Source organism: Virgisporangium aliadipatigenens (genome assembly GCF_016863615.1).
Classification (GTDB): domain Bacteria; phylum Actinomycetota; class Actinomycetes; order Mycobacteriales; family Micromonosporaceae; genus Virgisporangium; species Virgisporangium aliadipatigenens.
Window position 1 is genome coordinate 1 of record NZ_BOPF01000017.1, and the last position, 57,671, is coordinate 57,671.

The 57,671-nt window shown below is 71.8% G+C and carries 50 protein-coding genes, 1 tRNA gene and 1 pseudogene (1 of these 52 running past the window's edge); 40 read left to right on the top strand and 12 right to left on the bottom strand.

What is annotated here, in order from left to right:
- Positions 1-123: 123 nt before the first annotated feature.
- Positions 124-197 (bottom strand) — tRNA-Leu (locus Val02_RS22850).
- A gap of 84 nt (positions 198-281) precedes the next feature.
- On the opposite strand from Val02_RS22850, the gene Val02_RS22855 reads away from it, so the two are divergent.
- From Val02_RS22855 to Val02_RS22885, 7 genes are all read left to right on the top strand, one after another.
- Entirely contained in the window at positions 282-908 is a 627-nt protein-coding gene (locus Val02_RS22855) for an ANTAR domain-containing response regulator (protein ID WP_275415601.1), read from the top strand.
- 4 nt (positions 909-912) lie between these two features.
- The gene (locus Val02_RS22860) at positions 913-2,052 is read left to right on the top strand and encodes a hypothetical protein (protein WP_203901217.1); all 1,140 of its coding nucleotides are present in this window, start codon (positions 913-915) and stop codon (positions 2,050-2,052) included.
- A 198-nt stretch (positions 2,053-2,250) separates the two neighbouring features.
- Positions 2,251-3,411: a branched-chain amino acid ABC transporter substrate-binding protein gene (locus Val02_RS22865; RefSeq protein ID WP_203901218.1), complete on the top strand. Its 1,161-nt coding sequence runs from the start codon at positions 2,251-2,253 to the stop codon at positions 3,409-3,411.
- 98 nt (positions 3,412-3,509) lie between these two features.
- Complete coding sequence (locus Val02_RS22870; RefSeq protein ID WP_239153264.1) at positions 3,510-4,460, top strand: branched-chain amino acid ABC transporter permease; 951 nt, start codon at positions 3,510-3,512, stop codon at positions 4,458-4,460.
- Complete coding sequence (locus Val02_RS22875) at positions 4,457-5,623, top strand: branched-chain amino acid ABC transporter permease (RefSeq protein ID WP_203901219.1); 1,167 nt, start codon at positions 4,457-4,459, stop codon at positions 5,621-5,623. Before Val02_RS22870 ends, Val02_RS22875 begins: the two co-directional genes overlap by 4 nt.
- 10 nt (positions 5,624-5,633) lie before the next feature.
- Positions 5,634-6,464 carry an ABC transporter ATP-binding protein gene (locus tag Val02_RS22880; protein WP_203901317.1) on the top strand — a complete coding sequence of 277 codons (831 nt, stop codon included), beginning with the start codon at positions 5,634-5,636 and terminating at the stop codon, positions 6,462-6,464.
- Complete coding sequence (locus Val02_RS22885; protein ID WP_203901220.1) at positions 6,454-7,164, top strand: ABC transporter ATP-binding protein; 711 nt, start codon at positions 6,454-6,456, stop codon at positions 7,162-7,164. The genes Val02_RS22880 and Val02_RS22885 overlap by 11 nt, the downstream gene beginning before the upstream one ends.
- Here the strand turns inward: Val02_RS22885 and Val02_RS22890 are convergent.
- Positions 7,161-7,961 (bottom strand): helix-turn-helix domain-containing protein, encoded by an 801-nt coding sequence (locus Val02_RS22890; protein WP_203901221.1) that lies wholly within the window; start codon positions 7,959-7,961, stop codon positions 7,161-7,163. The two genes, Val02_RS22885 and Val02_RS22890, sit on opposite strands and share 4 nt — an antisense overlap.
- 61 nt (positions 7,962-8,022) lie before the next feature.
- Between Val02_RS22890 and polA the strand changes: the two genes are divergently transcribed.
- Both polA and Val02_RS22900 read left to right on the top strand, forming a co-directional pair.
- Entirely contained in the window at positions 8,023-10,713 is a 2,691-nt protein-coding gene (gene polA / locus Val02_RS22895; protein WP_203901222.1) for a DNA polymerase I, read from the top strand.
- 80 nt (positions 10,714-10,793) lie between these two features.
- Positions 10,794-11,588, top strand: a complete 795-nt coding sequence (locus tag Val02_RS22900; protein ID WP_203901223.1) for a class I SAM-dependent methyltransferase — start codon at positions 10,794-10,796, stop codon at positions 11,586-11,588.
- Between the two features lie 222 nt (positions 11,589-11,810).
- Here the strand turns inward: Val02_RS22900 and Val02_RS22905 are convergent, their stop codons facing one another.
- Entirely contained in the window at positions 11,811-13,316 is a 1,506-nt protein-coding gene (locus Val02_RS22905) for a transglycosylase domain-containing protein (RefSeq protein WP_203901224.1), read from the bottom strand.
- Between the two features lie 74 nt (positions 13,317-13,390).
- Here Val02_RS22905 and Val02_RS22910 point away from each other — a divergent pair, with 74 nt between their 5' ends.
- The 4 genes from Val02_RS22910 to Val02_RS22925 are packed head-to-tail and all read left to right on the top strand — an operon-like array spanning position 13,391 to position 16,794.
- Positions 13,391-14,329: an ABC transporter ATP-binding protein gene (locus Val02_RS22910; RefSeq protein WP_203901225.1), complete on the top strand. Its 939-nt coding sequence runs from the start codon at positions 13,391-13,393 to the stop codon at positions 14,327-14,329.
- Complete coding sequence (locus Val02_RS22915; protein ID WP_203901226.1) at positions 14,322-15,176, top strand: ABC transporter permease; 855 nt, start codon at positions 14,322-14,324, stop codon at positions 15,174-15,176. Before Val02_RS22910 ends, Val02_RS22915 begins: the two co-directional genes overlap by 8 nt.
- Positions 15,173-16,084: an ABC transporter ATP-binding protein gene (locus Val02_RS22920; protein ID WP_203901227.1), complete on the top strand. Its 912-nt coding sequence runs from the start codon at positions 15,173-15,175 to the stop codon at positions 16,082-16,084. Before Val02_RS22915 ends, Val02_RS22920 begins: the two co-directional genes overlap by 4 nt.
- Positions 16,081-16,794, top strand: a complete 714-nt coding sequence (locus Val02_RS22925; protein ID WP_239153265.1) for an ABC transporter permease — start codon at positions 16,081-16,083, stop codon at positions 16,792-16,794. The genes Val02_RS22920 and Val02_RS22925 overlap by 4 nt, the downstream gene beginning before the upstream one ends.
- A 15-nt stretch (positions 16,795-16,809) precedes the next feature.
- Here the strand turns inward: Val02_RS22925 and Val02_RS22930 are convergent, their stop codons facing one another.
- Positions 16,810-18,261 carry an Hsp70 family protein gene (locus tag Val02_RS22930; protein WP_203901228.1) on the bottom strand — a complete coding sequence of 484 codons (1,452 nt, stop codon included), beginning with the start codon at positions 18,259-18,261 and terminating at the stop codon, positions 16,810-16,812.
- A 27-nt stretch (positions 18,262-18,288) separates the two neighbouring features.
- Complete coding sequence (locus Val02_RS22935) at positions 18,289-19,089, bottom strand: class I SAM-dependent methyltransferase (RefSeq protein ID WP_203901229.1); 801 nt, start codon at positions 19,087-19,089, stop codon at positions 18,289-18,291.
- A gap of 258 nt (positions 19,090-19,347) precedes the next feature.
- Between Val02_RS22935 and rpsA the strand changes: the two genes are divergently transcribed.
- Positions 19,348-20,847 (top strand): 30S ribosomal protein S1, encoded by a 1,500-nt coding sequence (gene rpsA / locus Val02_RS22940; protein ID WP_203901230.1) that lies wholly within the window; start codon positions 19,348-19,350, stop codon positions 20,845-20,847.
- A 76-nt stretch (positions 20,848-20,923) separates the two neighbouring features.
- Here rpsA and Val02_RS22945 read toward each other — a convergent pair whose 3' ends face one another.
- On the bottom strand, positions 20,924-21,241 hold the full coding sequence (locus Val02_RS22945) for a hypothetical protein (protein ID WP_203901231.1): 318 nt from the start codon (positions 21,239-21,241) through the stop codon (positions 20,924-20,926).
- 100 nt (positions 21,242-21,341) lie between these two features.
- On the opposite strand from Val02_RS22945, the pseudogene coaE reads away from it, so the two are divergent.
- A pseudogene (gene coaE, locus Val02_RS22950) lies at positions 21,342-21,929 on the top strand (dephospho-CoA kinase); the annotation flags it as partial.
- Between the two features lie 357 nt (positions 21,930-22,286).
- On the top strand, positions 22,287-24,425 hold the full coding sequence (uvrB, locus tag Val02_RS22955) for an excinuclease ABC subunit UvrB (protein ID WP_203901233.1): 2,139 nt from the start codon (positions 22,287-22,289) through the stop codon (positions 24,423-24,425).
- Positions 24,426-24,616: 191 nt separating this feature from the next.
- On the opposite strand, the gene typA is transcribed toward uvrB, so the two are convergent.
- A complete protein-coding gene (typA, locus tag Val02_RS22960; protein WP_203901234.1) occupies positions 24,617-26,461 on the bottom strand; it encodes a translational GTPase TypA in 1,845 nt (614 codons plus the stop codon).
- Between the two features lie 88 nt (positions 26,462-26,549).
- Between typA and Val02_RS47535 the strand changes: the two genes are divergently transcribed.
- Both Val02_RS47535 and Val02_RS22970 read left to right on the top strand, forming a co-directional pair.
- The gene (locus Val02_RS47535; RefSeq protein ID WP_239153266.1) at positions 26,550-27,326 is read left to right on the top strand and encodes a GNAT family N-acetyltransferase; all 777 of its coding nucleotides are present in this window, start codon (positions 26,550-26,552) and stop codon (positions 27,324-27,326) included.
- Positions 27,323-29,026 carry a CocE/NonD family hydrolase gene (locus Val02_RS22970; RefSeq protein WP_239153267.1) on the top strand — a complete coding sequence of 568 codons (1,704 nt, stop codon included), beginning with the start codon at positions 27,323-27,325 and terminating at the stop codon, positions 29,024-29,026. The genes Val02_RS47535 and Val02_RS22970 overlap by 4 nt, the downstream gene beginning before the upstream one ends.
- A 30-nt stretch (positions 29,027-29,056) precedes the next feature.
- On the opposite strand, the gene Val02_RS22975 is transcribed toward Val02_RS22970, so the two are convergent.
- Complete coding sequence (locus Val02_RS22975; RefSeq protein WP_203901235.1) at positions 29,057-29,521, bottom strand: SRPBCC family protein; 465 nt, start codon at positions 29,519-29,521, stop codon at positions 29,057-29,059.
- A gap of 132 nt (positions 29,522-29,653) precedes the next feature.
- Here Val02_RS22975 and Val02_RS22980 point away from each other — a divergent pair, with 132 nt between their 5' ends.
- Positions 29,654-30,253, top strand: a complete 600-nt coding sequence (locus tag Val02_RS22980; RefSeq protein WP_203901236.1) for a hypothetical protein — start codon at positions 29,654-29,656, stop codon at positions 30,251-30,253.
- A gap of 83 nt (positions 30,254-30,336) precedes the next feature.
- Positions 30,337-31,152, top strand: coding sequence for an MHYT domain-containing protein (locus Val02_RS22985; RefSeq protein WP_203901237.1), 816 nt, complete (start codon positions 30,337-30,339; stop codon positions 31,150-31,152).
- Positions 31,153-31,197: 45 nt separating this feature from the next.
- Here Val02_RS22985 and Val02_RS22990 read toward each other — a convergent pair whose 3' ends face one another.
- From Val02_RS22990 to Val02_RS23000, 3 genes are read right to left on the bottom strand one after another with little or no spacing between them, the layout of a single operon-like run.
- A complete protein-coding gene (locus Val02_RS22990) occupies positions 31,198-32,043 on the bottom strand; it encodes an ABC transporter permease (RefSeq protein WP_203901238.1) in 846 nt (281 codons plus the stop codon).
- Positions 32,030-33,028, bottom strand: coding sequence for an ABC transporter ATP-binding protein (locus Val02_RS22995; RefSeq protein WP_239153268.1), 999 nt, complete (start codon positions 33,026-33,028; stop codon positions 32,030-32,032). Before Val02_RS22995 ends, Val02_RS22990 begins: the two co-directional genes overlap by 14 nt.
- Positions 33,021-34,148, bottom strand: a complete 1,128-nt coding sequence (locus Val02_RS23000; protein ID WP_203901240.1) for a LolA family protein — start codon at positions 34,146-34,148, stop codon at positions 33,021-33,023. The genes Val02_RS22995 and Val02_RS23000 overlap by 8 nt, the downstream gene beginning before the upstream one ends.
- A gap of 84 nt (positions 34,149-34,232) precedes the next feature.
- Between Val02_RS23000 and Val02_RS23005 the strand changes: the two genes are divergently transcribed.
- The 11 genes from Val02_RS23005 (at position 34,233) to Val02_RS23055 (ending at position 47,973) form a co-directional block, all read left to right on the top strand.
- Positions 34,233-34,898, top strand: coding sequence for a response regulator transcription factor (locus Val02_RS23005; protein ID WP_203901241.1), 666 nt, complete (start codon positions 34,233-34,235; stop codon positions 34,896-34,898).
- 47 nt (positions 34,899-34,945) lie between these two features.
- Positions 34,946-36,250, top strand: a complete 1,305-nt coding sequence (locus tag Val02_RS23010) for a sensor histidine kinase (RefSeq protein WP_203901321.1) — start codon at positions 34,946-34,948, stop codon at positions 36,248-36,250.
- Between the two features lie 82 nt (positions 36,251-36,332).
- Positions 36,333-36,818, top strand: a complete 486-nt coding sequence (locus Val02_RS23015; protein WP_203901242.1) for a sigma factor-like helix-turn-helix DNA-binding protein — start codon at positions 36,333-36,335, stop codon at positions 36,816-36,818.
- A gap of 79 nt (positions 36,819-36,897) precedes the next feature.
- Complete coding sequence (locus Val02_RS23020; RefSeq protein ID WP_203901243.1) at positions 36,898-38,211, top strand: PQQ-binding-like beta-propeller repeat protein; 1,314 nt, start codon at positions 36,898-36,900, stop codon at positions 38,209-38,211.
- Between the two features lie 8 nt (positions 38,212-38,219).
- On the top strand, positions 38,220-38,717 hold the full coding sequence (locus Val02_RS23025; RefSeq protein WP_203901244.1) for a SigE family RNA polymerase sigma factor: 498 nt from the start codon (positions 38,220-38,222) through the stop codon (positions 38,715-38,717).
- Positions 38,714-40,072 (top strand): hypothetical protein, encoded by a 1,359-nt coding sequence (locus Val02_RS23030; protein ID WP_203901245.1) that lies wholly within the window; start codon positions 38,714-38,716, stop codon positions 40,070-40,072. The genes Val02_RS23025 and Val02_RS23030 overlap by 4 nt, the downstream gene beginning before the upstream one ends.
- A gap of 16 nt (positions 40,073-40,088) precedes the next feature.
- On the top strand, positions 40,089-41,489 hold the full coding sequence (locus Val02_RS23035; RefSeq protein ID WP_203901246.1) for an alpha/beta fold hydrolase: 1,401 nt from the start codon (positions 40,089-40,091) through the stop codon (positions 41,487-41,489).
- Positions 41,490-41,532: 43 nt separating this feature from the next.
- Positions 41,533-42,228: a MerR family transcriptional regulator gene (locus Val02_RS23040; protein ID WP_203901247.1), complete on the top strand. Its 696-nt coding sequence runs from the start codon at positions 41,533-41,535 to the stop codon at positions 42,226-42,228.
- Entirely contained in the window at positions 42,225-45,164 is a 2,940-nt protein-coding gene (locus Val02_RS48265; protein ID WP_275415602.1) for a VIT domain-containing protein, read from the top strand. The genes Val02_RS23040 and Val02_RS48265 overlap by 4 nt, the downstream gene beginning before the upstream one ends.
- A gap of 306 nt (positions 45,165-45,470) precedes the next feature.
- Positions 45,471-47,465 (top strand): threonine--tRNA ligase, encoded by a 1,995-nt coding sequence (gene thrS / locus Val02_RS23050; protein ID WP_203901248.1) that lies wholly within the window; start codon positions 45,471-45,473, stop codon positions 47,463-47,465.
- A 31-nt stretch (positions 47,466-47,496) separates the two neighbouring features.
- Positions 47,497-47,973 carry an HIT family protein gene (locus Val02_RS23055; RefSeq protein WP_275415604.1) on the top strand — a complete coding sequence of 159 codons (477 nt, stop codon included), beginning with the start codon at positions 47,497-47,499 and terminating at the stop codon, positions 47,971-47,973.
- A 104-nt stretch (positions 47,974-48,077) separates the two neighbouring features.
- On the opposite strand, the gene Val02_RS23060 is transcribed toward Val02_RS23055, so the two are convergent.
- On the bottom strand, positions 48,078-50,237 hold the full coding sequence (locus Val02_RS23060) for an elongation factor G-like protein EF-G2 (protein ID WP_203901250.1): 2,160 nt from the start codon (positions 50,235-50,237) through the stop codon (positions 48,078-48,080).
- Between the two features lie 160 nt (positions 50,238-50,397).
- Between Val02_RS23060 and pgsA the strand changes: the two genes are divergently transcribed.
- From pgsA to Val02_RS23105, 9 genes are all read left to right on the top strand, one after another.
- Positions 50,398-51,018, top strand: a complete 621-nt coding sequence (gene pgsA / locus Val02_RS23065; RefSeq protein WP_203901251.1) for a phosphatidylinositol phosphate synthase — start codon at positions 50,398-50,400, stop codon at positions 51,016-51,018.
- The gene (locus Val02_RS23070; RefSeq protein WP_203901252.1) at positions 51,015-51,911 is read left to right on the top strand and encodes a phosphatidylinositol mannoside acyltransferase; all 897 of its coding nucleotides are present in this window, start codon (positions 51,015-51,017) and stop codon (positions 51,909-51,911) included. Before pgsA ends, Val02_RS23070 begins: the two co-directional genes overlap by 4 nt.
- Positions 51,912-51,922: 11 nt before the next feature.
- The gene (locus tag Val02_RS23075; protein WP_203901253.1) at positions 51,923-53,065 is read left to right on the top strand and encodes a glycosyltransferase family 4 protein; all 1,143 of its coding nucleotides are present in this window, start codon (positions 51,923-51,925) and stop codon (positions 53,063-53,065) included.
- Between the two features lie 5 nt (positions 53,066-53,070).
- Positions 53,071-53,571, top strand: coding sequence for a hypothetical protein (locus Val02_RS23080; protein WP_203901254.1), 501 nt, complete (start codon positions 53,071-53,073; stop codon positions 53,569-53,571).
- 107 nt (positions 53,572-53,678) lie between these two features.
- On the top strand, positions 53,679-54,587 hold the full coding sequence (gene pdxS / locus Val02_RS23085) for a pyridoxal 5'-phosphate synthase lyase subunit PdxS (RefSeq protein ID WP_275415603.1): 909 nt from the start codon (positions 53,679-53,681) through the stop codon (positions 54,585-54,587).
- 110 nt (positions 54,588-54,697) lie between these two features.
- Positions 54,698-55,285, top strand: coding sequence for a pyridoxal 5'-phosphate synthase glutaminase subunit PdxT (gene pdxT, locus Val02_RS23090; RefSeq protein WP_203901255.1), 588 nt, complete (start codon positions 54,698-54,700; stop codon positions 55,283-55,285).
- Positions 55,285-56,034 carry a YebC/PmpR family DNA-binding transcriptional regulator gene (locus Val02_RS23095; RefSeq protein ID WP_203901256.1) on the top strand — a complete coding sequence of 250 codons (750 nt, stop codon included), beginning with the start codon at positions 55,285-55,287 and terminating at the stop codon, positions 56,032-56,034. The genes pdxT and Val02_RS23095 overlap by 1 nt, the downstream gene beginning before the upstream one ends.
- 196 nt (positions 56,035-56,230) lie before the next feature.
- The gene (locus tag Val02_RS23100; protein WP_203901257.1) at positions 56,231-56,773 is read left to right on the top strand and encodes a Uma2 family endonuclease; all 543 of its coding nucleotides are present in this window, start codon (positions 56,231-56,233) and stop codon (positions 56,771-56,773) included.
- 80 nt (positions 56,774-56,853) lie between these two features.
- Positions 56,854-57,671, top strand: the 5' portion of a protein-coding gene (locus Val02_RS23105; protein WP_203901258.1) for a phospholipase D family protein. The gene runs 772 nt beyond the window's last position; only the first 818 of its 1,590 coding nucleotides appear in the window; it begins with the start codon at positions 56,854-56,856; its stop codon lies off the right edge, out of view.

Here is a 57,671-nt window from a genome sequence, read left to right on the forward strand (position 1 = left end):
GTGAACTCACACCCGTGCGGCGGCACGGCGGTCGGCGCGGCAGCGGCGGTCGCGCGCCCGACGGACGCGCGACATGAAGCTCTCCATCTGACGACGCGCGTCCGCCGAAAAGACGAAATACGGTGCCCCCGGTGGGATTCGAACCCACACTGTCGGAGGTTTGAGCTCCGTTCCTCTGCCGGTTGGGATACGGGGACCGTTTCGGGGGACAGCTTACCGACTAGTCTGATCGCCACGGAAACGGGATTCACCCCCGTGCGGAGGTCGAAGGGGAGTCGGGCGTGACCGATGAGCGGGAGGTGGCGCGCACCGCGCGCAGGGTTCTGATCGCGGAGGATGAGGCGCTGATCAGGCTCGACCTGCGCGAGATGCTCGTCGAGGAGGGCTACGACGTGGTCGGCGAGGCCGGCGACGGGGAGACCGCCCTGCGCCTGGCCGAGCAGCAGCGCCCCGATCTCGTGATCATGGACATCAAGATGCCGATCATGGATGGCCTGGCCGCGGCGGAGAAGATCGCCGCCGCGCGGCTGGCGCCGGTGGTGATCCTCACCGCGTTCAGCCAGCGCGATCTGGTCGAGCGGGCGCGGGCGGCCGGGGCGATGGCCTACCTGGTCAAGCCGTTCCAGAAGAGCGACCTGGTGCCGGCGATCGAGATGGCGGCGTCGCGGTTCGCCGAGATGGTCGCGCTGGAGGCCGAGGTCGCCTCGCTCTCCGACCGGCTGGAGACCCGCAAGCTGGTCGAACGCGCCAAGGGTGCGCTCATGGAGACCTACTCGATGACGGAGCCGCAGGCGTTCCGCTGGATCCAGCGGACCGCGATGGACCATCGGATGACCATGCGCGACGTCGCCGAGCGGATCATCGCGGAGACGGCGGGCACGGGCGACACGTCCGACGCGACCGGCTGAGCCCGTGCGCCGGCCGGCCGCGTTCGTCCTCGTCGGCGCGGTGCTGCTCGCCGCGGCGTGTTCGGCCGACGAGCCGGTACCGGAGCGCACGGTCCGCGTCGGTTGGGAGGCCGCGACGTTGCCGGTCCCGGCGGGTGATCCCGGCCGTGCGGCTCCGCGCGACGCCGTCCTCTGCGGGGGAACGTGGTACGTCGCCGGCGCCGTGATCGCCCCCGACGGCGCCCCGCGGCCGGCCGTGTGGCGCAGCGCCGACGCGGCGGCCTGGGCGGAGGTCCCGCTCGCGCCGCTGACCTACTACGGCCGGCAGAACATCCTGTACACGATCGGCTGCCGGGACGGCCGGGTCGCGGCGGTCGGCGCCAAGAGCGGCGGCGTGCACGGCAACCCGCGCATCGCCACGTGGTACCAGCGCGACGACGGCTCGCTGGTGGAGGTGCAGGCGCAGTTCACGCTCTACGGCGGCGAGAACGCCGTGGGCGTGTCGCGCCTCGCCGGCGGTCCGGCGGGGTGGCTGATCAGCGGCAACCGGGTCGGCGGGGCCGCCGCGTGGATCTCGGCGGACGCGACGGAGTTCACCCTCGTGGAGTTCGGCCAGCGGCTCGGCGTCCCGAACACGTCGGCGACGGACGGCATCCCCGGCGGCGCCGGCTGGTTCGTCGTCGGCGGCGTGCTGGCGCGCACCGGGATCGGCCGCGACGCGGCGGCCTGGACGTCGGCCGACGGCCGGGAGTGGACGGCGGTGCCGTTCCCGGCGGAGGAGGGCGACGACGCTCTACTGAGAGTTGTGCAGGTCAACGGTGGGTTGCTCGCGGTCGGCGTGCGCGGCGACTCCTTCGGCGTCTGGCGGGAGCGCGGCGGCACCTGGAGCGCGACCGACCGCTTCGGCGCCACCAGGGGGAACATCGCCGCGGGCGTCGGCGGCGTCGCGGCCCTCGGCGACACCCTCCTGGTCGCCACCGAGGCCGAGGCCGGCCGGGGCCTCTGGGCAGGCGACGGCACCGGTTGGCACCACGCGACGATCCCGCGGAACGTCCCCGCCGGCGGCGACGCCGCATTGACGGTGGTGGGTGCCGGCGGCATCACCCTCCTGGTGCTGGACGACGGCAGGTCGGGGGGCGTCTGGCGGGCCTCCGGGGTCAAATGACTGGTCAACCCCCCACCGTCGGGCCGGCCGGTTGTCGCCACGCCTAGTTACGGTTCGGTCAACGCGAGGGCCGGGGTCTTACGGTTATCCCTCTCTGTGAGATAGCTTCCCGCGCAGACCGGTAACCGGTGCCGTTCGTGCGCCGCAGCCCCCCGGGCGCAGGGTGTTTCGAACAACGTGGATGAGAAGGGGTTCGCCGTGAGGCAATCATTGGTGCGCGTGTTCGGTGGGGTGGCTGCAGCCGTCCTCATCGCCGGCAGTGCCGCCGCTTGCAAAGCAGACAGTGAAGACGGGGGCTCGGCGGCCTGTGGCCTGAAGATCGGCGTCTTCGGCGCGCTGAGCGGTGACAACGCAGGTCTCTTCGTCCCCGCGAAGAACGGTGTCGACCTGGCGATCAGCCAGTACAACGAGAAGAACAAGGACTGCACGGTCGAGCTGACCACGTTCGACTCGCAGGGCAGCCCGGACAAGGCCGGCGGTCTGGCCACCAGCGCCTCGCAGGACACCAAGATCGTGGCCATGATCGGCCCCGGCTTCTCCGGTGAGTCCGAGGTCGCCAACGCCATCTTCGACCAGGCCAAGCTCCCGGCGATCACGCCGTCGGCGACCCGCCCGAGCCTGTCGACCAAGGGCTGGAAGATCTTCCACCGCGGTGTCGGTAACGACCTCTCGCAGGGTCCGGCCGCGGCGCGCTACATCAAGAACGTCATGAAGGCCGAGAAGGTCTACGTGATCAACGACCAGACCGCCTACGGCGCGGGTCTGACCGACGAGGCCAAGAAGGTCTTCGGCGCCGGCATGATCGCGGGCGAGGACAAGACCTCGGAGAAGCAGACCGACTTCGCGGGCACCGTGACCAAGGTCAAGACCAGCGGCGCGCAGGTCATCTTCTACGGCGGCTACACCGCCGAGGCGAGCCTCTTCCTCAAGCAGCTGCGGGCCCAGGGCTGGACCGGCACGCTGGTCGGCGGCGACGGCATCAACGACACCAACATGCTGTCGGTGACCGGCCAGAAGGACGTCGAGGGCACCATCGCGACCTGCCCGTGCGCCCCGGCGACCAACGCCAAGGGCACCTTCGTCGCGGACTACAAGAAGAAGTTCTCGGTCGACCCGGCGGTGTACGCCGACGTGGCCTACGACCTGGCGAACATCTTCCTCGAGGGCATCAAGGACGGTAAGAGCACCCGCGAGGACCTCAACACCTTCCTCGGCTCGTACAACAAGGCCGGCTCGGCCTCGGGTGTGACCTACAAGTGGGAAGCCTCCGGCGAGCTCGACCCGGCGCAGGTCGTGGTCTGGGCCTACGAGGCCAAGGGCGGCGCCTGGGTGCCGAAGCAGGAGATCCCGAAGAGCTGACCTGATCCACAGGTCCATCACCAACAGTTGATATACGCCCGTGCGGCCGGGACTACCGTCCCGGCCGCATTGGTTGGTGCGATGATTCGGGAGCTCCCGTGAATATTGGTGAACTGCTCCGGAGTTTTCCGGAGCTGACGGTCACCGGCGTGACGCAGGGCGCCATCTATGCCCTCGTCGCGCTCGGCTACACGCTCGTATACGGCGTTCTACGCCTGATCAACTTCGCCCACTCCGAGGTCTTCATGGTCGGCACCTTCGCCGCCCTGTTCACCTGGGGACTCTTCGGGCTGGACAGCAACACCGAGCGGCCGTCGATCGGGGTCGCGCTGCTGGCGATCCTCGCGGCGATCGTCGTGGCGGCCGTGACCTCGGCAGCGGTCGCACTGTTGATCGAGGTGACCGCTTACCGGCCGTTGCGACATCGTAACGCACCGCCGCTCGCCTTCCTCATTACCGCGATCGGTGCCTCGTTCGTGCTGATGGAGGTCGCGGGCAGCCTGACGGTGCGGCGCCCCTTCGGTGTGCCGGCCCTTCTCCCGTCGAAGCCGCTCTTCGACATCGGCGGCTGGGCGGTCACCCCGACCCAGGTGACGACCGTCGTGGTGGCGATCGCGATGCTCGTGGGGCTCGACTACTTCGTGCAGAAGACCCGGGCCGGTCGCGGTATCCGCGCGGTGGCCCAGGACCCCAACACCGCCGCCCTGATGGGCGTCAACAAGAGCCGGGTCATCGCGCTCGTGTTCATCCTCGGCGGCCTCATGGCCGGTGTCGCCGCGGTGTTCAACGACATCAAGACCGGCTCGACCAAGTTCAACGTCGGCTTCCTGCTGGGCCTTAAGGCGTTCTCGGCCGCGGTGCTCGGCGGCATCGGCAACCTGCGCGGCGCCGCGCTCGGCGGCCTCCTGCTCGGCCTGATCGAGAACTACGCCTCGGCGCTGTTCGGCTCCAACTGGCGCGACTTCGTCGCGTTCGTCGCGCTGATCGCGCTGCTGATGTTCCGGCCGACCGGTCTGCTCGGCGAGTCGCTGGGGAGGGCCCGCGCATGAGCGCTCTACGTGAACGGCTGCGGATCAGCAACCTGCCCAAGCCCGCGCGGTACTCGCTCGGCGCACTGGGTCTGGTGTTCCTGTTCCTGCTGCCCAACAAGTGGTTCTACGAGTACCTGGGCATCCCGCTCGGATTCGCCTACATCCCGCTGTACACCACCAAGAACGACATGGCCTCGGTGCTGTTCATCTGCACCTGGATCATCCTGCTGTCCCTCGGGCTCAACGTGGTGGTCGGCTACGCGGGCCTGCTCGACCTCGGCTTCTTCGGCTTCTTCGCCGTCGGCGCGTACGTGGTGGCGCTGCTGACCTCGCCGGAGAGCAAGCTGCTCACCGAGTACAACTGGCTGGAGAGCCCGTGGCCGTGGCTGGTCGCGGTACCCATCGGCATCGCGCTGTCACTGTTGGCGGGCGTGCTGCTCGGTTGGCCCACGCTCCGGCTGCGCGGTGACTACCTGGCGATCGTGACGCTCGGCTTCGCCGAGATGATCCGGATCGTCGCCAAGCAGCAGGACTGGATCCTCAACGGCGACCGCGGCATCCCCGAGGTGGGGCACCCGCCGGGCTCGGTCGGCGGCGAGCCGCTCTTCAGTTTCGACGCGAAGCCGTACTACTGGCTGGCGCTGTGCGTCATCATCCTCGCGGTGTTCCTCATCCGGAACCTGGTCCGCAGCCGGGTCGGCCGGGCCTGGGTGGCGATCCGGGAGGACGAGGACGCGGCGGAGCTGATGGGCGTGCCGACGTTCCGGTTCAAGCTGTGGGCGTTCGCGATCGGGGCGGCGGTCGGCGGCCTCTCGGGCACGCTGTGGGCCGGTCAGGCCAACTTCGTCAACTCGACGACGTTCTCCCTGGAGAACTCGATCCTGGTGCTCTCGGCGGTTCTGCTCGGCGGGGCGGGCAACATCGCCGGCGCCATCCTGGGCGGGTTCCTGGTGATCTACATCCCGGAGTGGCTGCGCAGCGTCGGTGACGTCTTCGGCCTTCCGGAGACGGTCACGGTCGGCGGTAGCACCTACGACATCAGCCCGACGTCCCTGCGGTTCGCTATCTTCGGAATCGTGTTGATCGTCGTGATGATCTTCCGGCCGCAGGGTCTCTGGCCCAACCGGAGGCGGGCGGCGGAGATCCAGCACCGCAAGAAGGAGGTGGCAGTCGGTGAGTGAGCAGCCGTCACTGGACAAGCCGTCGGACGCACCGGAGCCGACGCCGTCCGCCGCGCCTGCGGGGGATCGCAAGCCGCTGCTGGAGGTCGACAACGTCACGCTGCGCTTCGGTGGCGTCGTGGCGCTCAACCAGGTCAACTTCACCCTCTACGAGGGCGAGATCCTGGGGCTGATCGGCCCGAACGGCGCCGGCAAGACCACCTGCTTCAACGCGATGACCGGGGTCTACACGCCGACCGAGGGGGCCATCCGGTTCCAGGGAGGCAAGATCTCGGGCCAGCAGCGGTTCAAGATCACCAAGATGGGGATCGCCCGGACGTTCCAGAACATCCGGCTCTTCCCCGAGATGACCGCGCTGGAGAACATCCAGGTCGGCGCCGACGCGCACCACCGGACCAGCGTGCCCGGCGCGCTGCTGCGGCTGCCCCGGCACCGCCGGGAGGAGAAGGACGGGCTGAAACTGGCCCACGACCTCCTCGAACTGGTCGGCATCGGCGGCACCGAGCACGAGGCGGCGCGCAACCTGCCCTACGGTTCGCAGCGGCGTCTGGAGATCGCGCGGGCGCTGGCCACCCGGCCGAAGCTGCTCTGCCTGGACGAGCCGGCCGCCGGCTTCAACCCGGCCGAGAAGCAGGATCTGATGCAGCTGATCAAGAAGATCCGCGACACCGGCGTGACGGTGCTGCTGATCGAGCACGACATGCGGCTGGTCATGGGGGTGACCGACCGGATCGTGGTGCTGGAGTTCGGCCGCAAGATCGCCGAGGGGTCGCCGGCCGAGGTGGCCGCGGACCCGAAGGTGCACGCGGCGTATCTGGGGGTGCCGGCAGATGCTGCTTGAGATCGACAACATCACGCTGTTGTACGGGCGCATCCAGGCCCTGCACGGCGTGAGCCTGAACGTCGGCCAGGGCGAGGTCGTCGCGCTCATCGGCGCCAACGGTGCCGGTAAGACGACCATCATGCGGGCCATCTCCGGGATCCGTCCGGTGGCCTCCGGCAAGATCACCTTCAACGGCGAGGACATCACGAAGGTCCGCGCCGACCTGCGGGTGATCCGCGGGATCTCCCAGTCGCCCGAGGGCCGGGGCGTCTTCCCCGGCATGACGGTGCAGGAGAACCTGGACATGGGCGCCTACACCCGGCGCGACACCAAGGAGATCGCGGCGGACCTGGAGCGCGTCTACGGGCTCTTCCCGCGCCTCAAGGAACGCCGCAAGCAGGCCGGCGGCACCATGTCCGGCGGCGAGCAGCAGATGCTCGCGGTCGGCCGGGCGCTGATGAGCCGGCCGAAGCTGCTCCTGCTCGACGAGCCCTCGATGGGTCTCGCGCCGCTGCTGATCCAGCAGATCTTCGAGATCATCACGGAGATCTCCAAGCAGGGCACCACGATCCTCGTGGTCGAGCAGAACGCCCAGCAGGCGCTGTCCCGCGCCGACCGGGCCTACGTCATGGAGACCGGCCGGATCGTCAAGGAGGGCAACGGACCCGCCCTGCTCGACGACCCGGCGGTCCGCGAGGCGTATCTGGGCGCAGCCTAAGGCGCGCCATTGCCCCGTCCGCCCGTTTGCGCGTAACGGGCGGGCGGGGCACCCACCGCGGCGGTGAAGTCGCGGATCAGGTGGGCCTGGTCGCTGTAGCCCAGTTGGGCGGCGAGGTCGGCCCAGCCCGCAACCCCGCCGCCGGCGATCCGGCCGGCCGCCTCCAGCAGCCGGTACTGGCGGATCACCCACTTCGGCCCGGCGCCCACGTACTCGTGGAACAGCCGCTGGAGCGTGCGGGTGCCCACGCCGGCGACGCTCGCCAGGGTCGCGACCCGCGTGATGGCCGGGTCGGCGGCGACCTTCGCCACGATCTCCCCGACCTCCTCGACCATCGGGTCGGCGGCCGGCAGCGCGTCGATCAGCATCCGCTCGACCGTGGGCGCGGGACCCGACCCGTCGACCTCCCGCGCGACCTTCGCCTCGATCTCGGCGGGGTCGACCCCGAAGATCACGTCGAGGCCGACCGTGCGGTTCGTGAGGGACGAGACCGGCCCGTCGAGGAACGGGCGGAACGCCCCGGCGCGGAAGCGCACGCCCCACACGAAGCCCTCGCCACGCAGCGGGTGGGTGGTGGTCCCGGTGTGCACCCCCCAGACCCACGAGGTGTCCCGCTGGATCGCCAGGTGAACGTGCGGCGTGGTCAGCACCCGTTGGGTGTACGGCGCGTCGAGGTCCCAGCGCACCACCCAGTGGTACGCCACGAACGGCGCCAGTTCCGGACCGGGCGCGTGGCGCGTCACGTTGATCTTCCCGGGCCACACGGCGGGGTGCAGGATCGGCCGGTCGTCGCCCATCGGGCCATTGTGATGGTGTCCGGGAGCCGAAGTGTCTTACCCCACGACTAGAGTCGCCGACGTGGTTGAGACCAAGCCGAGGCTGCTGCTGCTGGACGGACATTCGCTGGCTTACCGGGCGTTCCACGCCTTGCCGCCGGAAAACTTCTCGACGTCCACCGGGCAGACGACCAACGCCGTCTTCGGGTTCACGTCGATGCTGATCAACGTGCTGCGCGACGAGAAGCCGACCCACATCGCGGTGGCGTTCGACGTGTCGCGGCAGTCGTTCCGCACCGAGCAGTACGCCGACTACAAGGCCAACCGGTCGAAGTCGCCGAGCGAGTTCACCGGGCAGATCCCGCTGGTCAAGGAGATCCTCGACGCCCTGCGGATCCCCTACGTGGAGGCCGCCGGCTACGAGGCCGACGACGTGATCGCCACGCTCACCGCCCAGGCCCGCGAGGCCGGGATGGAGGTGCTGATCTGCACCGGCGACCGCGACTCGTTCCAGCTCGTGCGCGAGGGCGTCACGGTGCTCTACTTCGTGCGCGGCGTCTCGGAGATGGCCCGCCGGGACCGGGCCGCCGTGCAGGAGAAGTTCGGCGTGCCGCCGGAGCGTTACCGGGACTACGCGGCGCTGATCGGCGACCCGAGCGACAACCTCCCGGGCGTGCCGGGCGTCGGGCCCAAGACGGCCGCGAAGTGGATCACCGAGTTCGGCAGCCTGGACGAGCTGGTCGAGAAGTGCGACCAGATCAAGGGCAAGGCCGGCGAAAACCTCCGCGCCAAGCTCGCCGACGTGCTGCGCAACTACGAGCTCAACCGGCTGGTCGACGACGTGTCGCTGCCGATCCGGCCGGACGCGTTCGGCTGGCAGGGGTGGGACCGCGAGCGGGTGCACACCGTCTTCGACGCGCTTGAGTTCACCGTGCTGCGCAACCGGCTCTACGAGTACCTGGAGGCGCCGGAGCCGGAGGCCGAGGGCGGATTCGACCTGTCCGGGGAGGTGTTGGGCGCCGGCGCGGTCGCCGGCTGGCTCGACTTCCACGCCCCGGCCGGGGTGCCGGTGGGCCTGGCGCTGACCGGCCGGTTCGGGCGGGGCACCGGCGAGCTGACCGGGTTCGCCGTGGCGACCGCCGAGGGGGCGGCCGCGTGGTTCGACCCGGTGGCGCTGGACCCCGCCGACGAGGCGGCCGTCGGGGCCTGGCTCGGCGACCCCGAGCGCCCTAAGGTGATCCACGACAGCAAGCCGGCGCGGCTGGCGTTCACGGCGCGTGGGTGGGAGCTGGCGGGCGTGTCGGTCGACACGGCGCTGTCGGCGTATCTGGCCCGGCCCGACCAGCGCACCTACAACCTCACCGACCTCGCGCTGCGCTACCTGCACCGCGAGCTGAAGGTCGACAACCCGGTCGACGACGGGCAGCTGACGTTCGACGGGCTCGGGGACAACACCGAGGCCGAGCAAAACCTGATGGTCCAGGCGCGCGCCACGCTCGACCTCGCCGACGCGATCGCCGCCGAGCTGGCCCGCGAGGACGACAGCACGCCGCAGCTGCTGGAGACGGTCGAGCTGCCGCTGGTCGAGGTGCTCGCGGCGATGGAGCGCACCGGGATCGCGGCCGACACCGAGTACCTCTCCGAGCTGGAGGCGCACTTCGCGGCCGAGGTCAAGGCGGCGGCGCAGGCGGCCTACGGGGTGATCGGGCGGGAGTTCAACCTCGGGTCGCCGAAGCAGCTGCAGGAGATCCTCTTCGGCGAGCTGGACCTGCCGAAGACGAAGAAGATCAAGACCGGCTACACGACCGACGCCGACTCCCTGCAGGACCTGTTCGTCAAGACGCAGCACCCGGTGCTCGAACACCTGCTGCGCCACCGCGACGTCGCCAAGCTCAAGTCCACAGTGGACGGTCTGCTCAAGTCGGTCAGCGACGACGGCCGGATCCACACGACGTTCTTCCAGACGGTCGCCGCGACGGGGCGCCTGTCCAGCACCGACCCCAACCTGCAGAACGTGCCCATCCGCACCGAGGAGGGGCGGCGCATCCGGCGGGCGTTCATCGTGGGGCCGGGCTACGAGTCGCTGCTGACCGCCGACTACAGCCAGATCGAGATGCGCATCATGGCGCACCTGTCCCAGGACGAGCTGCTGATCGACGCGTTCAACTCCGGCTTCGACTTCCACTCCGCGACGGCCTCCTCGGTCTTCTCCGTCGCGCCGGAGGAGGTCACCGCCGACCAGCGCCGCAAGATCAAGGCGATGAACTACGGCCTGGCGTACGGGCTCTCCGAGTTCGGGCTGTCGCAGCAGTTGGGCATCCCGACGGCCGAGGCGCGCCAGCTCAAGGAGGAGTACTTCGAACGCTTCGGCGGCGTGCGCGACTACCTCCGTTCGGTCGTGGGGCAGGCCAGCCGGGACGGCTACACCGCCACGGTGCTCGGCCGCCGCCGGTACCTGCCCGACCTGACCAGCGACAACCGCCAGCGCCGCGAGATGGCCGAACGCATGGCCCTCAACGCGCCGATCCAGGGCTCCGCGGCCGACATCATCAAGGTCGCGATGCTCGGCATCGACACCGCGCTCGCCGGGTCGGACCTCAAGTCGCGCATGCTCCTGCAGGTCCACGACGAGCTGGTCTTCGAGGTGGCGCCGGGCGAGCGGGAGGCGTTGGAGGAGCTGGTGCGCACCCAGATGGGTGGCGCGTACGCGCTCGCGGTGCCGCTGTCGGTGTCGGTGGGCGTCGGTCGGGACTGGCACGCCGCGGATCACTGACGCCCACGCCGGGCCGACGGCGTCGCCCCGGCGTGGGAATTCCGTCGCGGCCCCGCGCCGGTCGGCGCGATCATCGGCGGATGTTGGCCGACGAGGTGCTCGCGTACTACCGGCAGCTGGGCGAGACCGACCGGCTGCGGGTCAGGGCGAGCGGGCGGCTGGAGTTCCTGCGCACGTGGGACCTCCTCGGCCGCCTGCTGCCCGCGCCGCCGGCCCGCGTGCTCGACGTCGGCGGCGCCACCGGCATCTACGCCGGGCCGCTCGCCGCGGCGGGCTACCGGCCGCACGTCGTGGACCCGGTGCCCGAGCACGTCGACGCCGCGGCCGCGCTGCCCGGCGTGACGGCCGCGCTCGGCGACGCGCGCGCCCTGCCCGAGCCGGACGGCAGCGCCGACGCCGTGCTGCTCCTCGGGCCGCTGTACCACCTGCTCGAACGCGCCGACCGCGGCACCGCCTGGCGGGAGGCCGCCCGGGTGGTCCGCCCCGGCGGGGTGGTGCTCGCGGCGACGATCAGCCGGTTCGCGTCGGCGTTCGACGGGTTCGCCCGCGACTTCTACGCCGAACCGGGCTACGCGGCCGTGGTCGACGGCGCGCTGCGCACCGGGGCGCACCGGCCGGTGGCCAACGCCTGGTTCACCACCGCGTACTTCCACCATCCGGACGAGCCGCCCGCCGAGGCGGCCGAGGCGGGGCTGGAGCCGGCGGGGCGGTACGCGATCGAGGGGCCGGGGTGGCACCTGCCGCGCCTGGAGGCCATTCTCGACGACCCGCGGCGGCGCGGGCAGCTGATGGACTTCCTGCGCCGCGTGGAGAGCGAGCCGTCCCTCCTCGGCGCGACCTCACACCTGCTCACCGCCGCGCGCCGTCGCAGCTAGGAGCTTTATTTCCCGGGCCGTCGGGGGCCTGACCGTTGCCTCCCGGGCGGCACCTCTGGACCCTTCGGGTCTACGCTGCCACGTCCGCGGGTAGCTGTCCGCGTCGCCGGCCGCCCGTGGCTCGCGCCTGCTTTCCCTCCCGCGCGTCCGGAAAACCGCCGTGGTGCCGCACGGGTGTGAGCGCACGGCTGTAGTTCTCACACGGGTGTGAGTTCGTGGCGGTTATTGGGGGCGGCCGGTCAGGGCTGCGGTCATGAAGGTGTGCCACAGCGCTTCGGGGGCGGCCGTGGTCAGGTGCGGGGCCTCGGTGTCGTGGCCGAGCCAGACCGCTGCGGCCAGGTCCGGGGTGTAGCCGGCCTGCCAGGCGTCCCGCCGCGGGTGGGGCGCGTCGGACGTCGTGGTCGCGGGGCGGCCGTCGGGGAGTTCCTCGCGCGTGAGGCGGGTCGTCGCGGCGGTGGCGACCGCCCGGTCCAGGAGCCGACGGGCGGCCGGCTCCGCACGGTACAGCGGCGCGCCGCCGGCCGTGTCGACCGCGTCGACGAGGTGGCGTTCGGCGTGGGTGCCGCCGGCGGCGAACGTCGCGTAGACCGACGCCAGGTCGGCCGCGCTCACCGGACAGGCACCGGCGGCAGGTGGGGCCACGCCGAGTTCGCCGGCGAGGGAGCCGCTGCCGGGCGCCCCGTCGGCGAACACCACCGGCGCGCACGTCGCACCGGCCGGCCGCACCGCCGTGGCGTCGTCGGCGAAGCCGCTGCCGCGGTCCCCGCCGTAGTAGGCGCGCACGGCGCCGGTCGACGGTTCGACGGCGACGAGAGCGGCGCGCAGGTGTGCGGGCGCCTCGGCGAGGGCCTGCTCGACCGAGCGCACCGCGGCCCGGTGGACCCGTTCGTCGAGCGTGGTCACCACCCGCAGACCGCCGGTGCGCAGCCGCTGCGGGCTGACGCCGCGCCGGGCGAGTTCGCGTTCGACGCGGTCGACGACGGCACCCGAGGAGCCGCCGAGGCGTCCGGCCCGATCGGGTTCGGTGCGGACCTGCGGATAGGCGGGGGTGCCGTCGGCCCACCCGAGCGTGGCCATCGCCGCGATGATCCAGCTCCAGCGGGCCCGGGCGGCGGCCGGCGCCACGGCCGGGTCGAACCCGGTCGGATCCTTCACGACGGCGGCCAGCACGGCGCCCTCGGCGGGGCCGAGCCGGTCGACGGGCCGGCCGAAGTAGGCCCGGGCGGCGGCCGCGATGCCGTGCGCGCCGCGCCCGAAGTACACGGTGTTCAGGTAGCGGGTGAGGATCTCGTCCTTGGTGTGCGCGCGTTCGAGCCGCACGGCGAGAACGGCCGCGCCGGCGCCGCGTTCGCCGCTCAGGTACGCGTTGCGGGCGTACTGCTGGGTGATCGTCGAGGCGCCGTTCCGTTCGCCGCCGGTCAGCGCCGCCCAGGCCGTGCGGGCGAAGCCCCGTCCGGAGACTCCGCGGTGCGCGTAGAAGTCCCGGTCCTCGGCCGCGAGGAAGGCGTGCCGCACCGGTGTCGGGATCTCCTCGAGCGGCACATCTGTCCGATCCACGACGCCCACGCGGGCGAACGCCGTGACGCCGTCCGCGTAGTAGAGCGTCGACGCCCGAGGTGACGGCGGGTCGGCCGGCTGGTGCCCGTTCCAGGGAAAAAGCGAGGAGACGGCGGCGAACGTCCCGACGCAGAGCACCGCGACGAACGGAAGGCGCGTGTGGGGGAGCACCAATCGTCAACGAGTGACGCATTAGGGAGTTCCCCCGGATCCGGCGAGGGTGCCGGCAGCCGTACGGTCGCGGCGTGACTCTCATCGAGACGACGGCTTTGACCAAACGATACCCGGCCGGCGTCGTCGCTCTCTCCGACCTCACCCTCGCCGTCCAACCGGGCATCGTGGCGCTGGTCGGGGCGAACGGCGCCGGCAAGTCGACCTTCATCAAGATCATCCTGGGCCTGCTGCCGGCGACCAGCGGCACGGTGCGGGTCCTCGGCCTGGACCCGGCGGCCGAGCCGGACCGGGTCCGCTCCCGCGTCGGCTACATGCCGGAGCACGACTGCCTGCCGCCCGAGCAGTCCGCGGCCGAACTCGTCACCCACCTCGCCCGGATCAGCGGCCTGCCCCGCACCGCCGCCCGCGAACGCGCCTCCGAGACGCTGCGCCACGTCGGCCTCTACGAGGAGCGCTACCGGCAGATCGGCGGCTACTCCACGGGCATGAAGCAGCGGGTGAAGCTGGCCCAGGCGATGGTGCACGACCCGGACCTGCTCCTGCTGGACGAGCCGACGAACGGCCTCGACCCGGCCGGCCGCGACGCCATGCTGGACCTGATCCACCGCATCGGCACCGAGTTCGGCATCTCGATCGTGGTCTGCTCGCACCTGCTCGGCGAGATCGAACGCATCTGCACCTCGCTGATCGCGATCGACGGCGGCAAGCTCCTGCGGGCCGACACGGTCGCCGCGATGACCACCGACCGCGACGTGCTCCTGGTCGAGGTCGACGAGGGGGCGGACACGCTCGTCGCCGCGCTCGCCGAACGCGGGGTCGCCGCCCGGCGCGACGGGCACACGGTGCTCGTTCCGGCCGGGGCCGACGAGTCGACGTACGACGTGATCCTCGACGCGGTCGTCGCCGCCGGACTGCCCCTGCACCGCCTGGACCGCCAGCGCCGGCGCCTCTCGGAGCTGTTCACGAACAACCAGGCGCCGGAGATCAAGGGGAGCGTCCTCCATGTCTGAGCAGACGTCGGTCATCCACGACATCGGCTACCAGCGCTACAGCGGGCCGCGCCTGGGCCGCGGGTACGCGGTGCGCAGCCTGTACGAGCACAGCCTGCGCACGGCGTTCGGCGTCGGGCGGGGCATGAAGTCGAAGATCTTCCCCTGGGGCGTCGTCGGCGTGGCGAGCCTGATCACCGTGATCATCGCGGCGGTCAGTTCGACCGCGGGACAGCGGGTCATCTCGTACGTCAACCTGGTCGACCAGATGTCCGTCCTGATCATCATCTTCCTGGCCGTGGCGGCCCCCGAACTGATCTCCCGCGACCTGCGCGCCAAGGTGCTGCCGCTGTACTTCGCCCGGCCGGTCGGCCGGTTCGACTACGTCGGCGCGAAGTTCGCCGCGCTCGTGGCGTCCACCTGGATGGCCGTCGGCCTGCCGTTGGTGATCGTCTTCGCGGCGGTGGCGTTCGACGCGGACACGGTCGGCGACGCCTGGAAGGAGTTCACGCTGCTGCTCGGTGGGCTGGCGTACGTGCTCGTGCTGGTGCTGATCAACGCGGCCGTGGCCATGCTGGTCGCCGCGTGCACCGGGCGGCGGGCGTTCGCCGCGGGCGGCATCGTCGGCGTCTACCTGGTGACGCTGCCCGTCTCGGTCGTCCTGTCGGAGATCGGCACCGGCGCCGCGCAGAACCTCTCCGGCCTGCCCAGCCCGACGATGACCGGGGCCGGGTTGCGCTACTGGGTCACCGGCGACGGCCCCATCGACATCGGCGGCTTCGGCTGGCTGTACCTGCTCGTCTCGCTGGTCCTGGTCGCCGGCAGCATCGCCGTCACGCACGCCCGTTACCGGAGGGTCGACTCATGAGTGTGGACGTGTCGGGGGTCACCCGCTGGTACGGCAACGTCGTCGCCGTCAACGACGTCACGATGACGCTCCCGCCGGGGGTCACGGGGCTCCTCGGCCCGAACGGCGCCGGCAAGACCACCCTCCTGCACATGATCGCCGGGTTCCTGCCGCCGTCGCGGGGCACGATCACCGCGGCCGGCCAGCGCACCTGGCGCAACCCGGACCTGTACAAGGTGCTGGGCCTGGTGACGGAGAAGGAGGCGGTGCACGGGTTCCTGACGGGGGAGCAGTTCGTGGTGGCCAGTGCGCGCCTGCACCGCCTCCCCGAGCCCGAACGCGCCGCCGCCCGCGCCCTCGACCTGGTCGAACTCGCCGACCCGCGCAAGCGGAAGCTGTCGACGTACTCGAAGGGCATGCGCCAGCGGGCCCGGCTCGCCGCCGCACTCGTGCACGACCCGCAGGTGCTGCTGCTCGACGAGCCGTTCAACGGGCTCGACCCGCGCCAGCGGATGCAGATGATGACGCTGCTGCACGACCTGGGCAACCGGGGTCGCACGGTGCTGTTCAGCTCGCACATCCTCGAGGAGGTCGAACAGGTCTCCGGCACCGTGCAGGTGATGGTCGCCGGCCGGCTCGCCGCCTCGGGCGACTACCGCACGATCCGCCGCCTGATGACCAACCGGCCGCACGTGTTCGCCATCGACTCCAGCGACAACCGGCGCCTCGCGGCCGTCCTGATCGGGGACCCGTCGGTGCGCGGGGTGTCGCTCGGCGAGGACGGGCTGGAGGTCAGCGCCTCCGACTTCGGGACGTTCACCCGGGTGCTGCCGGGGATCGTCCGCCGCGAAGGGCTGCGGCTGCGGAGGTTGCGCCCCGCCGACGAGTCCCTCGAAAGCGTCTTCTCCTACCTGGTGGGTGCCAAGTGAACGCCACGATCGCCATGATCACTCTGCGCGGCCTGTTCGGGCGGCGCCGGTTCCTGCTGCTGTTCGTGCTGCCGGTGCTGCTGGTGGCGCTGACGGCGTTCGCCGCGTCGTCGGACGTGCCGGCGATCGAGTGGTCCGGGACGCTGCTGGACGCGCTCGGGCTCGGTGCGGTGGTGCCGCTGATGGCGTTGCTGGTGGGCATCGGTGTGCTCGGCAACGAGATCGACGACGGGACGATCGCCCACATCCTCGCCAAGCCGCTGGCGCGGGGCGAGATCATCCAGGCCAAGTTGCTGGTCGCCGTGGGCGCGTCCGCCCTGGTGGTCGTCCCCGCCATGTTCCTTGTGGGGGAACTGGCGGAGGGGCCCTCGCTCGCCTTCGGACTCGCGGTCGGGTCGCTGCTGGCGGTCATCGTCTACTCGGCGATCTTCGTGGCGATCAGCATCGTGAGCAGCCGGCCGATGATCATCGCGCTGGGCTACGTCGTGCTCTGGGAGGGCTTCCTGGGGAACTTCGTCGGCGGCACCCGGATGCTCTCGGTGCGCCACTACGCGCTCTCCCTGGCGGACTCGGTGTCGGGCAGCGACCTGCTGACCAAGCAGGTGTCCCTGCCGGTCTCCCTGGTGCTGGCCGGGGTGATCACGGTCGGCGCCACGCTGCTGGCGGTGGACCGCCTGCGCTCCTACCAACTGGCGGGCGAGACGGGCTGACCCCGTCAAGATCGCCTAGGGCAGCAGCCCTTCGAGGAACTCGCGGGCCCGCGGGTTGGTGGCGGCGATGATCACCAGGGGGATCGCCATCAGCACGAGGATCCGCAGCAGCAGCATCAGCTGTCTGAGCACACCGGCGGCGGCGCGACCGGCCCGGCGGGATCGCTCCTCGGGGACGTCCTCGCGCTCGTCCTCGTCGCCGGCGTCTTCCCAGGTGGGGGCGCCGGCGCCGCGAAGGTGCACATTGCCCTCGATGGTCACCCCGGGTCCGATCACGATCGACGGCCGCTGAGCGGGCTGGGCGCCGCTTGTCCGGCCCGCGGGCGTCGTGGTGTCGTGCGGCTGGGCGCCGCCGCCCCGGTCCGCGGGCGTCGGCGGGCCGGGGCGGGTTTCGGGCGGGTGTGCCGGAGCGGTGTCGCCGGTGCTCAGGGCGCCGTAGGCGACCGGGAGTTCGGGCTGCTCGGGCACGGTCGGGGCGACCCCGAGTGCCGCGTGCAGGCGGCTCGCCACGAGCGGGAGCCGGCTCGACCCGCCGACCAGCAGGACGGCGCCGAGGCCGCCCGGACCGACGCCGCAGGCGCGCAGCGTTCGCACGGTCTCCGCGACGGCGCGGTCGACCAGCGGGCCGGCCACCCGTTCCAGTTCCTCGCGGGTGAGGTGTACCGCGTGCGGCATGCCGGGCACCTGCACCGGAGCGGCGGCGGTGCGGCTGAGCATCTCCTTGGCCGCCCGGACCTCGGCCCACAGCGTGCGCCGGTCCCGCAGGTCGGCGTCCCCGCGCGGGCGGGCGAGCCGGTCCCAGGCCGCCGGGTCGGCCGCTCCGACGTTCCGCGCCAGGTGTGCCACCAGCGCCGCGTCGACGTCGGCGCCGCCCAGGTCGGCGAGGCCGCCGGAGCCCAGTGTGCGGGGGCCGCCCGGTTCGGGTCGCACGACCGTCACGTCGAACGTTCCGCCGCCGAAGTCGAAGATCACTGTCGCGCCGCGCGTGGCACCCACGACGTCGAGGCAGTAGGTGGCGGCCGCGACGGGTTCGTCGACGAGGTCGACATCGCCCAGCCCGGCTTGCTCGGCCGCGCGTCGCAGCACGCCCCGCCGGCTCCTGCCCCAGGCGGCCGGACAGGTCAGCACCACCGGCTCGCCGGGCCGGACGCCGGCGTGCGCCGCCTCGGTGCCCACCCGCCGCAGGACCGCCGCGAGCAGGGCGGTCACCGGCAGGACCCGTTCGCCGAGCAGCACGGTCTCCTCGTCGACCCGCCGCTTGGGGAACGGTTCGAAGCTCGCCGGGTCGGTCAGCATAAGGCGTTCGGCGTCGCGCCCCACGTGCAGCGCACCGGCCCCGTCCACGAACGTCGCCGACGGCAGCAGCGGCGAGGAGTCGAACAGCAGCGCGCGCGGCTCCCCGCCGGCCCGGCGCACGACCGCCACCGTGTTGCAGCTGCCCAGGTCGACGGCCATCCGGTACGACACGCGCGGGAACGATACGCGATCCGAGCCTCAGTCGGGTTTGCGCGCGACGAAGATGGCGGTTCCGGGAAAAAGCCGTCCACGCAGGGGGCTCCACTGGCCCCATTCCTTCTCGTGCCCGTCGGGCCACTCCGGTTCGACCAGATCCTGGAGAACGAAACCGGCGGCCACCAGCTCACGGATCCGGTCCCCGAGGGTGCGGTGCTGCTCGACGTAGGTCGGCCGGCCGTCCTCGTCCTGTTCCACATAGGGACGTCTGTCGAAGTAGGAATGGACCGCGACGAGCCCGCCCTCGCCGGGATCGTCGAGGAAGATCCAGCGCATCGGGTGGGTGACCGAGAAGACCCAGCGGCCGCCGGGGCGCAGCACCCGGTGGACCTCCCGCATGACGCGCCCGGAGTCGGCGACGAACGGCACCGCCCCGAACGCCGTGCACGCCACGTCGAACGCCCGGTCCGCGAACGGCAGGTCGCCGGCGTCGGCCTGGACCAGCGGCGGGTGGATCCCGGAGACCGCATTGAGCCGGGCGGCGTGGCGCAACATGCCGGCCGAGAGGTCGACGGCGACCACGTCGGCACCCTGCGAACGCAGCCACCGGGCGCAGGGCGCGGCGCCGCAGCCGACCTCCAGCACGCGGGCACCGGCGACCGGACCGAGCAGGCCGGCGTCGGCCTCACGCACCCCCTCGGGACACCAGACGAAGTCGGCGACCCCGAGGAACTCGCCGTGCTCCGCCTGGTACTCGTCGGCCCCCGCGTCCCACCAGCCGCGGCTGGCCCGGCGACTCTCTGCCTGGGTCACGGGGCGCCGGGTCACTGCGGAGTCGGTCATCCGCCCACGGTACGGTCATTTGTGGCGGATGCCGGGGAGGGTTGGACCGTGTGGTATTGCGCACGGTAGGCTGTTCAATGCACCTGTGGGTCTGTGTGCCTCGGCATGGAGCAGGCTCGCGGTCGTGGTTACATCCCGCTCTTTCCCTCTAGAACGTCCGGGCCGTTTCTCACGACGGATCCACTGGCGCGCCCAGGTTCGGACCGGAGCATAACGGTCAGGACCAGACGCAATTATCCGACCGGAGCAACAACCCACATGACGAGCAGCATCGAGGCCACCTCGAACGCCCCCGAGCGCAACAAGGTCACCGTCGACGACCTGGGCTCCGAGGAGGCCTTCCTCGCCGCGATCGACGAGACCATCAAGTACTTCAACGACGGCGACATCGTCGAAGGCACCGTCGTCAAGGTCGACCGGGACGAGGTCCTGCTCGACATCGGCTACAAGACCGAGGGGGTCATTCCCTCTCGTGAGTTGTCGATCAAGCACGATGTCGATCCCGCTGAGGTTGTTGCGGTCGGAGACCACATCGAGGCCCTGGTCCTTCAGAAGGAGGACAAGGAGGGTCGGCTGATCCTGTCCAAGAAGCGCGCCCAGTACGAGCGCGCCTGGGGCACGATCGAGAAGATCAAGGAAGACGACGGTGTCGTTCGCGGCTCCGTCATCGAGGTGGTCAAGGGTGGTCTCATCCTGGACATCGGCCTGCGGGGCTTCCTCCCGGCGTCGCTGGTCGAGATGCGCCGGGTGCGCGACCTCCAGCCCTACGTCGGGCGCGAGCTCGAGGCCAAGATCATCGAGCTGGACAAGAACCGCAACAACGTGGTGCTGTCCCGCCGGGCCTACCTCGAGCAGACCCAGTCCGAGGTGCGTACCGAGTTCCTGCACAAGCTGCAGAAGGGCCAGGTCCGCAAGGGCGTCGTCTCCTCGATCGTCAACTTCGGCGCCTTCGTCGACCTCGGTGGGGTCGACGGCCTGGTGCACGTGTCCGAGCTGTCCTGGAAGCACATCGACCACCCGTCCGAGGTCGTCGAGGTGGGCCAGGAGGTCGAGGTCGAGGTGCTCGACGTCGACCTGGACCGCGAGCGGGTCTCGCTGTCGCTGAAGGCGACGCAGGAGGACCCGTGGCGCCAGTTCGCCCGGACCCACGCCATCCAGCAGATCGTCCCGGGCAAGGTCACCAAGCTCGTTCCGTTCGGTGCGTTCGTCCGCGTGGACGACGGCATCGAGGGCCTGGTGCACATCTCCGAGCTGGCCGAGCGCCACGTGGAGATCCCGGAGCAGGTCGTGCAGGTCGGTTCCGAGGTCATGGTCAAGGTCATCGACATCGACCTGGAGCGGCGCCGGATCTCGCTGTCGCTCAAGCAGGCCAACGAGGGCTTCGTCGAGGGCGAGGAGCACTTCGACCCGACCCTCTACGGCATGTCGGCGACGTACGACAACGAGGGCAACTACATCTACCCCGACGGTTTCGACCCGGAGACCGGCGAGTGGCTCGAGGGCTTCGACAAGCAGCGTGAGGAGTGGGAGCGGCAGTACGCCGAGGCCCGCCAGCGCTGGGAGGCCCACACCAAGCAGGTGCAGACCGCGCGTGCGGCCGACATCCCGGAGGCCCCGGCTTCGACCGGTGGCACCACGTCGGTGAGCAGCAGCGGTGGCGGTTCGTCGCGGAGCAGCGCTCCGGAGGAGCCGGCCGGCACCCTGGCCACGGACGAGGCGCTCGCGGCTCTGCGCGAGAAGCTGGCGGGCGGCAAGTAAGCGTCCGCGCTCTGTTGCGAAAGCCCCGGTCGGGTTATCCCGGCCGGGGCTTTTCCGTACCTGCCTGACCGTCCGGCTACTTCACCATCTGCGCGACCGCGGCGGCGCCGGCGGCGGTGTACCAGCTGCTGACGGCGACCAGGCCGACGACCGCGCCGCCGCCGACGGCCGCGCGCCAGTGGCGGGCGGGCAGGGCGTCCGGGGCGCGGCGGTTCAGCCGCGAGCCGACGGAGTCGATCTCCCGGCAGTGGCGCAGGCCGGCCGTCCCCAGCCGGTGCCGGCCGACGGCGGGGCGCGCCGGCTCCTCCGGACTCAGCAGTCCGGTGGCCACCGAGGCGGGCTCGGTCGCGGCTTCCGCCGGCGGGGTAAGGGGTGCGGCGGTGGCCGGTGTCATGCTGGGTTCCTCCACGTTTCAAAACGGACAAACACACCCTAAACAGACAGTAGTGGAACGGCTACGCGGCACGCCCGAGCCGATGCGGTTGACTGTGCGGATGCTGAAGGTGGGACTGACCGGCGGGATCGGTTCGGGCAAGAGCGCGGTGGCCACCCGGCTGGCCGAACTGGGTGCCGTGGTGATCGACGCGGACCGGCTGGCCCGGGAGGTCGTGGACGTCGGCACACCCGGCCTGGCCGAGGTGGTGGCGGCGTTCGGGCCGGAGGTGCTCGACGCGGCCGGCGCGCTCGACCGGCCGGCGCTCGGGCGGCGCGTGTTCGGCGACGAGGCCGCGCGGCGCACCCTCGAGTCGATCATCCATCCGCGGGTGCGGGCGCGCACCGCCGAACTCACCGCGGCGGCCCCGTCCGACGCCATCGTGGTGAACGACGTGCCGCTGCTCGTGGAGGCCGGGCTGAAGGCCGCATACGACCTCGTGCTGATCGTGCTGGCCGGCACGGAGATCCGGATCGGGCGCCTGGTGCGCGACCGCGGGATGAGCCGCGCCGACGCCGAGGCGAGGATCGCCGCCCAGGCGAACGACGACCAGCGCCGCGCCGCCGCCGACATCCTGATCGAGAACGAGGGCAGCCTGGCCGAACTGCGCGCCCGGGTCGACAAGATCTGGCACGAGACGCTGCTCCCACGCGCCACGCCCTGAACGCCCATCGGCGGCCCCGCGCCGCCGCAGAACAGGCCGGCGCGCGCCGGGTCGGCGGCGTGCGGGGCGGAGGGTGGTGGAGACGCGGGCGCGCTCGCGGCGGCCGGGGCGCCGAAGGCGCCGCCGCGGGACGAGCGCTGCCGGCAGGGCCGGGGCTTCGAATCCCGCGCCGGAAGAACCGCACCGTTGATGGTCGGTTGCCTTCCGGTCGGCCGCCGCGAGCGGCCTACCCCAGAAACGGTAGCCAGTTGATCTTGACAATACAATCGGCATATCGATGCCGATCGGCCCGGAAGCGCCGACGGCGGGAAGTTGTCACACCCCCGGGCTAACGTGGTCCGCATGGCGCTCGACATCCCACGACTCGACGGCCGGTTCGAGGTCGTCAGTGAGTACAAGCCCTCCGGCGACCAGCCGGCGGCGATCGAGGAGCTGGCCCGCCGGGTGAAGGCGGGGGAGCGGCACGTCGTGCTGCTGGGCGCCACGGGCACGGGTAAGAGCGCCACGACGGCGTGGCTGGTCGAGCGGCTGCAGCGCCCCACGCTGGTGCTCGCGCACAACAAGACGCTCGCGGCGCAGCTGGCCAAGGAGTTCCGCGATCTCATGCCGCACAACGCGGTGGAGTACTTCGTCAGTTACTACGACTACTACCAGCCCGAGGCGTACGTCCCGCAGACCGACACCTACATCGAGAAGGACTCGTCGGTCAACGAGGAGGTCGAGCGGCTGCGGCACTCGGCGACCATGAGCCTGCTCACGCGTCGCGACGTGATCGTGGTCGCCACGGTCTCCGCGATCTACGGCCTGGGCACGCCCGAGGAGTACCTCGACCGCAGCGTGCGGGTGGCGGTGGGGCAGGAGATCGAGCGGGACAAGCTGCTGCGTCGCCTGGTCGACATCCAGTACGCGCGCAACGACCTGTCCTTCGCGCGGGGGACGTTCCGGGTGCGCGGCGACACGCTGGAGATCATCCCCGCCTATGAGGAACTGGCGATCCGCATCGAGTTCTTCGGCGACGAGATCGAGCGGCTGGCGTACCTGCACCCGCTGACCGGCGACGAGCTGAAGCAGGTCGACGCTCTCATGATCTTCCCGGCGACGCACTACGCGGCCGGGCCGGAGCGCATGGAGCGGGCCATCCGCGCCATCGAGGCCGAGTTGGAGGAGCGGCTCGCCGAGCTGGATCGGCAGGGGCAGCTGCTGGAGGCGCAGCGGCTGCGGATGCGCACGACGTACGACATCGAGATGATGCGCCAGGTCGGGTTCTGCTCCGGGATCGAAAACTACTCGCGCCACATCGACGGTCGGGAGGCCGGCAGCGCCCCGCACTGCCTGCTCGACTACTTTCCCGACGACTTCCTGACCGTGATCGACGAGTCGCACGCGACCGTTCCGCAGGTGGGCGGCATGTACGAGGGCGACGCGTCCCGCAAGCGCACGCTCGTCGAGCACGGGTTCCGGCTGCCGAGCGCGATGGACAACCGGCCGCTGCGCTTCGACGAGTTCCAGGAGCGGGTGGGCCAGACGGTGTACCTGTCGGCGACGCCGGGGCCGTGGGAGCTGCAGCACTCCGGTGGCGAGTTCGTCGAGCAGGTGATCCGCCCGACCGGGCTGGTCGACCCCGAGGTGGTGGTCAAGCCGACCAAGGGGCAGATCGACGATCTCATGCACGAGATCACGCTGCGCACCGAGCGGGACGAGCGCGTGCTGGTCACCACGCTCACCAAGAAGATGGCCGAGGACCTGACCGACTACCTGCTGGAGCACGGGATCCGGGTGCGCTACCTGCACTCCGAGGTCGACACCCTGCGCCGGGTGGAGCTGCTGCGGGAGCTGCGCAGCGGCGAGTTCGACGTGCTGGTCGGCATCAACCTGCTGCGTGAGGGGCTCGACCTGCCGGAGGTGTCGCTGGTGGCGATCCTCGACGCCGACAAGGAGGGCTTCCTGCGTTCGGGGACGTCGCTGATCCAGACCATCGGGCGGGCCGCGCGAAACGTCTCCGGCCAGGTGATCATGTACGCGGACAAGATCACCCCCTCGATGGCCACGGCGATCGACGAGACCAACCGCCGGCGCGAGAAGCAGGAGGCCTACAACAAGGCCAACGGCATCGACCCGCAGCCGCTGCGCAAGAAGATCCACGACATCCTGGACGACATCTACCGGGAGGCGGAGGACACCGAGGGCGCGATCGGCGGGCACGGCCCCGGCGGCGCGATCATCGGCGGCAGCGGCCGGCAGATGAGCCGGGGCAAGGCCCCGACGCCGGAGACCCGCAGCCGCGGCAAGTCGAAGACGGCGGCCGCGCCGTCGAAGGCCGGGATGGCCCGCGCCGACCTGGCCAACCTGATCCAGGAGCTCAACGACCAGATGCTGTCGGCCGCGCGGGAGCTGCAGTTCGAGCTGGCCGCCCGGATCCGCGACGAGATCTCGGAACTGAAGAAGGAGCTGCGCGCCATGGACGTCGCCGGGGTGAAGTAGACCGCCCCGGCAGCATGCGGCCCCGGGCGGGAGCCCGTCCCGAGGGCCGGCCGCACCATCGCCGGGCACGAGCGGCAACCGCGCGAGACGATCGGGCGAGGACCGCGCGAGACGGTCGGGCGGCGACAACGCGAAACGGCCCGGCGCCGGCGCAATCACGCCGACACCGGGCCGTCCCCGGGACCTGACCGCTAGGCGTGCGCCCGCTTGCGCGCCAGCCGCTCCCGCTCCTTCTGATCCAGCACGACCTTGCGGATGCGTACCGCCACCGGCGTCACCTCGACGCACTCGTCCTCGCGGCAGAACTCGAGCGCCTGCTCCAGCGACAGCTTGCGCGGCGGGATGAGGCGTTCCGTCTCGTCGGCCGCGGACGAACGCATGTTGGTGAGCTTCTTCTCCTTGGTGATGTTGACGTCCATGTCGTCGGCGCGGGAGTTCTCGCCGACGATCATGCCCTCGTACACCTCGGTGGTCGGCTCCACGAACATCGAGCCGCGCTCCTGGAGGTTCATCATCGCGAAGGGGGTCGCCACACCGGCGCGGTCGGCCACGAGCGAACCCGTCGGACGGGTGCGCAGTTCGCCGAACCAGGGCTCGTACTTCTCGAACATGTGGTGCAGGATGCCGGTGCCCCGCGTCTCCGTGAGGAACTCGGTGCGGAAGCCGATCATCGCGCGCGCCGGCACCAGCCACTCCATGCGGATCCAGCCGGTCCCGTGGTTGACCAGCTGCTCCATGCGGCCCTTGCGGGTGGCCAGCAGCTGGGTGATCGGGCCCAGGTAGTCCTCCGGGGAGTCGATCGTGAGGCGTTCGACCGGCTCGTGCACCTTGCCGTCGATCTCCCGCGTGACGACCTGCGGCTTGCCGACCGTGAGCTCGTAGCCCTCGCGGCGCATCTGCTCGACCAGGATCGCCAGGGCCAGCTCACCGCGGCCCTGCACCTCCCAGGCGTCGGGGCGTTCGGTCGGAAGGACCCGGAGCGAGACGTTGCCGATCAGCTCCCGGTCGAGCCGGTCCTTGACCAGGCGGGCGGTGACCTTGGCGCCCTTGACCTTGCCGGCCAGCGGCGAGGTGTTGGTGCCGATGGTCATCGAGATGGCCGGCTCGTCGACGGTGATCCGCGGCAGCGGCGTCGGGTTTTCCGGGTCGGCCAGCGTGTCGCCGATCATGATGTCGGGGAACCCGGCGACGGCGATGATGTCGCCCGGACCGGCCTCCTCGGCGGACTTGCGTTCGAGCGCCTCGGTCATCAGCAGCTCGGAGACGCGGACCCGGTCGATGGTGCCGTCCTGCTTGCACCACGCGACGGTCTGGCCCCGGCGGATGGTGCCCTGCCGGACCCGGCACAGGGCGAGCCGGCCGAGGAACGGCGACGCGTCGAGGTTGGTCACGTGGGCCTGGAGCGGGGCGCCCTCGTCGTAGGCCGGCGCGGGGATGGTGTCGAGCAGCGTGCGGAACAGCGGCTCGAGGGTGTCGTCCTCGGGCATGCCGCCGTCGGCGGGCTGCTTCAGGGAGGCACGGCCGTCGCGGGCGCACGCGTACACGATCGGGAAGTCGATCTGGGACTCGTCGGCGTCGAGGTCGAGGAAGAGTTCGTAGGTGTCGTCCACGACCTCCTTGATCCGCGCGTCCGGCCGGTCGACCTTGTTGATCACGAGGATGATCGGCATCCGCGCGGCCAACGCCTTGCGCAGCACGAACCGCGTCTGCGGGAGCGGGCCCTCGCTGGCGTCGACCAGCAGCACCACGCCGTCGACCATGGTCAGGCCGCGCTCGACCTCGCCGCCGAAGTCGGCGTGACCGGGGGTGTCGATGATGTTGATCGTGTGCTCGCCGTAGCGGATTGCCGTGTTCTTGGCCAGGATGGTGATGCCCTTTTCGCGCTCAAGATCCATCGAGTCCATCACGCGGTCGGTCAGCTCGGCCCGGGCGTGGAACGCACCGGCCTGCCGGAGCATCGCGTCGACCAGAGTGGTCTTGCCATGGTCGACGTGCGCCACGATGGCGACATTGCGAAGATCTGAGCGAACTGCCATGGGTTCATCTTCCCGGGCAGGTCCCGCGCGTGCCAAAGCGGGGTCGACCATCCGTCCCTGAGTCACATTCTTCGGGCAGGATGTGCGGGTGGACGATCCGTTGGCCACCGGCTGGGAGCCGGACCTGCCGGTGCGCGACAGCGTGTTGCGGCAGTTCATCTTCGCCTACGCCGACCGGACCCGGGAGATGGCCGCGTCGGTCGGCGGTCGGGCCGAACGGGACGACGAGCTGAGCCTCGCCGATCTCGGCTCGCCGTTCCTCTTCGACAACGCCGCCGTCGTGCTTCGGCCGCCCCGCGACGTCGGGTCCCTGGTCGATCGGGCGTCGGCGTTCTTTCCGGGGGAACGTTCCTGGGTGCTGCTGTGCGCCTGGCCGACACCGGATCTGTCGACCCACGGGCTGTCGCTGATGGGCCATCCGCCGCTGATGCTGCGCCCGCCGTTCAGCGGTGTCGCCGCCGAGCCCGCGGGGCTGCGCATCGTGCCCGTGGCGAACGCCGCCGACCTGGACGCGTTCCGGCGGGTGCTGGTGGAGGGGTATCCGCTGCCGGCCGGGCAGGAGGGGGCGATCGCCGATCCGCGCGTGCTGGGGGCGTTGCGGCTCTTCCTGGGGTTCGCCGGCGGTCGGGCGGTGGCGGCGGCCGGGGCCGCGGTGCACCACGGCGTCGTGGAGGTCGACTGGGTGGCCACGCTGCCCGAGTTCCGGGGGCGCGGCTTCGGCACCGCCCTGACCGCCCGGGCGGCGGCGGTCGCGCCGGAGTTGCCGGCGGTGCTGATCGCCAGCGACGACGGCCAGCCGGTCTACGAACGGATGGGGTTCCTGCGGCTGATGCGCCTCACGATGTGGTCGAGGACGGGTTCGTGAACCTCACCGGACGGGCCCTCGCCGCGGCCCTGGGCCTGCCGGCGCCCCGCGCGAGGGCGACGGCCGTTCGGGGCATCCCGGTGCGCATGAGCGACGGCGTGATCCTGCGCGCCGACCACTACAGCCCGGGCGGCCCGGCCCCGACGGTGCTGATCCGTACCCCGTACGGCCGGGGCGGCCCGATGGTGGCGCTCTGCCGGGCCCTCTGCGAACAGGGCTTCCACGTGCTGATCCAGTCGTGCCGGGGCACGTTCGACTCGGGCGGCGGCAGGTTCGAGCCGCTGGCCCACGAACGCGACGACGGGCTCGACACGGTCGACTGGCTGCGCCGGCAGGCCTGGTACGGCGGCACGTTCGGCACCTACGGCCCGAGCTACGTCGGGTTCACCCAGTGGGCCCTGGCGGCGGAGGCCGGCCCGGACCTGCGGGCACTGGCGACGATGGTGACGGCGTCGTCGTTCCGCGGGTCGACGTACGCGGGCGGCGGCTTCTCGCTGGACGGCGTGCTGACCTGGAGCACGATCCTCGCGTCGCAGCGGGCCCCGCTGCACGGCACCGTCCTTGACCTGCTGCGCGGCCAGCCCCGCCTGCGCCGCGCCCTGCACCACGCCGAACTGCACGACGCGGACCTGGTCGCGACCGGCGCGGAGGTGCCGTTCTTCCGGGCCTGGCTGCGCGGCGACGAGGACGACTACTGGTCGCCCCGGGAACACACCCACCGGCTCGCGGACGTGACCGCGCCGGTGCTCATGGTCGGCGGCTTCTACGACATCTTCCTGCTCTGGCAGCTCGACGACTACGCGCTGCTGCGCGCGGCGGGGCGGCAGCCGCGGCTGGTGCTCGGCTGGTGGCACCACGGCAGCGCCGGGCTGTTCCGGGCGTCGGTGCGGGAGGGCGTGCGCTTCCTGCGCGAGCACCTGCGCGGGGAGGCCGACCTGGCGCCGCCGACCCCGGTGCGGGTCGAGGTGGGGCCGGGCGGCCCGTGGCGCGACCTGCCGGAGTGGCCGCCCCCGCACACCCCGACACCGTGGCACCTGATCCCCGACGGCACGCTGCGCCCGACCGCCACCGAGGCGGAGAATCCGAGCGCCGCTGACGTCCCGAGCGCCGCCCGGGCGAGCACCGCCACGAGCGGGCCCACCGACCGGACCATGAAGGCCGTGGACACGGAGCCGGCCGGCCGGACGTTCAGGTACGACCCGCGTAATCCGACCCCGGCCTTGGGCGGGCCGCGGCTCGCGGGCAAGGAGGCGGGTGCGCGGGACAACCGCCCGCTGGAGGCCAGGCGGGACGTGCTCGTGTGGACCGGTGCGCCGTTCGACCAGGAAGTGGAGATCGCCGGCCCGGTGCGGGCACTGATCCGGACGACGGCCTCGACGCCGTTCCACGACGTGTTTGTCCGACTGTGTGACGTCCACCCGGACGGCCGGTCGGTGAACGTCTGCGACGGCCTCACCCGGGTGACGGACGCGGACCCGGCCGCGCCGCGCGACGTCGAGGTGCGCATGTGGCCGACGGCCTACCGCCTGGCGCCCGGGCACCGCCTGCGGGTGCAGGTCAGCGGCGGCGCGCACCCGCGCTGGGCGCGCAACCCGGGGACGGGCGCCGCGCTGGACGAGCCGGGCCCGCTGGTCCCGTGCCGGATCACGGTGCACCCCGGCTCGCACGTGCTGCTACCGCGAACGGGCCGCACCCCGTGAAAGGGATGCGGCCCGCCGCAACAGGAGGACTTACGGCGTCGGACGATCGATGTCGCCACGCCACGCGCCGGTCTCGTTGCCGCCACGCGATTCGATGTACTCCTTGAACTTCTTCACGTCGTTCTTGACCTGACGGTCGATGATCCCGACCTTGTCCCCGACCGTTTCGGCCACACCGGACGGTTCGATGTCCATCTGCACGGTGACGCGCGTGTGCGTCTCGTCGAGCCGGTGGAACGTCACCACGCCGGCGTGCTTCGGCCCGTCGAGCGTGGTCCACGACACGCGCTCGTCGGGGTGCTGCTCAGTGATCTTGGCGTCGAACTCGCGGCGTACGCCGCCGATCTCCACGGTCCAGTGGGTCATGTCGTCAGTGACCTGCCGGATCGATTCGACACCGCCCATGAAGTGCGGGAACTGCTCGAACTGCGTCCACTGGTTGTAAGCCGTGCGGACAGGTACGGCAACGTCGACAGATTCCACGACGGTGCTCATGTGCGGTCAGCTCCTTTCGTTCGGTACGGCATCCGGCGTACCCGCGACCTTCCGAGGCAAACGGCTGACCCCGGAATTGCGTCGAAGCGGCAGACTGTTGCCTTTGGACTTCCCTGAGTCGCAGGAGGATCTGTGTCCGAGCCGCTGGAGGGCGCGACCGGCGAGGTGCGGGTGCCGACCGCCGCGCATCTGGCCTGGGTCGCCGAGCAGTTGCGCGTGCTCGCCGACGACGTCGCCGACATGGCGGGGGAGGGCGGCAGTCCGGCCCGCGCGGTCGCCGCCGAGCTGGCCGGCAGCGGCCGCCGGATGGCCGAGTACCTGTCCGACCGGGAGCCGACCGAGGTCCTGGCGGACCTGCGTGACTTCGCCCGCAACCGACCCGCGGAGTTCCTGGCGTCCGCGCTGGCCGTCGGGTTCGTGGTGGGCCAGTTCGACGCGGGGGAACGCCCCAAGCACGCCAAACCCGAGCCCGCCGCACCGGAGCCCGCCGCTGCCGCGGAGGACGAGCCGACCCGGCTGGAGCGGATGGCGCAGGAGCACGACACCGACGCGACGGTGCCCGTGTCGCCGGCTCCCGCTGCCGCGCAGCCCGCCGTTCAGCCGGCGGCGGCCGCGCCGAGGAGGGCGAAGAAGGAGCTGTGGGACTCGCCGCCGATCCTGATGTCGGAGCCGATGTCACCCAGTCCGTACGCCTCGGAGACCTATTACGACGACGACCCACCTGCCCGATAAGCCTAATCCGCACAGTTTGTGCGACTTCGCCGTGACCTGCGGTGGCTCAATTCTGGCGATTACCGCCAGCACAAGGAGTCACCGTGGCCAACATTCACCACTTCGCGTACGGCTGGGTCAATCCCGTCCTGGCGTACGTCCTGTCGTTCCTCGGGTCGCTGCTGGGACTGGTGCTGACCGCCCGCTCCCGGGACACCAACGGCACGGGCCGGCTGCGGTGGCTGTTCCTGGCGGCGCTGGCCATCGGCGGGACGGCCATCTGGCTCATGCACTTCATGGCGATGCTCGGCTTCGACGTGCCGGACACCGTCCTGCGCTTCGACATCGTGCTGACCATCGCGAGCTTCGGGGTGTCCGTCGCGATCGTGGCCCTCGGGCTCATCGTGGCGGCGCTCGGGAAGCCGTCGCTGTTCCGGATCGTGGCCGGTGGGCTGCTGACCGGCGTGGGCGTCGCGGCGATGCACTACATGGGCATGTCGGCCGTCCGGCTCGGCGGAACGATCACCTACGACCCGTGGCTGGTCACGCTCTCGGTGTGCATCGCGGTGGTGGCCTCGGTGGTGGCGCTCTGGTTCGCCGTGGTGATCCGGGGCGCCGGCGCGACCGTGGGCGCCGCGGCGCTCATGGGGGTCGCGGTGTGCAGCATGCACTACACCGGCATGGCGGCGGTCCGGGTGCGGCTGCACCACACCTCGGAGGCGATCGAAGGGGTCAGCCCGTTCGTGATGCTGGCGCCGATCAGCATCATCTCCTGCGTGGTGATCAGCGCCCTGGCGTACACCACGATCGGGTTCTCCATGCGCCAGGAGGGCGAGCGCGAGGACGAACTGCTCACCAAGGCCCGCGACCTGCACGGGATGGCGGCGATGCTCCAGCTCGGCGGCGCGCGCCACCGCTGAGGGTTCCCCGGCCGGTGCCCAGTGAGGCGGGCACCGGCCGGCCTCCTATGAAGAAACGTCCTTGCCCGCGAACCGGGCCCACGCGCCGGCCAGGAACACCCCCGTATACGCGGCGGCGACCAACAGCCCCGGCACCAGCGCCCCCAGGTCCACCGGATCGCGCAGGAACTCCCCGTAGTCCATCCAGTGGTGCGTGAGCAGGTACGGCTGCAGCCAGTCCAGCTGTTCGATCTGGTCCAGGATGAAGCTGAGCACCGTCAGCACCATGATCGCGATGGTGGCGCCGATGGGCTGTTCGGTCAGCGTCGACACGAACACCCCGATCGCACCGAGCGCCGACAGGCACACGCCCAGGTAGAGCACCACACCGAGAACGCGCAGCACCCCCTCGCCGAAGCCGACCATCGACCCGGACAGCAGCAGCACGTCGCCGCCGCCGAACAGCAGCAGCCCGATCAGCATGCCGGTGGCGGCGACCAGCGCCACGGCGGCGAACGCGAAGATCACCACCCCGAGGTACTTCACGGCCAGCAGCCGGGTCCGGTCGACCGGCACCGCGAGCAGGTAGCGCAGCGTGCCGGTGTTCGCCTCACCGGCCACCGAGTCGCCGGCGATGGCGGCCACGGCCAGCGGCAGGAACAGCGGCAGTTCGGCGGTGAGCGCCGCGAGCGAGACGAAGAGCCCGTTGTTGGCGATCTGGTTGAAGAAGTCGGGTCCGCCCCCGCCGCCCGGCCAGAGCTTCATGACGACCGCGATGATGATCGGAATCGCCGCGAGCGCGGCCATGCCGGCCCAGTTCCGGCGCCGGCCGAAGATCAGCATCAGCTCCGAACGCAGGAAGCGGGTGCTCACCGGCTTGGGGACATACGGGGTGGCTTCACGCACTGACATCGAAGCCCTCCCCGGTCAGTTCGACGAACATGTCCTCCAGGTCCGGCGCCACCACGCCGAACCCGCGCACCGGCACGTCGTCGTGCACCAGCGTGGCGACGATCTTCTCCGGAGCGAGCTCCCCGAGGAGGCCCTCCGCGGTGCCGGGCCCGGTCGTCACCTCGGCGAGCCCGAGCGCCGTGAGCGTCTCGGCCGCCGCCTCCGGGCGTTCCGTCTCCACCCGCACGCGCCGCTGTGCCCGGGCCCGCAGCTGGGCCAACGAACCCTGCGTCACCAGCTTGCCCTGGTGCATCACGCCGACGTGGGTGCAGATCTGCTCCACCTCCGACAGCAGGTGGGTGGAGAGCATCACCGTGGCGCCCTCGGCGGCCAGCCCGCTGACCAGGGCCCGCACCTCGCGGGTGCCCTGCGGGTCGAGGCCGTTCGTGGGTTCGTCGAGGATCAGCAGGTCGCGCGGGGTGAGCAGCGCCGCGGCGATGGCCAGCCGCTGGCGCATCCCCAGCGAGTACGCGCGGTAGCGCTTGCCGGCCGCGGCGGTCAGGCCGACCCGTTCGAGGGCGGCGTCGATGCGCCGCTTGACCGTGCGCGGGTCCGCGGTGCGGTCGGCCGCGTCGAGGCGGGCCAGGTTGGCGCGCCCCGACAGATACGGGTGGAACGCCGGCCCCTCGCACAGCGCGCCGACGCGCGGCAGGATCGCGCCGGCCTTCTCCTGGAACGGCTCGCCGAGCAGATCGTGCCGTCCCGCGGTCGGCATGATCAGGCCCAGCAGCATCCGGATCGTGGTCGTCTTGCCCGACCCGTTGGGGCCCAGGAACCCGTAGACCGCACCGCGCGGCACCCGCAGTTCGACCGAATCGACCGCCACCTGATGACCGAAACGCTTGGTCAGACCGTAGGTGGCGACGGCGTCGTCGCTCCGGTGGGAAGACGCCCCGAGGGCGGGGACCGACCGGTCCCCGCCCTCCCGCAGCGCGGCCTCAGCCACGAAGCGCCTCGTAGAGCTTCTCCGGTGCGACGGCGCCGAACGCGATCCGGCCGTCATCGGCCACGACCGCGCTGAACAGCTTGCCCTTGAGCAGCCGGCCCGAGCCCCAGTCGCCGCTGACCTGCGGCAGGGCGCTCACGATGTCGGCGGGGTCCTGGCCACCCCGGCCGCGCCCGTCCTCCGGCTTCTCGGCGGAGGGCTGCTTCGCCGGCTGCTTGATGACGACGACCGTGGTCCAGCCGGTGCCGACCACCTTCGACTCGGACTTCGCCTGCGCGGCGTGCTCCTTCGCGTCCGCCTCGGCCTGGGCCCGCTCCTCGGCCGACGGCGTGGCCTCCTCCGTCACCGTCGTGCCCGGCGGCGGCGTGAACGTGAACTGGGCGTCGTCCGGCCGCGAGAAGTCCACCTGGGTGAACTCCGCCCGGAACGCCGGCTCGTCGGCGCCCTTGCCGTACACCAGCACGCGCAGCGGAACGTGCTCGGTCGCGTCGACGGCGACCTTCACGCTGCCGATCAGCGACGCGGTGTCCTTCGGCTTGAGCACCAGCTCGTAGGCGGAACGCCCGGCGACCCGCGCGTTGCGGCCGACCTCCACCACCGTGGTCGGGTCCACCGCCTTCAGCGCCTGCTCGGCGGCCTCCTGCGGGGTGAGCGACCCGGGCAGCTGGCGCTCGGGCTTGGCGGCCTCGCCGTCACCCAGCTCGCGGTGCGTGGCGGTCTGGGTCTTGCTGTCCCAGGTCCACACGTCCTTGCCGTTGCGGATGATGTCGGACTCGCCCACGGTGCCGATGAGCGCGACGCGTTGCTTGTCCTCGCCCGCGTACCAGACGCGGACCTGGTGCGAACCCGACAGGAGCGAACCGATTCCGGCACCGCCCGCTCCGGCGCCCGCGGGAAGCGACGGAAGGCCCAGGTCCGAGGTGGTGCGCACGGTCCCCGAGAGGCCGTCGAGGCTGGCGTTCTGAAGGTCGACGAGTAGTTGGGCGGCGCTGCGGTCGGGCAGCTCCGGCTCGGCGGAGGCGGCGACGGTACCGAGTGCCGCACCGCCGCCGATCACCGCGACGGCGACGGCCGACGGAACGAGCCACCGCAGCGCGGGTCGGGATGTGAAGAGCGACATGCGTACCACTGTGCCGTTGGCCGGCTGTGAGTCCCCTGAGATTCACAGGTTCTCTCAGCGCGGCGGCGTGCCAGGCTGTCAGGCATGCGGCTGCTGGTGGTGGAGGATGAGCAGCGCCTGGCGAAGGCGTTGCAGCGGGGGCTGTCGGCGGAGGGGTTCGCGGTCGACGTGGCCCATGACGGCCCGACCGGGCTCGAGCTGGCCCGGCACCAGTCCTACGACGCGATGATCCTCGACGTGATGCTGCCCGGCCTCTCCGGTTACCGGGTGGTGCGGCAGTTGCGCGCCGAGCAGGTGTGGCTGCCGGTGCTCATGCTCTCGGCCAAGGACGGCGAGTACGACCAGGCCGACGGCTTGGACTGCGGCGCCGACGACTACCTGACCAAGCCGTTCTCGTACGTCGTGCTGCTGGCCCGGCTGCGGGCGCTGCTGCGGCGGGGCGCGCCGTCCCGGCCGGCCGTTCTGGAGGTGGGCGAACTGGCTCTCGACCCGGCCGGCCGCACGGTCACCCTCGCCGGCGAGCCGGTCACGCTCACCACGCGCGAGTACGCGTTGCTGGAGTATCTGATGCGCCGCCCGGGTCAGGTCGTCTCCAAGATCGAGCTGCTGGACCACGTGTGGGACGCCGCCGCCGACACCGCCCCGAACGTGGTCGAGGTGTACATCGGCTACCTGCGGCGCAAGCTCGGCCGCGACCTGGTCGAGACGGTTCGCGGCGCCGGGTACCGCCTCGGCACGACCGGGGGCTGACCGGCGTGCGGAGATGGTGGCGGCGCCGGTCGCTGCGCGGGCGGCTGATCCTCATCGGTACCGGCGGCCTGGCGGTCGGGTTCCTGGTCAGCGGCCTCCTGCTCTTCGCCGTGCTGGGTGTGGTGCTGCGCAGCACGGTCGACAACGGCGCGCGCGCCACGGCCGAGGAGGTGGCGCGCGGGCACACCGCCGGCGACCTGCCCGACCCGGTACCGGCCAGCGGTGGGCAGGTGGTGCAGATCGTCGACCCGCAGCACCGGGTGCTGAATGCCTCCATCGGCGCCGACCGGCTCGTGCCGATGCTGCGCAAGGACGAACTGGCGTCCGCCCGCGCCGGCAAGCGGATGTACGTGCCCGGTGCCCGGGTCTCCGCCGACGGGGAGATGCGCGTGGTGGCCGTTCAGGCGGGCTCCGACACGGTGCTCGTGGCGCAGCCGACCGCCGACGTCACCAAGGGCGCGCACGTGCTGCGCATCATGCTGCTGATCGTGTATCCGCTGCTGGTGGCGTTCATGGCGGTGCTCGCGTGGCGGGTCGTCGGTGCCGCGCTGCGCCCCGTCGACGAACTGCGCGCCGGCGCGGACTCGATCACCGGTGCCGGGCTGACCGACCGGCTGCCCGTGCCGGAGGCCAGCGACGAGATCCACCGGCTGGCCGTCACCCTGAACGGCATGCTGGACCGGCTGGCCGCCGTCCGGGCGCGTCAGCGGGCGTTCGTCGCCGACGCGGCGCACGAGTTGCGCAGCCCCATCGCCGCCATGCGCACCGAACTGGAGGTGGCGCAGCGGCACGGCGTTCCGGAGGAGCTGGTGCCGGACCTGCTCGCCGACGTGGAACGGCTCGGCCGGCTCGTCGACGACCTGCTCCTGCTGGCCCGCGCCGACGACGCGCACGCCGCCGCGCCGCTGGCCCGGGAGCCGGTGGACCTGCGCCACCTCCTGGCGGACGCGGCCGAACGCTGCCGCAACGCCCGCGTTCCCGTGAAGGTGGTGCCCGGCACCGATCCACTGTGGACGGTCGGCGACCGCGACGCCCTGCTGCGCGTCGCCGGCAACCTGGTCGACAACGCCGTGCGGCACGCGTCGGCCACGGTGACGCTCGCCGGCCTGTCCGTCGGCGGGGAGGCGGTGCTCGAGGTGACCGACGACGGCCCGGGCATCCCGGACGCCGACCGCGAACGCGTCTTCGACCGCTTCACCCGCCTGGACGACGCCCGGGCCCGCGACGCCGGCGGCTCCGGCCTCGGGCTGGCGATCGTCCGCGAACTGGTGCGCCGCCACGGCGGCACGGTGATCCTGGAGGACGCGGAGCCCGGCGTGCGCGCGGTCGTGCGGCTGCGCCGCTCGATCTGATTTCCGCCGCCGAGCCGGCAGCCCGCGAGATCGGCGGAAATCCCCACCCTCCGCGGGGCCCTCCCGGTGCGTCTGTCCGTGCGTGAGGGACGGGTTCGAGGAGTTCGTGCGGGCGCGCACGGGTGCGTTCGCGCGGACGGCGTACCTGCTGACCGGCGACCGGCGGCACGCCGAGGAACTCGTGCAGACCGCGCTGACCGCCGCGGCGGAGCGGTGGACCCGGCTCGACGACCCGGAGCGGTACGTGCGGCGGGTGCTGTACGCGCGGGCGATCTCCCGGTGGCGTCGGCTCCGGCGCCGGGCGCAGTCGCCGGTCGGCCCGCCGGCGGAGCGGGGTGCCGCGCTCGCCCGGGCCCTCGCCGGGCTCAGGCCGAGGCAGCGGGCCGCGCTGGTGCTGCGGTTCCACGAGGACTGTTCCGAGTCCGAGGCGGCGGAGATCCTCGGCGTCGGCCTCGCCGCGCTCCGCGACCTGACCGGGGCGGCCGTGCGCAGGCTGCACGAGGTCGCGCCGGACCTGACGTCCGATCTCACCGGGGAAACCGAGGAACACGAGGGGGTGTTGTCATGAGCGGACGCTTGCGGAAGCGAATCATGAAGCACTGCGCGCTCGCGTCTCGTGGCGCCGGTGAGCGAAGCGAGGCGGCGGCATGAGCGTGTTGCGGGATGCGTTCCGGGAACTGGCCGAGGACGCCCCGGAGGTGCGGCCGCCCGCCGGCCTCTACGCCGCCGCCCGCCGCCGTCGCCGCGAACGCCGTGCCGCCGCGGCCCTCCTCGCGCTCGCCGTCCTGGCCGTGGCCGTCCTCATCGGATGGCCGCGCCCCGGTCCCGAACGCTTCGGCGGCGACTCCGCCGGACTGCCCGACCACCTGGTGCTCCCGTCCTGGGACACGGCGACGGTGCACGACTCGCCGGCCGGCCCGGCCGCGGTGGCGTACTCCCTCGGCGAGCGCAACGTCCAGTCCGACGACGAGGACTTCAGGATCTTCAGCTGGTGGCGGCACGGGCACACGGTCAGTTCGACCACGGTCGTGGGGCTGCACGAGGACGTGTACCGGATCGCCCGCGGCGGCTACACCACCGGCGTGGACCTCTCGCCGGACGGCCGCTTCCTGATGGTCGGCGGGGAGGCGCTGGACCTGAGCACCGGCCGCACGCGGGCCCTGCCCAAGCTGACCGGGCCGCGCCCGCAGGCCGGCCCGTCGTCGACGCCGTACTACGGCTATGGCGGCGTGACCACCTGGTCGCCGGAGGGGACGCGGGTCGTCGTGGTCGACCAGAGCCGGGTCGCCGTCGCCGGGTGGCCCTCCGGGCGGATCGAGTGGAACGCCACGTTCCCGTACCAGAACTACATCGGCGACGCGGTGATCCCGGAGGACGGCAGCGCGGTGGCCCTGACTCTGGACGACGAGATCGTCGTGCTGAACCGCGACGGCACGCGCCGGTGGAGTCGTTCGAAGCACGAGCCGTGGCTGGTGTCCGGGCGGGCGGCGTGGCGACCCGACGGGCGGCTGGTGGGCCTGACCCGGGAGGTCAACGGCCCGTACCGGTTGGCGGCCCTGGACGGCGCGACCGGTGCGCCCGTCGACATCGGCGCCTACCCGCCGGTCTCCGCCGCGATGGGCATGGAGGTGGTGGCGTGGCGCGGCGACGTGGCCTACGCGATCGTGCGCCACGCGGTGCCGGGCATCTACACGCAGGACGAGATCCCGTTCCCCGAACTGGTCCGGCTCGTCCCCGGGGCCGCCGCGCCGGAGGTGGTGCTGAAGCCGCCCGCCGGCACCGAGCAGTTGGCGGTGGCGACGGTGTTCGTCGACGCGCGGCGCGCGACCGGTGCGCCGGAGTTCGGCGTCAACTTCTACGAGTACCTCGGTCGCGGGCTGAACTGGGCGTGCTGCCCGGTGGTGCTCATCGGGTTCCTGGTGATGGTGCGGAAGACGGTGCGATGGTCGACGCAGGTATGAGCGGCGGCATGAGGGACGGGTTCGAGGAGTTCGTGCGGGCGCGCACGGGTGCCTTCGCGCGCACGGCGTACCTGCTCACCGGCGACCGGCAGCACGCCGAGGAACTCGTCCAGACCGCGCTGACCGCCGCGGCGGAGCGGTGGACCCGGCTCGACGACCCGGAGCGGTACGTGCGGCGGGTCCTGTACACGCGGGCCGTGTCGTGGTGGCGGGTGCGCCGGCGGTGGCGTTCGGAGGTGTTGACGGACGCGCCTCCGGAGCGTCGCGCGGTGTCCCGGGACGATCCGGACCTGCGCATCGTGCTCGCCGACGCGCTCAAGAGGCTCACCGCGAAGCAGCGGGCCGTGCTGGTGCTGCGCTTCTACGAAGACCGTTCGGAGTCGGAGACGGCGGAGATCCTCGGGGTGGGGCTCGGCACCGTCAAGAGCCAGACCCGGGACGCCCTGCGCCGCCTGCGCGCCGTCGCGCCGGAGCTGGCCGACGAGAACGAGGAGGCCATGCGATGACCGACCTCCGGGGCCTGATGCGGGAACTCGCCGAGGAGGCGCCGGCGGTGCCGGTTCCCCCGGATCTGTATGTGAACGCCCGACGCAACCGCAGGCGCCGCAGAACGGCCGCGGTGGCGGCGGTCCTCGCGATCGCGGCGCTCGTGGTGACCGGCCTGATCGCCCGACCGCACCCGCAGGCGGAACGCTTCGGCGGCGGCGAGGACGGCCTTCCCGAACGGCTCCTGAGCGTGCCCGCCTCCACCGGCGCGAACGGCGCCGACCCGGTCGGCCCGGCGGCGGTGATCTTCTCCCTGGGGGAGGACAACCCGCAGTCCGACCACGAGGACTTCGGCTTCGCCTGGTGGCGCGGCGGACACACGGTCGAGTCCAGCACGATCGTGGCCCGCGACCGGGACGCCTACCGGATCGTGCGGGCCGGCTACTCCACCGGCGCCGAACTCTCCCCGGACGGCCGCTACCTCCTCTCCGAGGGGCGCGTCCTGGACCTCGCCACCGGCGACGACCGCCTGAAGCTGCGCACGGTCCCGCCGGAACAGAGCTGGGCGCCGGACGGCGAGACGCCGCCGTACGACGGCGGTGTCCAGCTCTACGGCCGGTGGACGGAGGACGGCCGGCGGATCGTCGCCGTCCAGGACGACCGCGTGGTGCTCGTCTCGTGGCCCTCCGGCCAGGTCGAACGGGTGCTGCGCACGCCGCAGCAGCGGCCGGTCGACCAGCACGTGATGGTGTCGCCGGACGCCCGCACGGTGGTGGTGCAGAGCAACAACCTGCTGCGCGGGTACGACGTCGGCGGGACGCTCAGCTGGTCGCAGGAGGTCTCGACGGACGCGCTGGTCGTCGCCGGGCGCGCGGCGTGGCGGCCCGACGGCCGGCTGTTCGTCTTCGACCGCACCGACACCGTCTGCGACCTCTGCGGCTGGAAGCCGGGGACGTGGCGGTTGAGCGCCCGCGACGGCGCCACCGGCGAGCGGGTCGCCGCGCCCGACTATCCCGCGATCCGCGACGCCATGTACGTCAACGTGCTGACATGGCGTGGAGACGTCGCCTACGCGGTCGTCTCCTACACCAACCACCGCACCGACGATCTCGTCGACGTCACCGGCACCGCGCTGGTGCGGCTGCGCCCGGGCGCAGCCGTTCCGGAGGTGGTGCTCGCCGGCCCCGAGGGCACCCGGTATCTCGGTGTCGCGACCGATCTCGTGGAGCGGATCCGGCCGCTCGGGGAGCCGGACTTCGGCCACAACTCCGCCGAGACGCTGGGGCTGGCGGTCACCTGGGGCACCTGTCCGGCGATCGTCCTTTCGGTCGTGGTGGTGGCGCTGATTCTGCGGCGACGTCGGCGGGTTCGATGAGATTGAATATCGAGCCATGGGGGGTCGGTGGTTCGTCGCGGTGTCGGTCGCGGTGGTGTGGGGGGCGCTCGCCGGGTTCTGGACGCCGCGGGGGCCGCTGACCGCCGTCGAGGGGGTCGCGTCTATCGCCGTGAGCCTCGCCGTGGGCGGGCTCGCCGGGTGGCTGACCCGGTCCCGACGGTCGGTGCTCGTCGCGCTCGCCTTCGTCCTCTCGGTCGAACTGGTGCGCTTCCGGCTGCCCGGGCCGACCGTGGACGCGCCGCACCTGAGCCCGCTGGGGTTGGTGGCGCTGGTGTTCGGGCGGGGCGTGCACGGCCTCGTCTCGGTGCTGCCGCTCGTCGTCGGCGCGATCTACGGCCGGCGGGGGACCGGCGGGCGCCGGCCGGTGCTGCGGCACCTCTCCGCGGGGGCGGGTGCGCTCGTCGTGGCGGTCACGGCCGTGCTGGTCGTCCTGCCCGCGGGCACGCCCGCGATCCGCGACGGGGTCGCCGAGCTGACGTCCGTCCGCGTCGGTTCCGCCGACCTCGGCCTGCTCATCCGGGGGAACTCCCGGAGCCTGCCGGTGCTGCTCTTCGTGCCCGGCCCGCCCGGGGGTTCCGAGCTGGGGGCCGTGCGCAGGTACCTGGGCGGGCTGGAACGTTCCTTCGTGGTGGCCACGCTGGACCGGCGCGGCGCGGCGCGTTCCTACGCCGCCCTGGACCCCGCCGGATCCTTCGACCCGGAACGCCTCGTCGCCGACATCCACGCGGTCACCGAGCACCTGCGCAAGAAGTTCGGCCAGGAGCGCGTGTACCTGCTGGCGCACTCGGGCGGGTCGATCCCGGCCGCGCTGGCGGTGCACCGCCGACCCGACCTGTACCGCGCGTACATCGGCACCGGGCAGGCCGTCGACCTGGCCGACCAGGACCGCATCTTCTACGCCGACACGCTCGCCTGGGCCCGGGCCACCGGCCGCGCCGACGTGGTGTCCGCGCTGTCCTCCCAGGGGCCGCCGCCGTACCGGACCTTTTACGCGTACGAGCCGATCGTCACCAACCTCAACGCGGTGTACCGCTACGACAGCGCCGACCCCGCCGCGCGGGACGCCTCGGCCATCGGGGGAGTGGGTGCGGGCGAGCTGACGTTCCTCGAACGGCTGCACGTGCTGGCGTCGTTCGTGGACGCGTACCACGTGCTGTACCCGCGCATGCAGAACGTCGACCTGCGGGAGTCCGCGCGCGGCTTCGCGGTGCCGGTGTACTTCCTGCAGGGGGCGCACGAGATGCGCGGGATGGCCGAGCTGTTCGCGCAGTGGTTCGCCGCGGTGCAGGCGCCGGCCAAGCACGTGGCGACGGCGTCCCGTTCGGGGCACTGGCCGCTCTTCGAGGAGCCCGACCGCCTGGTCGAACTGATGGCGCGGGTGCGGTCGGAGGCCTGACCCAGGTTTGACACTGTCATATGACAGTGTTAGCTTCGGTCGCATGGCATCCGACTGGACTCTCGACGACCTGGTCGCCCGGGTAGGTGACGCGCTCGGCGCGGTCGACTACCGCGGCGCGCCCAACGGTCGGGTCCGCGATGTGCCGGACCGGCGGGCCGTGCGCTGGTACACGACGATCGGGCTGCTCGACCGGCCGGCCGCCATGCGCGGGCGCACCGCGCTCTACGGCACCCGCCACCTCGCTCAGCTGGTCGCCATCAAGCGGCGGCAGGCGGAGGGGCGCAGCCTCACCGAGATCCAGGCGGAGCTGGTCGGCGCCACGGACGCCCGACTCGCCGAGATCGCCGGCCTGCCGGTGAACCCGGACTCCATTGGCTCCGCTGGGTCCACTGTGGACGGTTCTGACGCTGACACTGTCACGGTGCGGCCGCGGGCGGCCTTCTGGACCAGCGTGCCCGCCCCGCCGGCCTCGCCGGCGCTGTCCGCGCCGCCTGAGCCGGGGGCCTCTCTCGCGGCGCCGGTCCCGTCCGCGCCGCGCGCCGAGCGGGAGGCGTCCCGCGCGGCGCCGGCGCCGGACGGCGTGCTGACCGGTGTCCCGCTGGGCGGCGGCGCCGTGCTGCTGCTGCCGGCGACGCCCGGCCCCGAGGACCTCGCCGCGCTGCGCGACGCGGCCCGACCACTCATCGACCTGCTCATCGCCCGTGGCCTCGTGCCCGAAGACAGGAGTGCGCCGTGATCGTCCGGATCCTGCCCATGCCCGACGACCAGGCGCAGCGGGCCGCCGCGCCACTGCCCGACAGCGGCATCGGCTGCCTGCGCACCGAATCGGGCAACCTGCCGCTGGAGGCGCTCGACGTCAGCGCCGACATCACCGGCCTCGTCTCGCGGGTCACGATGGTGCAGACGTTCCGCAATCCGCACGCCGTCCCGCTCGAGGCGACCTACATCTTCCCGCTGCCCGACCGGGCGGCCGTCACGCGCATGCGGATGACCGCCGACGACCGCGTCGTCGAGGCCGAACTGCAGGAGCGCGCGCAGGCCCGGGAGACCTACGACCGCGCCGTCGCGGCGGGGCAGCGCGCCTCCATCGCCGAGGAGGACCGGCCCGACGTGTTCACCATGCGGGTCGGCAACATCGTTCCGGGCGAACGGGTCACCGTCGAGCTGACCCTCGCCGGCCCGCTCCTGAGCGCCGACGGCTCGGCGGAGTTCCGGTTCCCGCTCGTCGTCGCGCCGCGCTACGTCCCCGGTGTGCCCCTCGGCGGGCCGCAGGCCGGAGACGGCGTCAACGAGGACACCGACGCCGTGCCCGACGCGTCGCGGATCAGCCCGCCGGTGCTGCTGCCCGGGTTCCCCGACCCGGTGCGGCTCTCCATCGACGTCGGCATCGACCCCGCGGGGCTGCCGCTCGGCGACGTCCGGTGCAGCCTCCACGCACTGTCCGAAGTGGACGGACGGTGGCGGATCCTGCCCGGCGAACGCGCGGACCGGGACTTCGTGCTGCGCCTCGCCTACGGCGCCCCGGCGACGGCGCCGGCGGTGCAGCTGTGCCCCGACGCCGACTCCGACTCGGCCGGCACCTTCGAGTTGACCGTGCTGCCGCCGCTCGGTGCCGCACCGCCGCGCCCGCGGGACGTGGTGCTGGTGCTCGACCGTTCGGGGAGCATGGGCGGCTGGAAGATGATCAGCGCCCGCCGGGCCGCCGCCCGCATCGTCGACACGCTCACCGACGCGGACCGGTTCGCGGTGCTGACGTTCGACCATCACGTCGACCGCCCCGCCGGATTGTCCGCAGGGCTCGTGCCGGCCAGTGACCGCAACCGGTTCCGCGCCGTTCAGCATCTGTCCACAGTGGACGCACGGGGCGGCACGGAGATGCTGGCTCCCCTGACGCAGGGCCGCGACCTGCTCACCGCCACCGACGGCGAACGCGACCGGGTGCTCGTTCTGCTCACCGACGGCCAGGTCGGCAACGAGGACCAGATCCTGCGCACGCTCGGCACCCTGAACGGCATCCGCGTGCACGCCATCGGCATCGACCGGGCCGTCAACGCCGGCTTCCTCGGCCGGCTCGCAGCGGCCGGTGGCGGCGTGTTCGAACTGGTGGAGACCGAGGACCGCCTCGACGAGGTGATGGCGAACATCCATCGCCGCATCGGTTCGCCGCTCGTTACCGACCTGTCGCTGGAGCCGCTGGGCCTGACCGTCGAACCGGGCACCGTCGCCCCGGCCCGCCTGCCCGACCTCTTCCCGGGTGTGCCCCTGGTCATCCGCGGCCGCTACTCGGCACACGCGGCGGGTGCCGCCGATGCGGCGGTGCTGCGGGTGCGCGGCCGGGCGGCCGACGGCGGCGCCTGGGACGCCGAACCCGCGGCGACCCGTCACGACAACCCGGCCGTCACCTCCGTCTGGGCCCGCGCGCACCTGCGTGACCTGGAGGACGCCTACCTGGTGGGCGCCGACCCCGGCCGCTCTTCTCTCGAACGCCGCATCGTCGACACCTCGCTCCGCTTCGGCGTGCTGTGCCGCTTCACCGCCTACGTGGCGGTGGACCCGCGCGTGGTGGCCGAGGGCGGGCCCGGACACCGCGTGGTCCAACCCGTCGAGCCGGTCGACGGCTGGGACAACGCCGCCGGCCCCACGATGACGCTGGCGAGCTTCTCGGCCCCCGCCCCGCGGGAGACGATGAGCCGGAAGTCGATGCGCCTGCGCGGCCTGACCGGCGGCGCCTCCCCGGCGGCGGCGCGCTACGACGGCACCCCACCGCCACCACCCCGCGTGAGCGGCTACGCCGCGGACAGCACTCAGACCGCGGCCGGCGACACCGGTGGCGCCTACGGCACACCCGTCCCCCCGCCGAACGCCCAACCCGGCGCGCCGGCGCCCTTCCCCACCTCCCCGGCCCCGACCCCCGGCCGCCCCGGCGCCGTCCCGCCCGGCCCCGGCGCTCCCGGCGCTGTGCCGCCCGGCCGCCCCGGTGCTCCCGGTGTACCCGGCGCACCGGTATCGCCGGGCGGACCCGTCCCGCCCGGGGTGGTGCCTCCCGGACGGCCGCTGCCGCCCCGGCACACCCCGCCCGGTGGGCCGGTCCCGCCGGCGCCGGTCTCGCCCGGGGCTCCCGGCACGCCGCCGTACGGCCGCCCCGGCGGGCCGCTGTCGCCCGAGCCGTACGGGCCCGGGCCGGGGGACTCGGTGGTGCCCGGTGGTCCGGTGGTGCCCGGCGATCCGGGGCGGCGCGAGCCGTTCGAGCCGCCGGTGCGGCCGGTGCCGGAGACGCCCACCGACCCGGCTTCGGAGACGCGGCGGCGGATCGCGGAGGAGTCCGTGCGGTGGCTCGCCGATCTCCGGGCCGCCGAGCGGGACCTGCCGGAGCACCGTCGGGAGTTGCTGGAGCGGCTCGCCGACTGGATCGACGCGGCAACGGCCGACCTCGGCCGGCTCGGCCCCGGCGCACCCGTGCTGGCCGGCCTCTCCGGCCTGGCCGTGCGCATCCGCACGGTCGGTGTCGCCCTGGAGGTGATCTGGCCGGAGGCGATCCGCACGCTCGAACTGCTCCCCGCCCAGCTCCCATCCGCGCCCTTCGGCCCACCGACGCCGCCCGGCACCCCGGGCACCCCCGGCTCGCCGGGGATCGCGGGCAGGCCCGAGCGGCGGCCTTTCTGGAAGCGCTGACCCGCCGACCCCGCAAGAGCGAGTGCTACGCGTGCCACGTAACTCCGGGCGGATTTACGTGGCACGTGAAGCAATGGGCAGACGAGCCGACCCCGCGAGGCGACCGCACGCGGGGCCGGCAGCGGAGCGGCCGGGCACGCGAAGCGGCCCGGCCCGGAGCGGTGCGCGCGGGAGCGGGCGGTCGTGCGCCCGGCGGACGTGCGTAAATAAAGCTCCTGACGCTGTACGGGGGCCCACCGTCAGCACCGGCGGACGGCCGGGCGGATAGCATCGTCGCAAAGCCGAACGCTCTCCTAGGAGTCCACTGTGTCTGCACCCGCCGCTGCCCCGCCCGACCGCGTCACCGTGCCGGCCGGCACGACGGCCGCGGAAGCGGTGGCCACGGCCGGGCTGCCGGCCAACGGCCCCAACGCCGTCGTCGTGGTGCGCGAGTCCGACGGGCGGCTGCGCGACCTGGACTGGGCGCCGGAGACCGAGACGGTCGTCGAGGCCGTCCCGATGAGCAGCCCCGACGGCCTCAACGTGCTGCGCCACTCGACCGCGCACGTGCTCGCGCAGGCGGTGCAGGACCTCTTCCCGGGCGCGAAGCTGGGGATCGGGCCGTTCATCGAGCACGGGTTCTACTACGACTTCGACGTGGCGAAGCCGTTCCAGCCGGAGGATCTCGGCAAGCTCGAGAAGCGCATGCAGGAGATCATCAAGCAGGGGCAGCGCTTCCGGCGGCGGCGCTTCGCGTCGGTCGACGAGGCCAAGGCAGAGCTTGCGGACGAGCCCTACAAGCTCGAACTCGTCGACGTGAAGAGCGACGTCGACACCGACGAGGTCATGGAGGTCGGCGGGGGAGAGCTGACCATCTACGACAACCTCGACGCGCAGACGGAGAAGGTCTGCTGGTCCGACCTGTGCCGGGGGCCGCACCTGCCGACGACGCGACTGATCGGGGCGTTCAAGCTGATGCGCTCCGCGGCCGCCTACTGGCGCGGCAGCGAGAAGAACCCGCAGCTGCAGCGGATCTACGGCACGGCGTGGCCGACCCGCGACGCGCTCAAGGTGTACCAGAAGCTGCTCGAAGAGGCCGCTCGCCGCGACCACCGCAAGCTCGGCGCCGACCTGGACCTCTTCTCGTTCCCGGACGAGCTCGGCTCCGGGCTGGCGGTGTTCCACCCCAAGGGCGGCATCATCCGGCGGGAGCTGGAGTCCTACTCGCGGCGCCGGCACGAGGAGGAGGGCTACTCCTTCGTCAACTCGCCGCACATCACCAAGTCGAAGCTGTTCGAGGTGTCGGGGCACCTCGACTGGTACGCCGACGGCATGTACCCGCCCATGGAGATGGAGGGCGCGAAGTACTACCTGAAGCCGATGAACTGCCCGTTCCACAACCTGATCTTCCGGTCCCGCGGCCGGTCGTACCGCGAACTGCCGCTGCGGCTGTTCGAGTTCGGGTCGGTGTACCGGTTCGAGAAGTCGGGCGTGGTGCACGGGCTGACCCGGGTGCGCGGCATGACCCAGGACGACGCCCACATCTACTGCACCGAGGAGCAGATGCCGGGCGAGCTGAAGTCGCTGTTGCAGTTCGTGCTGGGGCTGCTTCGCGACTACGGGCTCGACGACTTCTACCTGGAACTGTCGACCCGCAACCCGGAGAAGTCCGTCGGCACCGACGAGAACTGGGAACGCGCCACCGAGGCCCTGCGTCAGGCGGCCCAGGACAGCGGGCTGGAACTGGTGCCCGACCCGGGTGGTGCGGCGTTCTACGGGCCGAAGATCTCGGTGCAGGCGAAGGACGCGATCGGGCGCACCTGGCAGATGTCCACGATCCAGGTGGACTTCAACCTGCCGGAGCGCTTCGAGCTGGAGTTCGCGGCGGCCGAGGGCGGGCGGCAGCGGCCCGTCATGATCCACCGGGCGCTCTTCGGCTCCATCGAACGCTTCTTCGGCGTGCTGACCGAGCACTACGCCGGTGCGTTCCCGGCGTGGCTGGCACCGGTGCAGGTGGTGGGGATCCCGATCCGGGACGACCACGCGCCCTATCTCGAAGAGTTCGTCACCGCCCTGCGCAAGAAGGGCATCCGGGCCGAGGTCGACCACTCCGACGACCGCATGCAGAAGAAGATCCGCACGGCGCAGCAGCAGAAGATCCCGTTCATGGTGCTGGCCGGCGACGAGGACGTCTCCGGCAACACGGTCTCGTTCCGGTACCGGGACGGCTCGCAGCGCAACGGTGTGCCGATCGAGGAAGCCGTCGCGCACGTGGTGGAGATCGTGGAGTCCCGCGTCAATGTGGGGCCCAGTGCAGCCTGACGAGCTGGAACGCCTCTGGACGCCACATCGCATGGCGTACATCAAGGGCGACGACCGGCCGACGGACGAGTCGAGTGAACGGTGCCCGTTCTGCCGCATCCCCGCGGACGACAGCGCGGAGTCGCTGGTGGTCGCCCGCGGGGAGACGGTGTTCGCGGTGCTGAACCTGTACCCGTACAACCCGGGTCACCTGATGGTGTGCCCGTACCGGCACGTGGCGGACTACACCGATCTCGACGCCGCCGAGACGGCCGAGGTCGCCGCGTTCACCCAGACGGCCATGCGGGTGATCCGCGCCGTCAGCAACGCGCACGGCTTCAACCTGGGCATGAACCAGGGCTCCGTCGCCGGTGCCGGCATCGCCGCCCACCTCCACCAGCACGTGGTGCCGAGGTGGGGCGGCGACACCAACTTCATGCCGGTCGTCGGCCGGACGAAGGTGTTGCCGCAGCTCCTGGTCGACACCCGAAAAATGCTCGCTGATGCCTGGCCGTCCCCTAAGGGATGAATCAACCCGTGGATTGACGCCCGCGTGACGAAGATCCGGTGAAGATGATGAAGCGTGGCCTCCTGTGCGGAGGCCACGTCCATACTCCCGCGCAAGCGCTGCGGTCAGCGGTTGGCGTGCTCTTTCTTGACCTGTTCGGCCAGGTTGTGGGGCATCAGGTCGTAGCGGGCGAACGACCTGCTGAACGTTCCCGCGCCCGACGTCATGGCGCGCAGCTCGACGGCGTAGCGCACCAGTTCCGTCGCGGGAACCTCGGCGCGCACCACCGTGCGGTCGGCGTGTTCCTCGTCGGCCTCGGTGCCCAGCACCCGCCCGCGGCGCCCCGACATGTCGCTCATGACCGCGCCGACGAACTGGTCCGGCACGCGGATCGCCACCTCGTCGACCGGTTCGAGGAGGCTGACCGTGGTGTGCTCGGCGGCATCCTTGAGCGCCAGCTGACCGGCCGTCTGGAAGGCCGCGTCGGAGGAGTCCACCGAGTGCGCCTTGCCGTCGAAGAGCGTCACGCGCAGGTCCACGACCTGCTGGCCGGCGGCGATGCCGCGTTCCATCTGGGCCCGCACGCCCTTCTCCACGGAGGGGATGTAGTTGTGCGGCACCGCACCCCCGACGATCTTGTCGACGAACTCGAACCCGGAGCCGCGCGGCAGCGGTTCGACCTCGATGTCGCACACGGCGTACTGGCCGTGGCCGCCGCTCTGCTTGACGTGCCGGCCGTGCCCCTTCGCCCGCCCCTGGAACGTCTCGCGCAGCGCCACCCGCACCGGCTCGGTGTCGAGGTCCACGCCGCCCGCCTTGAGCCGGTCGAGCACCACGTCGGCGTGTGCCTCGCCCATGCACCACAGCACCAGCTGATGCGTCTCGGCGTTGCGTTCCAGCCGCAGCGTGGGGTCACCGGCGACGAGCCGGTGCAGGTTCTTGGCGAGCGCGTCCTCGTCCGAACGGGTCTTCGCCACGATCGCGACGGGCAGCAGCGGCTCGGGCATCTCCCACGGGGCCATCAGCAGCGGATGTTCCTTGCCGGACAGCGTGTCCCCGGTCTCGGCGGTGGTCGACTTCGTGACGGCGCAGATGTCGCCGGCGACGCACTTGGGCGTCTCCCGCAGGGTGGCGCCGAGCGGCGTGTACAGGTGGGCGAAGCGTTCGTCGGCGTCGTGGTCGGGGTGTCCGCGCTCGGCCATCCCGTGGCCGCTCACATGGATCACGGACTCCGGCGTGAGCGTTCCGCTGAAGACTCTGACCAGGGTGACCCGACCGACGTAGGAGTCGATGGTGGTCTTGACGACCTCGGCGGCGAGCGGCCCGTCGGGGTCGCAGGTGAGCACGTCGCGCGGCGAACCGTCGATCCCGGTGACGACCGGCAACGGATGCTCCAGCGGCGACGGGAAGCCCCTGGTCATCACCTCCAGCAGGCCCTCCAGGCCGACACCGGTCTCGGCGCAGACGGGAACGACCGGGTAGAAGTGCCCGCGCGCGACGGCCTTCTCCAGGTCCTCGATGATCACGTCGGTCTCGATCGTCTCGCCGGCGAGGTAACGGTCCATCAGGGACTCGTCCTCGCTCTCGGCGATGATGCCCTCGAGCAGCGTGCTGCGGGACTCCTCGATCAGCGGGAGGTGCTGGGGGTCGGGCTCGCGCACCTGCGCGGGGTACCCGTCGGAGTAGTCGAAGACCCGCTGGGTGATCAGGCCGATGAGTCCCTCGACCGAGTGACCGTCGTCGCCGAGCATCGGCAGGTACAGCGGCAGCACGTTGTCGCCGAACACCTGCTGGCACAGCGCGAGCGTCTCGTCGAAGTCGGCGCGCTGGTGGTCGAGGCGGGAGATCGCGACGGCGCGCGGCATGCCGACGTGCGCGCACTCCTCCCAGAGCGCGGCGGTGGCGGCGTCCATGCCGTCGACCGAGCAGACCACGAAGAGCGCGGCGTCGGCGGCGCGCAGCCCGGCGCGCAGTTCGCCGACGAAGTCCGCGTATCCGGGGGTGTCCAGCAGGTTGATCTTCACGCCGTCGTGCAGGACCGGCGCGCAGGCCAGCGCCACGGAGCGCTGCTGCTTGACCGACGCCGGATCCGAGTCGCAGACGGTGGTCCCCTCGGTCACGGAACCCGCCCGGCTCACCGTGCCGGTCGCCGCGAGCAGCGCCTCGACCAGCGTCGTCTTCCCCGCCCCGGAGTGGCCGACCACGACCACATTTCGCACCCTGGCGGGGTCCTCCACCGCCGGCGCGGCGCCGGCAACCCCCTTGTCCTGGTTTTTCTGCGCCATTACGCGCCTCCCGTCACCCGTAGTGTTCACGCCGTCTGTGAGGCAGTTCACTTTTCGGTTGTGTGCCGATCCCACACCCGAAACGTGTCGGACACAACCCCATCTGTCCGACCCGCCGGAGACTACGGCCCGTGCCGCGGCCGCTAAGGTGGAGGCCGCCATGGCGAAGATCCTCAGTGGGACCCGGTCCACTCTTGCGCGGGTGGTCGACCCGGTCGCCGGCGCCCTCCTGCGCGCCGGCATCTCACCCGACGCCGTCACCGTCACCGGCACCGTCGGGGTGCTGATCGGGGCGATCGGCTTCGGTGCGCGCGGTCACCTCCTCCTCGGCACGCTGATCGTGACCGTCTCCTGCCTCACCGACATGCTCGACGGCTCGATGGCGCGGCTGCGGGGCTACCCGACGAAGTTCGGGGCGTTCCTCGATTCGAGCATGGACCGCATCGCCGACGGCGCCGTCTTCGGTAGCGTCGCCTACTGGTGCGCGGTCAACGACCGCCGTTGGGCACTGGTCGCGGCCCTGATCGCTCTGGTAAGCGGGCAGCTCGTGTCGTACGTCCGGGCCCGCGCCGAGGGTCTCGGTCTGACCGCCAACGTCGGTCTGATGGAACGCACGGAGCGGCTGCTGCTCATCGGCATCGGCGGGCTGACCCAGGGGCTCGGGGTCGACCAGGGCATGCATGTCGTGCTCTGGATCCTGGCGGTCCTGTCGGTGTTCACCGTGGTGCAGCGGGTGGTGCACGTGCGCCGCGAAGCCGCCCTGGCCGACCCCCGCCCATGAGTAAATTTGTAGATCTCGGCTACGGGGCCGCCTGGCGGATCGTGAAGGCGTTGCCCGCCGGGGTGACGCGGCCCGTCTTCGTCGCCGGTGCCGACCTGGCCGCCCGCCGGCGCGGCAAGGGCACGCAGCGCCTGCGCGACAACCTGCGCCGCGTCGTCGGCCCCGACCTGCCCGAACCCGAACTCGACGCGCTGGTCCGCCAGGGCCTGCGCTCCTACGCGCGGTACTGGCAGGAGGCGTTCCGGCTGCCGGCGCTGAGCCGCGACCAGTTGCGCGCCGGCTTCCGTCTGGACGGCGCGGAGATGCTCGCCGAGAACGTCGCCAACAAGGTCGGCTCGATCGTGGCGCTCCCGCACGGCGGCAACTGGGACGCCGCCGGGGCGTGGGTGGCCGCACAGGGCTGGCCCATCACCACCGTGGCCGAACGCCTCAAGCCCGAGTCCGTCTACGAACGCTTCCTCGCGTACCGGCGCGCGCTCGGCATGGAGATCATCCCGCTGACCGGCGGGGAGAAGCCGCCGCTCGACGTCCTCGAACAGCGGGTGCGCGACGGCGCGGTCGTTCCGCTGCTGGCCGACCGGGACCTGTCCAGCCGGGGTGTCGAGGTGACGTTCTTCGGCGGGCGCACCCGGATGCCGCCGGGGCCGGCGCTGCTGGCACTGCGCACCGGGTGCCCGCTGTACGTCGCGCACATGTGGTACGAGAAGGACATCCCGGTGGCCGCCCTGGAAGGCCCGGTCGAGCCCCCCACGGGCGGCCCGCTCGACCAGCGCGTCCGCGAACTGACCCAGCGCGTCGCCGACCTGCTGGCGAGCGGAATCGCCCGGCATCCGGCCGACTGGCACATGCTGCAACGCATGTGGCTCCCCGAACCGGCCAGAGCCGCGGGCTGAGGGGAGCCGGCGTGCGGATCGGCATCGTGTGCCCGTACTCGTTCGAGGTACCGGGCGGTGTGCAGAACCACGTCCGCGACCTCGCCGAGACCCTGATCGAGATGGGCCACGAGGTGAGCGTGCTCGCCCCGGCCGACGAGGACGCCGAGCTGCCGCCGTACGTCGTGGCGGCCGGGCGGGCGGTGCCGGTGCCGTACAACGGGTCGGTGGCGCGGCTGCAGTTCGGGCCGATCGCGGCGATGCGCACCCGCCGCTGGCTGCAGGCCGGGGACTTCGACGTGGTGCACGTCCACGAACCGGTGAGCCCCGGCCTGTCCATGTACGCCGCGATGTACTCGGACGCGCCGGTCGTGGCGACGTTCCACACGGCGACGCCGCGCTCCCGGGCCATGGCCGCCGCGCAGGGCATCCTGCAGCCCGTTCTGGAGAAGATCACCGGGCGCATCGCCGTGAGCGAGCTGGCCCGCAAGGTGCAGGTGGAGCACCTCGGCGGCTCCGCGTGGGAGATCCCGAACGGCGTCTCGGTCGCGAAGTTCGCCGAGGCGGAGCCGCTGCCCGGGTGGCCGGGTGCCGGTGGGGCGATCGGGTTCCTCGGCCGGTTCACCGAGCCGCGCAAGGGGTTCCCGCTGTTGCGCGAGGCGTTCGTGGCGTTGGCGGCGCGCCGGCGCGACCTGCGGCTGCTGGTCGCCGGCCCGGGGGACCCCGACGACGTGCTCGAACAGGTGCCGGCAGGCGTCCGGGAACGGGTGGTGTTCCTGGGCCTCGTCTCCGAGGAGGACAAGCGCAGGATGCTGCGCAGCGTCGACCTGTACGTGGCGCCCAACACCGGCGGTGAGTCGTTCGGCATGATCCTGACCGAGGCGATGGCGGCCGGAACGCCCGTCGTGGCGAGCGACCTGGAGGCCTTCCGGGCCGTGCTCGACGGCGGCCGCGCGGGCGCCCTCTTCCGGACCGGCGACTCCACCGACCTGTGTGAGGTCCTGGCCGGCCTGCTCGACGACGCCGCCGCCCGCGCCGAACTCGTCGCCCGCGCCGCCCGGGCGGTGTCCCGCTTCGACTGGCCGGTCCTCGCGAAGCGGGTGCTGGAGGTGTACGCGACGGCGATCGAGGTGCACGCCGTCGACACCGGTCCCGACTGGCGAAGCTCATCCTAAGTAGCATGCCCGCCATGTGGTGGCTCGCGGGGGCAGCGGTGCTGGTGGTGCTGCTGGGCCTCTACGTCTTCTGGATGTCCGGGCGGGTAGACCGGTGCCACGCCCGGGCCTCCGCCGCGCAGGCCGCCCTGGACGCGCACCTGGTCCGCCGGGCCGCCGCCGCGCTGGCCCTGGCCGGCACCTCGGGGGACGAGCAGCTGCGCTGGGCCGCCCGGGTGGCGCTGGACGCCGCCCACGACGAGCGCGAGGCCGCCGAGAACGACCTCACCCGCGTCCTGCGCGAGCACCACAAGAAGGTCGCCGGCAGTGATCCCGACCACGCGGACGACGCGGATGTGGTGGCGGCGAGCCGCCGCGCGGCATTGGCCCGGCAGGTGCACAACGACCTGGTCCGGGACGCGCTGTCGTTGCGGCGGCGCCGCCTGGTGCGCCTGTTGCGGCTGGCCAGGCGGCATGCCCGCCCCGCCTACTTCGACATCGACGACCCGGTGCTCGACCGGGCCTGACCCGGGCCGGTGACGGGCCGCGGTGTGGAAATTGGACGTGGGCGACCGGCAACCGGCCGGACGTACGATGAGGGCGAACCCACGCTTTCCGCAAGGAGTGATCGACCGTGTCCACCGAACCCGTCACCAGTGCGCCCGTCACCGGTACCGCCCGCGTCAAGCGCGGCATGGCCGAGATGCTCAAGGGCGGGGTGATCATGGATGTGGTCAACGCCGATCAGGCGAAGATCGCCGAGGACGCCGGCGCCGTCGCCGTCATGGCCCTCGAGCGTGTGCCCGCCGACATCCGCGCCGAGGGCGGCGTCTCCCGGATGAGCGACCCCGACATGGTCGAGGGCATCATCAACGCGGTCTCCATCCCGGTGATGGCCAAGGCGCGCATCGGTCACTTCGTCGAGGCACAGGTGCTGCAGGCCATCGGCGTCGACTACGTGGACGAGTCGGAGGTGCTGACCCCCGCCGACGAGGCCAACCACATCGACAAGTGGGCGTTCACGGTGCCGTTCGTGTGCGGGGCCACCAACCTGGGCGAGGCGCTGCGCCGCATCGCCGAGGGCGCGGCGATGATCCGTTCCAAGGGCGAGGCCGGCACCGGCAACGTCGTCGAGGCGACCCGGCACATGCGCCAGATCCGTGCCGACATCCGCCGGCTCACGATCCTCGACGACACCGAGCTGTTCGCCGCCGCGAAGGAGCTGCGGGCGCCGTTCGAGCTGGTCAAGGAGATCAGTGAGACGGGCAAGCTGCCGGTCGTGCTGTTCACCGCCGGCGGCATCGCCACTCCGGCCGACGCCGCGATGATGATGCAGCTGGGCGCCGAGGGCGTCTTCGTCGGCTCCGGCATCTTCAAGTCGGGCGACCCGGCGAAGCGGGCGGCGGCGATCGTGAAGGCGACGACGTTCCACGACGATCCCGACGTGATCGCGAAGGTCTCGCGGGGTCTCGGCGAGGCGATGGTCGGTATCAACGTCGCTACGCTCCCCGACGAGCAGCGCCTCGCCACGCGCGGTTGGTGAGCTGACTTGAGCGCGTCGGGGGCGCCGGGCGGGGCCCGGAGGGAGCGGAGCGCAGTGGAGCGGAAGGAGGGCACCGCCACGAGGCGGCGCCCCCGGCTGGGCGGGAAGCAATGATTATCGGGGTTCTCGCTCTTCAGGGCGATGTCCGGGAACATCTGGCGGCACTGGCCGAGTGCGACGTGATCGCGCGGCCGGTGCGCCGTCCGGCTGAACTGGACGACGTCGACGCCATCGTCATCCCCGGCGGGGAGTCGACGACCATGAGCAAGCTGCTGGTCGACTTCGAGCTGTTCGAACCGCTGCACAAGCGCATCGCCGAGGGTCTGCCCGCGTTCGGCTCCTGCGCCGGCATGATCATGCTGGCCGACGAGGTGCTCGACGGCCGCCCGGACCAGCGCAGCCTCGGCGGGATCGACATGACCGTGCGGCGCAACGCGTTCGGCCGGCAGGTCGACTCGTTCGAGAAGGAGATCGAGCTGAGCGGGGTGGACGGGCCGGTCCACGCGGTCTTCATCCGGGCACCCTGGGTGGAGCGCGTGGGCGAGGGGGTGACAGTGATCGGCGAGGTCGACGGTAGGATCGTCGCGGTACGCCAGCGGAACGTCCTCGCCACCGCCTTCCACCCCGAGCTCACCGGTGACCTGCGGGTCCATCGTCTCTTTGTGGACATGGCGCGGGCCCAGCAGACGGAGGGGTAATGTCCGGCCACTCAAAGTGGGCGACCACCAAGCACAAGAAGGCCGTCATCGATGCCAAGCGCGGCAAGCTGTTCGCGCGCCTGATCAAGAACATCGAGGTGGCAGCCCGCACGGGCGGCGGTGACCCGGCCGGTAACCCGACGCTCTTCGACGCGATCCAGAAGGCCCGCAAGAGCAGCGTCCCGATCGACAACATCGACCGCGCCGTCAAGCGTGGCTCCGGTGCCGAGGCCGGTGGCGCCGACTGGCAGACCGCCAACTACGAGGGCTACGGCCCCAACGGCGTCGCGCTGCTGATCGAGTGCCTGACGGACAACCGCAACCGTGCCGCGACGGAGGTGCGCACCGCGCTCACCCGCAACGGCGGCAGCCTCGCCGACGCCGGCAGCGTGTCGTACATGTTCACGCGCAAGGGCGTCGTGATCGTGCCCAAGGGCGAGCTGTCCGAGGACGACCTGATGGAGGCCGTGCTCGAGGCCGGTGCCGAGGAGATCAACGACCTCGGCGAGGCGTTCGAGGTGGTGTCGGCCCCGACCGACCTCGTGGCGGTGCGCACCGCCCTGCAGGAGGCCGGCATCGAGTACGAATCGGCGGAGTCGTCGTTCGTGCCGAGCGTGCAGGTGCCGCTGGACGCCGAGGGTGCGACCAAGGTGTTCAAGCTGATCGACGCGTTGGAGGACTGCGACGACGTGCAGAACGTCTACGCGAACTTCGACGTCTCCGACGAGGTCATGGCCGCCGTCGGCTGAGGTTCTTCAGGGGCACTTATCCACAGGCGGAAAGTGAGAGTTCCCCCTCCGTGGTCGACCGGTCTAGCGTCTTTGCCATGACGAACGGACAAAGTCGATCAATGAGGGGGACACTCGTGGACGGCCTGGGAGTCGGTGGCTGATGACCGCCACGCTCGAAGCCTCTACGCTGGTTCAGAGGAGGTGCACACGGGCGATGACCGGTCTGACGCTGCCGCCGATAGAGCACATCGATGTCGACGACCTTGCCGCTCTCCCCGAGGGCTACCGCTACGAATTGCACGAGGGAAACCTCGTCATCATGACCCCGTCCACGTTCTGGCACAAAGCGATGGCACGGCGACTGCTGCTGATGCTCCACGCGGCGGGTGTCGAGGTTTTTCAGGATCCGGGGATTCGGGGCGACCGTCCACGCGATCTCCGCCTGCCCGACCTCGGTGTGGTCATCCGGTTGCCGGCCGGCCTCGCGTCGTACTCCAACCTTCCCGGCTCGGCCTACAGCCTCGTCGTCGAGATCGTCTCCGCCCACTCGCAAAACGGCGAGTACACCGACAAGGCGCTCTGGTACGCGCGGCAGGGGATCCCGGAGTACTGGATCGTGGACGAGACACCCGAGCACGACGACGATGACGGGTTGGTGCACATCCATCACCTGACGCTTACCGGCGGGGAGCCCGCGTACGTGCGTCAGCGGACGGTGTTGCTCTCCGAGTTGGAGAAGGAACGCTCAGCCGAGTAACGCGGCTCTGGTTTCATCTCACACTTCGGAGGATCATCCATTCCGATTGGCAAGCTCGCGGATCGGGAAGGAACCAGTGCGTGTCGATCGAGGACTGGTTCCTGACGGACGAGCAGCGCGGTAACCCCGCCACGTCCATACCCGCCTGGCTGGACGGCAACCGCGTCGAGCCGTTGATTCACGGCGCCGACTACTTCAGCAGGCTCGTGGACGAGGTGGAAGCGCTCGGTCCCGGCGATCACCTGTTCTTCACGGACTGGCGGGGCGATCCGGACCAGTTGCTGCGCGAGGACGGGCCGACGGTCGTCGAGCTGTTCCGGGCGGCGGCCAAACGCGGGGTGGTGGTGCGGGGGCTGTTCTGGCGTTCGCATCTGGACATCGGGCAGTTCTCCCAGGAGGAGAATCGCGAGGTCGCCGAGAACATCGAGGCCGTGGGCGGGGAGGCGGTGCTCGACCAGCGGGTGCGCCGGCGCGGTTCGCATCACCAGAAGCTCGTGGTGCTGCGGCATCTGGACAATCCGGCGCGGGACGTGGCGTACGCGGGCGGGATCGACCTGTGTTACAGCCGCCGGGACGACGGGCGCCATCTCGGCGATCCGCAGGCCGTGCCGATGTCCAAGCACTATGGAGAGCATCCCCCGTGGCACGACGTTCAGGTCGAGATCCGGGGTCCGGCCGTCGGGGCGCTCGATCACTCCTTTCGGGAACGGTGGAACGACCGGACGCCGCTCACCGTCAAGCGCCCGTTCGCGTTCCTGCACGACAAGGTGCGCGGGGCCAACCTGGATCCGGATCCGCTGCCGCCCCCGCCGCCCGACCCGCCGGAGTGCGGGCCGCACGCCGTTCAGGTGCTGCGTACGTACCCCGCGGTGAAGCCGGCCTATCCGTTCGCGCCGCG

What these genes read in the sequence shown, in the direction of transcription:
- Val02_RS22875 (WP_203901219.1), top strand. Translation starts at nt 4,457, where the DNA reads ATGAGCGCTCTACGTGAACGGCTGCGGATCAGCAACCTGCCCAAGCCC.
- Val02_RS22885 (WP_203901220.1), top strand. Translation starts at nt 6,454, where the DNA reads ATGCTGCTTGAGATCGACAACATCACGCTGTTGTACGGGCGCATCCAG.
- Val02_RS22890 (WP_203901221.1), bottom strand. Translation starts at nt 7,961, where the DNA reads ATGGGCGACGACCGGCCGATCCTGCACCCCGCCGTGTGGCCCGGGAAG.
- Val02_RS22900 (WP_203901223.1), top strand. Translation starts at nt 10,794, where the DNA reads ATGTTGGCCGACGAGGTGCTCGCGTACTACCGGCAGCTGGGCGAGACC.
- Val02_RS22915 (WP_203901226.1), top strand. Translation starts at nt 14,322, where the DNA reads ATGTCTGAGCAGACGTCGGTCATCCACGACATCGGCTACCAGCGCTAC.
- Val02_RS22920 (WP_203901227.1), top strand. Translation starts at nt 15,173, where the DNA reads ATGAGTGTGGACGTGTCGGGGGTCACCCGCTGGTACGGCAACGTCGTC.
- Val02_RS22935 (WP_203901229.1), bottom strand. Translation starts at nt 19,089, where the DNA reads ATGACCGACTCCGCAGTGACCCGGCGCCCCGTGACCCAGGCAGAGAGT.
- rpsA (WP_203901230.1), top strand. Translation starts at nt 19,348, where the DNA reads ATGACGAGCAGCATCGAGGCCACCTCGAACGCCCCCGAGCGCAACAAG.
- Val02_RS22945 (WP_203901231.1), bottom strand. Translation starts at nt 21,241, where the DNA reads ATGACACCGGCCACCGCCGCACCCCTTACCCCGCCGGCGGAAGCCGCG.
- uvrB (WP_203901233.1), top strand. Translation starts at nt 22,287, where the DNA reads ATGGCGCTCGACATCCCACGACTCGACGGCCGGTTCGAGGTCGTCAGT.
- typA (WP_203901234.1), bottom strand. Translation starts at nt 26,461, where the DNA reads ATGGCAGTTCGCTCAGATCTTCGCAATGTCGCCATCGTGGCGCACGTC.
- Val02_RS22975 (WP_203901235.1), bottom strand. Translation starts at nt 29,521, where the DNA reads ATGAGCACCGTCGTGGAATCTGTCGACGTTGCCGTACCTGTCCGCACG.
- Val02_RS22990 (WP_203901238.1), bottom strand. Translation starts at nt 32,043, where the DNA reads ATGTCAGTGCGTGAAGCCACCCCGTATGTCCCCAAGCCGGTGAGCACC.
- Val02_RS23000 (WP_203901240.1), bottom strand. Translation starts at nt 34,148, where the DNA reads ATGTCGCTCTTCACATCCCGACCCGCGCTGCGGTGGCTCGTTCCGTCG.
- Val02_RS23005 (WP_203901241.1), top strand. Translation starts at nt 34,233, where the DNA reads ATGCGGCTGCTGGTGGTGGAGGATGAGCAGCGCCTGGCGAAGGCGTTG.
- Val02_RS23020 (WP_203901243.1), top strand. Translation starts at nt 36,898, where the DNA reads ATGAGCGTGTTGCGGGATGCGTTCCGGGAACTGGCCGAGGACGCCCCG.
- Val02_RS23025 (WP_203901244.1), top strand. Translation starts at nt 38,220, where the DNA reads ATGAGGGACGGGTTCGAGGAGTTCGTGCGGGCGCGCACGGGTGCCTTC.
- Val02_RS23030 (WP_203901245.1), top strand. Translation starts at nt 38,714, where the DNA reads ATGACCGACCTCCGGGGCCTGATGCGGGAACTCGCCGAGGAGGCGCCG.
- Val02_RS23035 (WP_203901246.1), top strand. Translation starts at nt 40,089, where the DNA reads ATGGGGGGTCGGTGGTTCGTCGCGGTGTCGGTCGCGGTGGTGTGGGGG.
- Val02_RS23040 (WP_203901247.1), top strand. Translation starts at nt 41,533, where the DNA reads ATGGCATCCGACTGGACTCTCGACGACCTGGTCGCCCGGGTAGGTGAC.
- Val02_RS23055 (WP_275415604.1), top strand. Translation starts at nt 47,497, where the DNA reads ATGGCGTACATCAAGGGCGACGACCGGCCGACGGACGAGTCGAGTGAA.
- Val02_RS23060 (WP_203901250.1), bottom strand. Translation starts at nt 50,237, where the DNA reads ATGGCGCAGAAAAACCAGGACAAGGGGGTTGCCGGCGCCGCGCCGGCG.
- pgsA (WP_203901251.1), top strand. Translation starts at nt 50,398, where the DNA reads ATGGCGAAGATCCTCAGTGGGACCCGGTCCACTCTTGCGCGGGTGGTC.
- Val02_RS23070 (WP_203901252.1), top strand. Translation starts at nt 51,015, where the DNA reads ATGAGTAAATTTGTAGATCTCGGCTACGGGGCCGCCTGGCGGATCGTG.
- Val02_RS23080 (WP_203901254.1), top strand. Translation starts at nt 53,071, where the DNA reads ATGCCCGCCATGTGGTGGCTCGCGGGGGCAGCGGTGCTGGTGGTGCTG.
- pdxT (WP_203901255.1), top strand. Translation starts at nt 54,698, where the DNA reads ATGATTATCGGGGTTCTCGCTCTTCAGGGCGATGTCCGGGAACATCTG.
- Val02_RS23095 (WP_203901256.1), top strand. Translation starts at nt 55,285, where the DNA reads ATGTCCGGCCACTCAAAGTGGGCGACCACCAAGCACAAGAAGGCCGTC.
- Val02_RS23100 (WP_203901257.1), top strand. Translation starts at nt 56,231, where the DNA reads ATGACCGGTCTGACGCTGCCGCCGATAGAGCACATCGATGTCGACGAC.